The 57,671-nt window shown below is 44.2% G+C and carries 52 protein-coding genes and 1 other RNA gene (1 of these 53 running past the window's edge); 29 read left to right on the forward strand and 24 right to left on the reverse strand.

Annotation, left to right across the window (positions count from 1 at the left end; all coding sequences use genetic code 11):
• The first annotated feature begins 413 nt into the window (after positions 1-413).
• The 3 genes from rplU (at position 414) to lolA (ending at position 2,137) form a co-directional block, all read left to right on the forward strand.
• Positions 414-725 (forward strand): 50S ribosomal protein L21, encoded by a 312-nt coding sequence (gene rplU / locus CXF65_RS06305; protein ID WP_025652795.1) that lies wholly within the window; start codon positions 414-416, stop codon positions 723-725.
• A 91-nt stretch (positions 726-816) separates the two neighbouring features.
• A complete protein-coding gene (gene rpmA / locus CXF65_RS06310; RefSeq protein WP_010199200.1) occupies positions 817-1,074 on the forward strand; it encodes a 50S ribosomal protein L27 in 258 nt (85 codons plus the stop codon).
• Positions 1,075-1,447: 373 nt separating this feature from the next.
• Entirely contained in the window at positions 1,448-2,137 is a 690-nt protein-coding gene (lolA, locus tag CXF65_RS06315) for an outer membrane lipoprotein chaperone LolA (RefSeq protein ID WP_101211442.1), read from the forward strand.
• Positions 2,138-2,311: 174 nt separating this feature from the next.
• Here the strand turns inward: lolA and scpB are convergent, their stop codons facing one another.
• From scpB to mrdA, 8 genes are all read right to left on the reverse strand, one after another.
• On the reverse strand, positions 2,312-2,857 hold the full coding sequence (gene scpB, locus CXF65_RS06320) for an SMC-Scp complex subunit ScpB (RefSeq protein WP_025652797.1): 546 nt from the start codon (positions 2,855-2,857) through the stop codon (positions 2,312-2,314).
• A gap of 25 nt (positions 2,858-2,882) precedes the next feature.
• Positions 2,883-3,698 carry a segregation and condensation protein A gene (locus CXF65_RS06325; protein WP_101211472.1) on the reverse strand — a complete coding sequence of 272 codons (816 nt, stop codon included), beginning with the start codon at positions 3,696-3,698 and terminating at the stop codon, positions 2,883-2,885.
• Between the two features lie 161 nt (positions 3,699-3,859).
• The gene (trpS, locus tag CXF65_RS06330) at positions 3,860-4,960 is read right to left on the reverse strand and encodes a tryptophan--tRNA ligase (RefSeq protein WP_101211443.1); all 1,101 of its coding nucleotides are present in this window, start codon (positions 4,958-4,960) and stop codon (positions 3,860-3,862) included.
• Positions 4,961-5,123: 163 nt separating this feature from the next.
• Positions 5,124-6,221: a lysophospholipid acyltransferase family protein gene (locus tag CXF65_RS06335; RefSeq protein WP_101211444.1), complete on the reverse strand. Its 1,098-nt coding sequence runs from the start codon at positions 6,219-6,221 to the stop codon at positions 5,124-5,126.
• 293 nt (positions 6,222-6,514) lie between these two features.
• Positions 6,515-6,901: a 30S ribosomal protein S9 gene (gene rpsI, locus CXF65_RS06340; protein ID WP_025652801.1), complete on the reverse strand. Its 387-nt coding sequence runs from the start codon at positions 6,899-6,901 to the stop codon at positions 6,515-6,517.
• 10 nt (positions 6,902-6,911) lie between these two features.
• Positions 6,912-7,340 carry a 50S ribosomal protein L13 gene (gene rplM / locus CXF65_RS06345; RefSeq protein ID WP_010199223.1) on the reverse strand — a complete coding sequence of 143 codons (429 nt, stop codon included), beginning with the start codon at positions 7,338-7,340 and terminating at the stop codon, positions 6,912-6,914.
• 211 nt (positions 7,341-7,551) lie between these two features.
• Positions 7,552-8,229 (reverse strand): 16S rRNA (guanine(966)-N(2))-methyltransferase RsmD, encoded by a 678-nt coding sequence (gene rsmD, locus CXF65_RS06350; RefSeq protein WP_101211445.1) that lies wholly within the window; start codon positions 8,227-8,229, stop codon positions 7,552-7,554.
• Between the two features lie 28 nt (positions 8,230-8,257).
• A complete protein-coding gene (gene mrdA, locus CXF65_RS06355; RefSeq protein WP_025652803.1) occupies positions 8,258-10,237 on the reverse strand; it encodes a penicillin-binding protein 2 in 1,980 nt (659 codons plus the stop codon).
• 697 nt (positions 10,238-10,934) lie between these two features.
• On the opposite strand from mrdA, the gene CXF65_RS06360 reads away from it, so the two are divergent.
• The 8 genes from CXF65_RS06360 (at position 10,935) to CXF65_RS15270 (ending at position 18,699) form a co-directional block, all read left to right on the forward strand.
• Positions 10,935-12,269 carry a membrane protein gene (locus CXF65_RS06360; protein WP_025652804.1) on the forward strand — a complete coding sequence of 445 codons (1,335 nt, stop codon included), beginning with the start codon at positions 10,935-10,937 and terminating at the stop codon, positions 12,267-12,269.
• 257 nt (positions 12,270-12,526) lie between these two features.
• Complete coding sequence (locus tag CXF65_RS06365) at positions 12,527-14,557, forward strand: heme lyase CcmF/NrfE family subunit (RefSeq protein WP_025652805.1); 2,031 nt, start codon at positions 12,527-12,529, stop codon at positions 14,555-14,557.
• Position 14,558: 1 nt separating this feature from the next.
• Complete coding sequence (locus tag CXF65_RS06370) at positions 14,559-15,197, forward strand: DsbE family thiol:disulfide interchange protein (protein WP_025652806.1); 639 nt, start codon at positions 14,559-14,561, stop codon at positions 15,195-15,197.
• Between the two features lie 140 nt (positions 15,198-15,337).
• On the forward strand, positions 15,338-15,841 hold the full coding sequence (locus tag CXF65_RS06375; RefSeq protein WP_374190022.1) for a cytochrome c-type biogenesis protein: 504 nt from the start codon (positions 15,338-15,340) through the stop codon (positions 15,839-15,841).
• Positions 15,838-17,118, forward strand: a complete 1,281-nt coding sequence (gene ccmI / locus CXF65_RS06380) for a c-type cytochrome biogenesis protein CcmI (RefSeq protein WP_101211446.1) — start codon at positions 15,838-15,840, stop codon at positions 17,116-17,118. Before CXF65_RS06375 ends, ccmI begins: the two co-directional genes overlap by 4 nt.
• Positions 17,119-17,334: 216 nt before the next feature.
• Positions 17,335-17,991 carry an adenylate kinase gene (gene adk, locus CXF65_RS06385; RefSeq protein WP_101211447.1) on the forward strand — a complete coding sequence of 219 codons (657 nt, stop codon included), beginning with the start codon at positions 17,335-17,337 and terminating at the stop codon, positions 17,989-17,991.
• A gap of 173 nt (positions 17,992-18,164) precedes the next feature.
• Positions 18,165-18,539, forward strand: coding sequence for an alpha-ketoglutarate-dependent dioxygenase AlkB (locus CXF65_RS15200; protein ID WP_101211448.1), 375 nt, complete (start codon positions 18,165-18,167; stop codon positions 18,537-18,539).
• Positions 18,529-18,699, forward strand: coding sequence for a hypothetical protein (locus tag CXF65_RS15270; RefSeq protein WP_413772496.1), 171 nt, complete (start codon positions 18,529-18,531; stop codon positions 18,697-18,699). Before CXF65_RS15200 ends, CXF65_RS15270 begins: the two co-directional genes overlap by 11 nt.
• A 102-nt stretch (positions 18,700-18,801) precedes the next feature.
• On the opposite strand, the gene secB is transcribed toward CXF65_RS15270, so the two are convergent.
• The 4 genes from secB to rsgA all read right to left on the reverse strand — a co-directional run bounded on the left by secB (position 18,802) and on the right by rsgA (position 21,802).
• A complete protein-coding gene (gene secB / locus CXF65_RS06395) occupies positions 18,802-19,254 on the reverse strand; it encodes a protein-export chaperone SecB (RefSeq protein WP_101211449.1) in 453 nt (150 codons plus the stop codon).
• Positions 19,255-19,507: 253 nt separating this feature from the next.
• On the reverse strand, positions 19,508-19,771 hold the full coding sequence (gene grxC, locus CXF65_RS06400) for a glutaredoxin 3 (protein WP_025652812.1): 264 nt from the start codon (positions 19,769-19,771) through the stop codon (positions 19,508-19,510).
• A 314-nt stretch (positions 19,772-20,085) separates the two neighbouring features.
• Entirely contained in the window at positions 20,086-20,541 is a 456-nt protein-coding gene (locus CXF65_RS06405; RefSeq protein WP_025652813.1) for a rhodanese-like domain-containing protein, read from the reverse strand.
• A gap of 157 nt (positions 20,542-20,698) precedes the next feature.
• Positions 20,699-21,802, reverse strand: coding sequence for a ribosome small subunit-dependent GTPase A (rsgA, locus tag CXF65_RS06410; RefSeq protein ID WP_101211450.1), 1,104 nt, complete (start codon positions 21,800-21,802; stop codon positions 20,699-20,701).
• Between the two features lie 246 nt (positions 21,803-22,048).
• Between rsgA and orn the strand changes: the two genes are divergently transcribed.
• On the forward strand, positions 22,049-22,636 hold the full coding sequence (orn, locus tag CXF65_RS06415; protein WP_025652815.1) for an oligoribonuclease: 588 nt from the start codon (positions 22,049-22,051) through the stop codon (positions 22,634-22,636).
• A gap of 122 nt (positions 22,637-22,758) precedes the next feature.
• Here orn and CXF65_RS06420 read toward each other — a convergent pair whose 3' ends face one another.
• Both CXF65_RS06420 and CXF65_RS06425 read right to left on the reverse strand, forming a co-directional pair.
• Positions 22,759-23,619: a UDP-2,3-diacylglucosamine diphosphatase gene (locus CXF65_RS06420; RefSeq protein ID WP_101211451.1), complete on the reverse strand. Its 861-nt coding sequence runs from the start codon at positions 23,617-23,619 to the stop codon at positions 22,759-22,761.
• Between the two features lie 168 nt (positions 23,620-23,787).
• On the reverse strand, positions 23,788-24,303 hold the full coding sequence (locus tag CXF65_RS06425; protein ID WP_025652817.1) for a peptidylprolyl isomerase: 516 nt from the start codon (positions 24,301-24,303) through the stop codon (positions 23,788-23,790).
• Between the two features lie 366 nt (positions 24,304-24,669).
• Between CXF65_RS06425 and CXF65_RS06430 the strand changes: the two genes are divergently transcribed.
• From CXF65_RS06430 to CXF65_RS06450, 5 genes are all read left to right on the forward strand, one after another.
• Positions 24,670-26,409, forward strand: a complete 1,740-nt coding sequence (locus tag CXF65_RS06430; protein WP_025652818.1) for a glutamine--tRNA ligase/YqeY domain fusion protein — start codon at positions 24,670-24,672, stop codon at positions 26,407-26,409.
• A gap of 250 nt (positions 26,410-26,659) precedes the next feature.
• The gene (locus CXF65_RS06435) at positions 26,660-27,472 is read left to right on the forward strand and encodes a phospholipase D family protein (protein WP_101211452.1); all 813 of its coding nucleotides are present in this window, start codon (positions 26,660-26,662) and stop codon (positions 27,470-27,472) included.
• Positions 27,473-27,717: 245 nt separating this feature from the next.
• Entirely contained in the window at positions 27,718-28,356 is a 639-nt protein-coding gene (locus tag CXF65_RS06440) for a peroxiredoxin (RefSeq protein ID WP_025652820.1), read from the forward strand.
• A gap of 228 nt (positions 28,357-28,584) precedes the next feature.
• Entirely contained in the window at positions 28,585-29,247 is a 663-nt protein-coding gene (locus CXF65_RS06445) for a glutathione S-transferase family protein (RefSeq protein WP_025652821.1), read from the forward strand.
• Between the two features lie 432 nt (positions 29,248-29,679).
• Positions 29,680-30,615 (forward strand): META domain-containing protein, encoded by a 936-nt coding sequence (locus tag CXF65_RS06450; protein ID WP_227523209.1) that lies wholly within the window; start codon positions 29,680-29,682, stop codon positions 30,613-30,615.
• A 137-nt stretch (positions 30,616-30,752) separates the two neighbouring features.
• Here the strand turns inward: CXF65_RS06450 and ruvC are convergent, their stop codons facing one another.
• Positions 30,753-31,337 (reverse strand): crossover junction endodeoxyribonuclease RuvC, encoded by a 585-nt coding sequence (gene ruvC / locus CXF65_RS06455; RefSeq protein WP_010199263.1) that lies wholly within the window; start codon positions 31,335-31,337, stop codon positions 30,753-30,755.
• Positions 31,338-31,490: 153 nt separating this feature from the next.
• Between ruvC and CXF65_RS06460 the strand changes: the two genes are divergently transcribed.
• A complete protein-coding gene (locus CXF65_RS06460; protein WP_025652823.1) occupies positions 31,491-32,114 on the forward strand; it encodes an FxsA family protein in 624 nt (207 codons plus the stop codon).
• A 140-nt stretch (positions 32,115-32,254) separates the two neighbouring features.
• On the opposite strand, the gene ssrS is transcribed toward CXF65_RS06460, so the two are convergent.
• Positions 32,255-32,450: non-coding RNA, 6S RNA (gene ssrS, locus CXF65_RS06465), on the reverse strand.
• Positions 32,451-32,802: 352 nt separating this feature from the next.
• Between ssrS and gpmI the strand changes: the two genes are divergently transcribed.
• A complete protein-coding gene (gene gpmI, locus CXF65_RS06470) occupies positions 32,803-34,458 on the forward strand; it encodes a 2,3-bisphosphoglycerate-independent phosphoglycerate mutase (RefSeq protein WP_101211454.1) in 1,656 nt (551 codons plus the stop codon).
• 259 nt (positions 34,459-34,717) lie between these two features.
• The gene (locus tag CXF65_RS06475) at positions 34,718-36,214 is read left to right on the forward strand and encodes a S41 family peptidase (protein WP_198551978.1); all 1,497 of its coding nucleotides are present in this window, start codon (positions 34,718-34,720) and stop codon (positions 36,212-36,214) included.
• 187 nt (positions 36,215-36,401) lie between these two features.
• On the opposite strand, the gene CXF65_RS06480 is transcribed toward CXF65_RS06475, so the two are convergent.
• Genes CXF65_RS06480 through CXF65_RS06490 form a run of 3 tightly spaced genes read right to left on the reverse strand, consistent with a single transcriptional unit; the run spans position 36,402 to position 40,607 of the window.
• Positions 36,402-38,132: a sigma-54-dependent transcriptional regulator gene (locus CXF65_RS06480; protein ID WP_101211455.1), complete on the reverse strand. Its 1,731-nt coding sequence runs from the start codon at positions 38,130-38,132 to the stop codon at positions 36,402-36,404.
• Between the two features lie 3 nt (positions 38,133-38,135).
• Complete coding sequence (locus CXF65_RS06485; RefSeq protein ID WP_101211456.1) at positions 38,136-39,938, reverse strand: sensor histidine kinase; 1,803 nt, start codon at positions 39,936-39,938, stop codon at positions 38,136-38,138.
• Positions 39,939-39,971: 33 nt separating this feature from the next.
• Positions 39,972-40,607 carry a response regulator gene (locus CXF65_RS06490; RefSeq protein ID WP_025652828.1) on the reverse strand — a complete coding sequence of 212 codons (636 nt, stop codon included), beginning with the start codon at positions 40,605-40,607 and terminating at the stop codon, positions 39,972-39,974.
• Between the two features lie 400 nt (positions 40,608-41,007).
• On the opposite strand from CXF65_RS06490, the gene CXF65_RS06495 reads away from it, so the two are divergent.
• Both CXF65_RS06495 and CXF65_RS06500 read left to right on the forward strand, forming a co-directional pair.
• The gene (locus CXF65_RS06495; protein ID WP_025652829.1) at positions 41,008-42,102 is read left to right on the forward strand and encodes a serine hydrolase; all 1,095 of its coding nucleotides are present in this window, start codon (positions 41,008-41,010) and stop codon (positions 42,100-42,102) included.
• Positions 42,103-42,193: 91 nt separating this feature from the next.
• A complete protein-coding gene (locus CXF65_RS06500; protein ID WP_101211457.1) occupies positions 42,194-42,862 on the forward strand; it encodes a thiamine phosphate synthase in 669 nt (222 codons plus the stop codon).
• A 274-nt stretch (positions 42,863-43,136) separates the two neighbouring features.
• On the opposite strand, the gene CXF65_RS06505 is transcribed toward CXF65_RS06500, so the two are convergent.
• Positions 43,137-43,466: a TraR/DksA family transcriptional regulator gene (locus CXF65_RS06505; protein ID WP_101211458.1), complete on the reverse strand. Its 330-nt coding sequence runs from the start codon at positions 43,464-43,466 to the stop codon at positions 43,137-43,139.
• 491 nt (positions 43,467-43,957) lie between these two features.
• Between CXF65_RS06505 and CXF65_RS06510 the strand changes: the two genes are divergently transcribed.
• The 5 genes from CXF65_RS06510 (at position 43,958) to ruvB (ending at position 49,136) form a co-directional block, all read left to right on the forward strand.
• A complete protein-coding gene (locus CXF65_RS06510; protein WP_101211459.1) occupies positions 43,958-45,160 on the forward strand; it encodes a phosphoglycerate kinase in 1,203 nt (400 codons plus the stop codon).
• A gap of 293 nt (positions 45,161-45,453) precedes the next feature.
• Positions 45,454-45,840: a hypothetical protein gene (locus CXF65_RS06515; protein WP_025652833.1), complete on the forward strand. Its 387-nt coding sequence runs from the start codon at positions 45,454-45,456 to the stop codon at positions 45,838-45,840.
• Positions 45,841-46,210: 370 nt separating this feature from the next.
• Complete coding sequence (fba, locus tag CXF65_RS06520; RefSeq protein WP_101211460.1) at positions 46,211-47,245, forward strand: class II fructose-bisphosphate aldolase; 1,035 nt, start codon at positions 46,211-46,213, stop codon at positions 47,243-47,245.
• Positions 47,246-47,347: 102 nt separating this feature from the next.
• Positions 47,348-47,968, forward strand: a complete 621-nt coding sequence (ruvA, locus tag CXF65_RS06525; protein ID WP_025652835.1) for a Holliday junction branch migration protein RuvA — start codon at positions 47,348-47,350, stop codon at positions 47,966-47,968.
• 187 nt (positions 47,969-48,155) lie between these two features.
• Complete coding sequence (ruvB, locus tag CXF65_RS06530) at positions 48,156-49,136, forward strand: Holliday junction branch migration DNA helicase RuvB (protein WP_025652836.1); 981 nt, start codon at positions 48,156-48,158, stop codon at positions 49,134-49,136.
• Between the two features lie 87 nt (positions 49,137-49,223).
• Here ruvB and CXF65_RS06535 read toward each other — a convergent pair whose 3' ends face one another.
• From CXF65_RS06535 to CXF65_RS06550, 4 genes are all read right to left on the reverse strand, one after another.
• Positions 49,224-50,882, reverse strand: coding sequence for an ABC1 kinase family protein (locus tag CXF65_RS06535; protein WP_101211461.1), 1,659 nt, complete (start codon positions 50,880-50,882; stop codon positions 49,224-49,226).
• 188 nt (positions 50,883-51,070) lie between these two features.
• Positions 51,071-51,775: an SCP2 domain-containing protein gene (locus CXF65_RS06540; protein WP_101211474.1), complete on the reverse strand. Its 705-nt coding sequence runs from the start codon at positions 51,773-51,775 to the stop codon at positions 51,071-51,073.
• Between the two features lie 170 nt (positions 51,776-51,945).
• Positions 51,946-53,097 carry a bifunctional demethylmenaquinone methyltransferase/2-methoxy-6-polyprenyl-1,4-benzoquinol methylase UbiE gene (gene ubiE / locus CXF65_RS06545; protein ID WP_101211462.1) on the reverse strand — a complete coding sequence of 384 codons (1,152 nt, stop codon included), beginning with the start codon at positions 53,095-53,097 and terminating at the stop codon, positions 51,946-51,948.
• A gap of 107 nt (positions 53,098-53,204) precedes the next feature.
• Complete coding sequence (locus CXF65_RS06550; RefSeq protein WP_025652842.1) at positions 53,205-53,918, reverse strand: FFLEELY motif protein; 714 nt, start codon at positions 53,916-53,918, stop codon at positions 53,205-53,207.
• 262 nt (positions 53,919-54,180) lie between these two features.
• On the opposite strand from CXF65_RS06550, the gene CXF65_RS06555 reads away from it, so the two are divergent.
• Entirely contained in the window at positions 54,181-55,866 is a 1,686-nt protein-coding gene (locus tag CXF65_RS06555) for an ATPase (RefSeq protein ID WP_101211463.1), read from the forward strand.
• Positions 55,867-56,430: 564 nt separating this feature from the next.
• A protein-coding gene (locus CXF65_RS06560; RefSeq protein WP_101211464.1) for an inorganic phosphate transporter crosses the window boundary here: on the forward strand, positions 56,431-57,671 show its 5' portion. 367 nt of this gene lie beyond the right edge of the window; 1,241 of the gene's 1,608 nt are visible here — the first part of the coding sequence; its start codon is at positions 56,431-56,433; the stop codon falls past the right edge of the window.

The following is a 57,671-nucleotide window of genomic DNA, read 5'->3' on the forward strand; positions in this document are numbered from 1 at the left end:
TACCAAATAAAAATGATAAAAACAAAAAAGAATTATAAATAGTTTTATGGGGCATTATCAACAATGGCTGCTTAAGCAAAAGCGATTGATAAAAGACTGTAAGCAACTGATTATATGCGTTATAATGGCCGCTGTTAGATGTAAGTCAGTATTTATTACTATTAGCAAGCATTTTGCTTGAGTGGCAGATTCGATCGACTTAACCATCAGTCACACTGCCATTCCCTCTATATTAATAGATGTAGTAGTATTAGCGCTGGTTTAGTGTAACCACCTTACAAAAACAAGAGGCGCGGCTTGCTTTTATGAGCAAAAAGCCGTAAAATCTTGCCTTTAATTTTTCCCTGTCGTGTTCGTCGTAAAAGCGTTGGTATAATATCATCCACGGCACACGGGTTAAACGGAGTCAGACAATGTACGCAGTAATCAAAACTGGTGGTAAACAGCACCGTGTAGTCGTCGACGAGCTTTTAAAAGTTGAATTACTAAAAGCAGAAAAAGGCGAAACAATCAAATTTGAAGATGTGTTGATGGTTGTTGACGGTGAAACTGTCAAAATCGGTCAGCCTATCGTTGAAGGTGCTAGCGTAGAAGTAGAAGTGGTTGAACATGGTCGCGGCGAAAAAATCCGTATCATCAAGCACAACCGTCGTAAGCATTATCACAAAGAGCAAGGTCACCGCCAATGGTATACCTTGTTAAAAATCAAAGCGATTAATGCCTAATTATCCACTTAGCAATTACTGCTAAATAGCGCACTAAATGCTTAAGAGTTGTCGCATTAGCGATAAGTCACATTAACAAGGAGATTTTCTCATGGCACATAAAAAAGCTGCCGGTTCAAGCCGTAACGGTCGTGATTCAAACCCAAAAATGCTCGGCGTAAAAATCTTTGGCGGTCAAGCCATCGTTGCCGGTAACATCATCGTTCGTCAACGTGGTACAGAATTCCACGCAGGCGAAGGCGTTGGCATGGGTCGTGACCATACTTTATTTGCACTGAATGACGGTGTGGTAAAGTTTGCGACCAAAGGTAAATTCAACCGTCGTTATGTTATGGTTGAAAGCGCATAATTGCCCATCTAGGTTGTTTTATTCTTTTTGAGTAAAACAATCTGATGACTAAAAAATCCTCTATTACCGTTTGGTAGTAGAGGATTTTTTATGTCTGTAAGCCAGAGCAAGTCTAAGCTTGTGAACCAATCGACCCTATAAGGTTTTATATAAATATCTTGATATAGTGTGTAACAGAGTTGGTTACAAGCGCGTATGGCAGGCGTAGTAATGATTGCAAATCATGACTAGGCGCGTAATGAAAAAACTGGCACACTGTGCGCATTGTTTAATAAGGCTGGTTTTATCTAGGCTATTAAACAGTATTGAAAACAAAAATTTTAATAACAACATTTATTTTTTAGCGATTACGCATTTTGAGAGAGGATTAATAATGACTTTACTAAATAAACAAACCACGAGCCTAAAACAAAAAATGATGAGCGGTGCTTTGGCAGGTGTGTTGATGACCTCACTTGGTGTCGCAGCGCCGATGATGGCACTCACACAATCAGCGACGGCTGCCCCTGCGGATAACTTGACGGCTGCTAAGCGTTTAAATACACTGTTAGCCAATACCAAGAGTATGACGGCTAACTTTAGCCAAACAACCAAAGGCGCTAATAGTGGCACGTTTTCTGGCTCTATGAGTGTGCAGCGTCCAAACAACTTTCGCTGGGAGACAAAGTCACCTTCACAGCAGCTAATCATTGCTAATGGCAGCTCGATGTGGGTTTATGACAAAGACTTAGAGCAAGCGACTAAGCAAAACGTCGATAGCCAAGTGGGTAATACCCCAGCACTCTTATTATCAGGTGATCCAAGCAAAATCGATAAAAACTTTAAAATCACCCAGCCGTATGATAATAAAAACTACTATGTGCTTTATCCAAAGTCGGATAGTGCCAGCTTTAAGAGTTTATCAATGAGCTTTAGTGGTGGTAAGCCAGTCATGATGGTGCTAAATGATACCTTAGGTCAAACGACCTCTATCAAGTTTAGTGGCATCAAACTGAACCCAAGCATCAGCAGCAGCCAGTTTAAATTTACCCCGCCAAAGGGCGTTGATATTATTAACCAATAATTAATAATCAGTACTGTTAATCTAACTGTAGTGATTTAGAAAAACTGGTTTAAAAATTTGATTCAAAAAAACTGGTTTCAAAAAAAGGACAAGCTTATTAAGTTTGTCCTTTTTTATGGTCTTAAAAATAGTATACAGTTCTTATTGCAAGCTGTTTAAGAGCGTACTTTGAGGCTAAGAGAGCGCTTTAATGGCTGCCATATCTGGCATCGGTGGTAACTCATCTAAATGATTCAATCCAAAGGCATCTAAGAATTGTGGCGTGGTATGTAGCAATGCTGGTCGACCCAAGGTTTCCTTGTAACCTTTCTCTTCAATCCAGCCTTTATCGAACAGCTGACGCAATATATTACTCGATAGCGTGACACCGCGCACGTGCTCGATGTCACTGCGGGTCACTGGCTGTTTATAAGCAATCACACTCAGTGTCTCAAGTAAGGCTTGGCTAAGGCGCTCTTGACGCTGCGGGAATACACGCTGAATCAAGCCACTGTAGCTATCCGCAATTTGTAGGCGATAACCACTGGCCGTCTCATGCAAGCTTAGTACACCAGTATCCAAGCGCTGCTGTAATAATGCCAAAGCTTGTTTGAGATCTTTGCTAGACACAGACAAGTGCTTCTTTAAATCATGAGCGGTGAGTGGTGCTTCGGATGCATGCAGCAGTACTTCAATATGTTTGCTCATCTCTGCTAAATGTAGATGCTGCGTATCTGTCATTTTACATATTCTCTATTAAAAACCATTAAGCCAACCACTGTAACGTTAATGACCCTAGGTGGCTGTCTTCAGCAGATTCATTACCAGTAGCAGTATCGTTAGGGTGACTCTCTAAATCAGCGTTTATAACACCAACTAGCTGGCGTTTCATCAGCTCGAGCACGGCAACGAAGCTAACCACCACGCCTATCTTGCCTTGAGTTTTATCTAATAGCCCATAAAACGAGCGCGCGCCATTCATACTTAATTGACGGCTAATACTGGCGATACGGTCAGCAAGAGGAACGGCATCGACTTTAATGGTATGCATCTGATGGTCGGGCTGTAACTGCATTTTAAATAAGCTATCAATCAACAGATTTGGCGAGTAATTGGGCCGCTCGGCATTCATAATATCTTGACTGGGCATACTAGCCATCGCCAAAAACACATCGCGCTCAAGACGGACCAGATTGTCCAAACGCTGACTGGCTACTTTGATTTGCGCATACTCTTCGAGGCGCTCAATCAGCTCAGCTTTTGGGTCGCGCTCATCGCTTGGGGTCTCTGGCTTTGGCAATAATAGCTCGGTCTTGATCGCAATCAACGTTGATGCCATCAGCAAGTAATCACCGGCCAATTCAAAATGATCGGTATCTAGCTGACTGATATAAGCCAAATATTGCTTAGTGATGGGCAATATCGGCATTTGGGTCAGATCAACGTTGTTTTTCTTTACCAGATATAATAAAAAATCTAATGGTCCAGCAAATTGCTCAAGCCAAATGGCAAATGCTTGCGGCGGTACATACAAATCTTCTGGCAGATGCTGCACCGGTGTCTGATAAATACGCAGTGACATATCATTGATAGCTGAGCCATCTTTAGCCCTTCTAGCCTCTTGAGTTTTTACAGCCACAAAATTTTGCTGAGCGGCTACAGACAAGGTATCTTGTGATACAGCCACTTCTTGATACGCTAACTCAGTTGCCAAATTTAGCATTCGTCTTGGTCACAACCCGATTATTTAAGTTTGGCAAGTGGACGGATACCAATGGCACGGCGGGTTTTGTCTAGTTGCTTACGGCTATGGCGACGAGCTTTGTCAGCGCCCATTTGTAAGATTTCTTCCAGCTCTTTTGGATTGGCCATTAGCTCTTCATAACGCGCGCGAAATGGGGCTATCTCATTATTGATTTTATCAAACAATGCTTGCTTGGCATCACCCCAGCCAATACCGGCGGCGAATTGCGCACGCATGTCGGCGATTTCTTCCGGCGTAGCAAAGGCCTTATAAATCTCAAAAATAGCAGAGTCGTCAGGATTTTTTGGCTCTTCTGGCAGTTGTGAGTTGGTCACAATTTTCATAATGGCTTTGTGCATCTGTTTTTCAGGGCTGACTTGCGGGTTTAGCTCACCAAATAGCGGAATAGTATTGCCATAGCTCTTACTCATCTTACGTCCATCAAGACCCGTCAATAGCGGCATCTCATCATCGACCACCGCAGAGGGTAGCGTAAATAGCGGCTTATATTTATGATTAAAAGTACCCGCAATATCACGCGCCATTTCAATATGTTGAATTTGATCACGTCCTACTGGTACGTGAGTAGCATTAAACATTAAGATATCCGCAGCCATTAATACCGGATAGCCAAACAGACCCATCGTGATACCTTGGTCGGGATCAACATCTTCTTTATTCATGTTGGCATCTACCGATGCTTTGTAAGCATGAGCACGATTCATTAAACCCTTGGCACATGAACAATTTAAAACCCAAGCCAATTCTGGTATTTCGGGAACATCTGATTGACGATAAAAGGTCACACGCTCAGGGTCAAGACCGCAGGCAATCCAAGTTGCAGCAATCGCTTTAGTAGACTCATGAATAATAGCAGGGTCATGGCATTTAATAATGCCATGATAATCGGCTAAAAAGAAAAAAGCTTCATCATTACTGTTCTGAATAGATTGAATCGCTGGGCGAATGGCGCCTACATAGTTGCCTAAGTGTGGAATGCCTGAAGTGGTAATGCCAGTTAAAATGCGTTTGGCTTGTGTCGAGTTATCAGAGATTTGGCTGTCAGAAGTTTGATTATCAGAAGTGCGGTTATTATTCATGGAAAATCCGTTATTTATTTATAAAGGTTTTATTTATCGAATTATTATAATTGCGTGGTTATTGAAACGCTATTTATGTGGTTATTTATGTATTGATGACAAGATAAAATATTAGCTGCAAAGTATAGCAAATTTTCCCAGCAATTTTCTTAAGAATAGGAGTCTACTTATAAATACCAGTCCGACCATCAGGCCCATTTTTGAAGCGGCGATGGAACCACATCCACTGAGTCGGATCAATACGAATCAACCCTTCTAAGATTTCATTGACACGGCTAGCATCACCAACCTCGTCGTTACTGGGATAATGATCTAATGCTGGGGTAATGGTTAAATGATAATGCGGGCGTTTGCCACTCGGCAGATTATCAGGCGTCTGCCGATAGGTATGCAATGCCATGACCGCAGGTGGCTTGTCTTTGCTACCTAGCTTTGCCATGCGTCTTGAAGCGGTGATAGTCGCTGCTGGCACACCAAAAAATGGTGCCATTACTCCTTGCTTAAGACCATAATCTTGGTCAGGAGAGTACCAGATAACATGTCCGGCTTTGATAGAGTTGACCAAACTGCGCATGTCTCGACTAGAAATCTGTGTACCGAATATATTGGTGCGGCCATTATAAATAAACCAATCAAGTAATGGATTATTCTGCGTGCGATACATACAGTCTACAGGGAAAAATTGTGCACAAAGTAAGCCGCCCAAATCGAGCATGGTATAGTGAGCGCCTAGTAGAATGACTGGACGACCTTCGTTTTGGGCATTAACGAGATGCTGTAATCCAGAGATAGAAACGGTGCGGGTAAAGACATTTGGTCGGAACCATGCACATAAGGTTTCGAACACACCAATACCTTGGTTGACAAAGACTTGCTTAGCCATCAGCTCACGTTCGACTTCTGGTTTCTCTGGAAAGGCTAGCCTTAAGTTAATCAGCGTATCACGTCGCCGCGATCCTGCTACTTTATAGATTAAAATACCTACTTTACGCCCAAGCCAAAACTGCCAACGTAGTGGCAGATAAATCATCGGTAGAAAAATAACCAGCAATAACCAAATCGCCCAATATTTAGGCAGCAAAAACTGCCATTGAAAAGGCTTTTTATGCGCTTGCGCCGTACGTTTATGGGTTTGAGTAATCGTTGGCGTACCGATAGGAATAGCGGGTGACTTCGCTGCTTTCCCATGCTGCGCGGCAGTTGGCGATGGCATATCGGTCTTTGATGACTTGCTTGGATCGTATTGTTCGGGCGCTTTCATAATATCCTTCTGCGCTATAAATAACGGCGTATCATAAATAGATAGGTAATATGATGGGGTAGCGTTAGGCGCTTTGCAAGCAACATTTTCGCAAAGTGCGGCAATAAGAGCGGTGTGCAACGCAACCGCTTACGCCATACATCGCTTGTCAATAAAGAGATGAGTGGGCATAAAAAAACCCCATAAGCTGTGACCAGCTTATGGGGTTTTGCAAATCTATTCTTTTGCTTAATACGGTTAAATCGACTCTGAGAAAAAGACGATAACCACAAAAAGCAAAGAAGTAGTTTTGATTAACGTTTCGAGAATTGTGGACGTTTACGTGCTTTACGTAGGCCCAATTTCTTACGTTCAACTTGACGTGAATCACGAGTCACAAAACCAGCTGCTTTTAGAGCAGGTTTGTTGGCTTCGTCAAGCTCGATCAATGCACGCGTGATGCCGTGGCGAATAGCGCCCGCTTGACCACTGATACCGCCGCCTTTAACCGTAATGAAAAGATCATAAGCAGTAGGTGAGTCAAGTAATTCTAGAGGCTGACGAACAACCATGCGTGAGGTTTCGCGGCTGAAATATTCATCAAGTGGCTTGCCGTTAACAACAATGCTACCAGTACCTTTAGCTAAAAAGACACGAGCAGTAGAAGTTTTGCGGCGACCAGTTCCGTAATTGCGTTCCATAAGTGTATCCTTAGATGTCTAGTGCTTTAGGTTGCTGTGCTTCATGTGGATGTTCAGTACCCGCATATAGTTTCAGCTTCTTGATCATCGCATAGCCAAGAGGACCTTTTGGAAGCATACCCTTAACCGCTTTGTGTAGAACATCTTCAGGCTTATGTGCAAGCAGTTTACTGAAGTTGGTTTCTTTGATACCACCTGGATAGCCACTGTGACGATAGTATTTTTTATCTTGCGCTTTTTTACCCGTTACCGTGATTTTGTCAGCATTGATGACAACAATAAAGTCACCAGTGTCAACGTGCGGCGTAAAAGACGGCTTATGCTTGCCACGTAAGCGAGTAGCGATTTGAGTGGCTAAGCGACCAAGGGTTTTGCCGTCAGCATCTACGACATACCAGTCATGGGTCACTTCAGCTGGTTTTGCACTAAGTGTTTTCATGATAAAACCTTAAAATTAGAATTCGTTGAGAGTTTAGCTGGGAACGGGGCTCTCAAAAAACAGACTGCACATTATAAGCAGTAGCGCCTACGCTTGCAAGCTGCATTGGGGTTTATTTTCGCCTTATATACATTAAACTGCAGCGTTGGCCAGTTTTTTAGCGGTTCTAAACATTTGTAACGTTTGTTAATCGTTTTTATTAACCAAACAATTATGACGATGATAGCTGATAAAGTCCAGCGACAACTTGTCCCACTTTGGTTTGTTTGAGGCAATCAAAGCTGATTGGCGCTTGTATCATTGATGTTTCATTGAATATATTCGCTAGCTGATTCAATTGTGCTGCTAAGTCTTTATCGGCCTCTAAATAAATAAGGGTCGTGGGGCTAATGAGCGACTGGCTGATAAGCGTCGTTAAAATCGGCTGCCACAAATCTTCAGCATAGGGCGGATCGATAAAGACAATATCAAAAGGGCGCGAGACAAGGTGACTTTGCATCAATACTTGCTCTGCGGTGCCATTGATAATCTGATAGGTATCAGCGTCGAGGCGCAACTGCTCAGCGCTTTGCTGCAGCATGTCGCTTTGTGCTCGATTCATCTCGATAAAGGTGCAGTGTGCTGCACCACGAGACAGTGCCTCAAAGCCTAAAACGCCACTACCGGCACAGCTGTCGAGCACGTATGCACCATGAATATCAGCAAGTAACCAATTAAATAGGGTCTCCCGCAGGCGATCAGGGGTCGGACGTAAACCTTCGGCATCGATGAAGCTGACGCTGCGCCGTTTAAACTGTCCACCGATAATACGTACCTGACCGGCAGCCGACGATTTTGCTTGATGAGACGTTTTACGCTTAGTGCTATGCGATGTTGCTACTTTTTTCATGGTCACCGTTCTTATTCTTTATGGGTCTTTATTCGCTCGCTGTCGTGGGTGCTGCTTGCGCGGCTGCCTGCTCTGCTAACGCTGCTTCTTTGTCGCGCAGGGCATCACGCATGACTTTTTCAAAAGCTTTTTGACGTTTGATGACTTTTAGTTGGTCAGCTGTTGGTGGCAAGATAGGATCATTTTTGCGTTGTAATACCCAATAGTCAAATAGCGCGCGACCAATAGGTGCTGCCACGGCACTACCGCCGCCACCGTTTTCGACCAACACGGCAAGGGCGATTTGTGGGTCTTCTACTGGCGCAAAACCGTTGAACCACGCATGATCCCAGTGGCGCTTGTCTATCGCAGACTTATCATAACGTTTGCCTTGAGCGATGGATTTTACCTGTGCCGTACCAGTCTTACCCGCGATACGATAGCGCGGCGTATAGATACCACGTCCCGTGCCACCTTTCACCACACTTTCCATCGCATCATGCATGCGTAGCCAATCAGAGGGTTTGCCGTTATAGTCGATTTTGCCATCGGGTTTGGTGATGACCTTGACCTCTGCTGCCCCATCGCTGCTTTTCAGCAGATGCGGGGTAATGTGATAGCCCTTGTTGGCAGTCATCGCTGTCGCATTGGCGATCTGTAGCGGCGTGGCTAAGAAATACCCTTGACCGATGCTGACTGAGATCGTCTCACCCGGTAGCCAGCCTTTATCGTACGTGTCTTTTTTCCATTTTGGCGATGGCATAATGCCTGACTTTTCATTGGGCAGGTCAATGCCAGTCTCCTCGCCAAAGCCAAAACGTACCATCCAATCATGCAGACGCTGAATGCCCATCTCATAGGCCAGCTTATAATAGTAGGTATCAACCGACATCACGATAGACTTTTTGAGATCGACTGTGCCGTGACCACCACGTTTCCAATCGCGAAAACGGTGGGTATCTCCGGGCAGACTGAAATAACCAGGATCATAAATAGTGGTGTCCCAATCACGCAGACCGTAATGAATCCCGCCCAAACCTTCAAAAGGCTTGATAGTAGAGCCGGGCGGGTAAGTGCCCTGTAATGCCCGATTATATAGTGGCTGATCCAGATCGTCCCGTAGTGAGCCATAGTCTCTAAACGAGATGCCAGAGATAAAAGGGTTGGGGTCATAGCTTGGATTACTGACAAAGGCCAGTACGTCACCGTTTTGCGGGTCTATCGCCACAATAGCGCCGCGACGACCATCGAGCTGCTGCTGAGCGACGGTTTGTAAACCGTAATCTAAGCTCAGGGTAATATCATTACCTGCAATCGGCGGTTTGGTGTCTAGTTGGCGAATAATATTGCCGTGAGCGTCTGTCTCTACCGATTGGTAGCCCGGTTGTCCAAGTAAAATATCTTCATAAAAATCTTCAATACCGATTTTGCCAATGAGATCCGTGCCCGCATAGCGATCTTTGTCAATGCGCTTGCTTTCTTTGTCGTTGATACGGCCGACGTAACCAATGACGTGGGCGAACAGCTCGTCGTAAGGGTATGAGCGTGTCAACTTGCTCTGGATAGTAACACCGCGAAAGAAAGGCTTGCGCTCGCTGAACTGCGCCAATTGTGCTTCGGTTAAATCGATTTTAATGGTCACTGGATCGTTTTTACTTTTGCTCAGACGTGCCAAAATATCCGTGATGTCTTTATCGGTAAGCTCAAAGATGGGCGCGAGCAAATTTAAGGTACGTTCTGGGTTTTCGACCTCATCAGGGCTGAGCATCGCCGTAAATACAGGCTGATTGTCCGCCAGTATCACCCCATTACGATCATAAATATAACCACGGCTTGGCGGTGCAGATATCAGCTTAATGCGATTGTTGTCTGCCTGTGTCGTATATTTATCATGAGCATAGACTTGCAAATAACCATAGCGTAGTAGCAAACCACTCAGACCCAAAAATATTAGTAGCCCAAAGATAATGATCCGGTGCGCAAAAATACGGTTGACCTGTTCGGTGTCGGAAGCTAGCGGTTTATTCATATAAAATCAGTACTCAGGCGGTCGGCGAAACATCAGAAGCGGGATAAAACGGTGGGATAGTCAGTCTAAGCGCGATGAATATAAAGGATAAGATTAATGATTTCAATCAGATACAGTGCTATGCGCAATCATTAACTTGCAATGACTGGTGTGTTGAATTTCGCTGCAAATTAATCACAAATTATAACAGAACAAATGCGAGGGCGCAGTACTCTGCGATTTATTTTATCGTTGGCATCATGAGTGATTGAGATAAATGGGTTTGAGATATTTACGATTATGAGGATGATTCTTTTACGATTACTTTCACAATACCAGTGAGGCAACAGAACTTGTCATCTCTAGTCACAACTTGGCTAGGGTCGACGTGTGCTAATGAATAGCAAGTATGCTAAAATCAGGCGATTTATTTTATATCGTCAATTCTATATAGCATTGACGCGCTGTCAGAGTCGCGCAGGCTATTATAGAGTATTACTTGCATTGATAGGACTTGCACTTATCTGTCTTATATTCAAAAATATTAAATCAATTAAAAATATTTTAAACCAATTAAAGGTACCTTGAACGAATTAACAGGGTCTTGAACCGGTTGGTTATTAGTAGTTATTTTGGGGGAACGTCTTTTGAGCGTTCTTAATTTGCTAAGCATATTTTATTAGCAACGACAATCATCATGTCAGGGACAACCAAAGTCATGGACGCAACTTCATTGTGGCAAACGATAGCTGAGCACCCAGAGTTTTTTGCCATGCTAACCATCCCACCCGTGACGGCATTCGTCACTTGGATACACGTGTGGATGGCGCTCAAAATGCTGTTTTATCCTGTTAAGTTTTGGGGTATTCGTATTCCGAACTTTCCGTTTTTTGGCCTACCGGGTATCGGCTGGCAAGGTATCGTGCCGCGAAAAGCGGGCAAGATATCTGGGGTAATTGTAGATCAAACGCTCTCTAAGCTCGGTTCGCTTGATGAGTTTTTTAAGGCGATGGAGCCGGATCAAATGGCAGTTTTTATCACTGATACCGTGGATAAAAACCTTGAGCCACTGATTGATGAGATTATGCTCGACCATTCGCCAGCCCTCTGGGGCAACTTGCCCTATGCCTTAAAGCGTCGCGTCTACGCCCAAGCACACAAAGAGTTGCCCAGTATCATGCAGTCGCTGGTGACGGATTTGACTTATCATGTCGAAGACTTGGTCGATATGCGTAAAATGATTGTTAATACCATGGAAAACGATCGGCGCTTAATGGTCGATATGTTTTTGAAGGTAGGCCAAAAAGAGATTAACTTTATTTGGCATATCAGTGCGCTGATTGGATTGGTTTTCGGTATTGTGCAAATGTTCATTTTTTTGGTGGTGCCGCAGCATTGGACCGTACCTTTCTTTGCCGCTATTTGGGGGTTTCTCACCAACTGGATCGCCATTTGGATGGTGTTTAATCCAATAGAGCCGCACTTTATACCGTATGTGAAGTTTTTTGCGCTACAAAGTCGCTTCCCGTTCATTAGGCCGCAGCTGCCGCATATTGGCCAGTATCGTTTTCAGGGCGGCTTTATGAAGCGTCAAGAAGAAGTCTCTGAGGTTTTCGCTGAGATTGTGGTAAAAGATTTGGTGACGCTTGAGAACATCATGAATGAGATGATGTATGGTGACCGTGCTGCACAAACGCGTGAGCTCATGAAGTCGCACTTATATAAGGTGTTAGAATCGCCGGTCATTAGTACGACGTTAAGAGTAGGGCTGGGTCGCCGTGAGTATGGGCAGTTAAAAAATACTATTATTGATAAATCCATCGTCGCGACCATGGTGCCACTACGTGATCCTGAGTTGAATGAAAGCCGTGCCAGTAAGATATTTGGGCTGTTCCGAGATCGTATTCGCGCATTATCGCCAAATGAGTTTCAGAACTTATTACGTCCGGCGTTTCGGGAAGATGAGATGACGCTTATCGTCTTGGGTGGACTGACTGGGTTTTTGGCAGGTTGGTTGCATCTGGTGTTGGTGTTTTTCCCAGCGATGCAGTAGGGCAGTAGGGCAGTAAGTAACTTTTTTTACAGACTTAATAAAAGCACAACCAGTGTAAGACAGCTTCTTTGTATTAATAAATCGTATTAGTACATCACGATAATAGTAGCGGGTTTTATGGGCTTCTATAGCGATTAAAACCTCTGTTTGTAACCGTAAACTATGACCGCATTAAGGACTATATAGCGTTCGCCAGTGGCTAATAAATGCCATCGGCGACTCTTAGATAGTATCCAAGGTAAACAAGGTTAGACCATATGTTAATCACAGAATTGGGTTATTTTGCCTTGCTGGCCGCCTTTATATTGGCGATTTTGCAAGTGGTGTTGCCAACTATTGGCATCATGCGTGATCACGTTGCTTGGCAGCGTTTGGCACCAAGTTTGGCATGGGCACAGTTTGCTGCCATGATTACCTCATTTGGCGCTTTGATGGCCGGCTTTTATTACAATGACTTTAGCTTGGTCTACGTCACCCAGCATTCTAATACCTTGTTGCCTTGGTACTATAAGCTATCAGCAACGTGGGGCGGGCATGAAGGTTCGTTATTGTTATGGATGACCATCATGGCCACTTGGTGTGCCTTGGTGTCATATTTTAGCCGTGGTCTGCCGCTGTCGATGCGTGCGCGGGTATTGGTGATATTGGCTGGCGTACAGATGATGATGCTGGCGATGTTAATCTTTACCTCGTCGCCGTTTGATCGTACTTTGCCAAACCTGCCTGTCGATGGCGCGGATCTGAACCCTGTTCTACAAGATTTCGGTCTGATTATTCATCCGCCGATGCTATATATGGGCTATGTGGGCATGGTCGTGCCGTTTGCGTTTTGTATGGCAGCATTATGGGAAGGGCGCTTGGATGCCGTTTGGACGCGTTGGTCGCGTCCATGGGCACTCGCTGCTTGGGGTTTCTTAACCATTGGTATCGCGCTGGGTTCTTGGTGGGCCTATTACGAGCTTGGCTGGGGCGGTTGGTGGTTTTGGGATCCAGTAGAGAACGCGTCACTGATGCCATGGCTTGCCGGTTTGGCATTACTACATTCGTTGGCAGTGACTGAAAAGCGTGGTGTCTTTAAGGCATGGACGATTATGCTGGCGATTTTTGCCTTTGCGCTGAGCTTACTTGGCACGTTCCTAGTACGCTCTGGCGTTATCACTTCGGTGCATTCGTTCGCCGCTGATCCAACTCGTGGCTTAGTCATCTTAGCTATCTTAGGGGTTATTATTGGTGGCGGCCTGTTGATGTTCGCAGTGCGCGGTTGGCGTTTGACGGTCGAGAGTCAGTACCAGCTTATCTCGCGTGAGTCATTCTTAGTCATCAATAACGTCATTATTCTGATTGCTACCTTAGTGGTCTTGCTGGGTACGCTATATCCTATCATTGCTGATTCCTTTAATTTGGGTCAAGTATCGGTAGGCCCTCCTTACTTTAATGCGCTATTTGTCCCCTTAACGTGGTTGTTATTGATTGCGATGGGTATGGGCTCTAATATCCGCTGGAAAAAAGACAAGCGCCCATTACTTGGCGTTGGTATGGTCATAGCTGTTAGCAGCTTAGTATTGGCAGCGATTATTGCTTACTTTGTCCACCCGTCTTCTATGCTCAATATTGGTGTCACTTTGGCCGTTAGTTTTTGGGTATTGTTCTGGATGGTCGTCGACTTTAAAGACAAAACCAAAAATGCACCGAGCTTTTTTAAAGGCTTGGGTCAATTGCGTTTGAGCTACTGGGGTCAGCAAACGGCACATATTGGTGTGTTGATAGCGGTTATCGGCATCGCCTTCACTAGTAGCCTAAGCATCGAGCGTGATGTGGCATTGGGCGAAAATGATAGCGTGCATGTGCAAGGTTATGACTTTACTGTAAAGGATTTTCATGAAGTCAGAGGCAGTAACTTCGATGGTATGCAAGCGGAAGTGGAGGTGACCAAAGACGGTCGCGCAGTGACTACCTTGTATCCTGAAAAGCGTACTTACGTGGTGAGTATGATGCCGATGACTGAGGCGGCAATTGATGCCAGTCTCATGCGTGATGTCTATGTCGCACTTGGCGAACCAATTGCTGAAGACAGCAACCAATGGGCGGTACGTATCTATGTGAAGCCGTTGATTCGTTGGATATGGCTTGGTGCTATTATCATGGCTCTAGGTGGATTGCTAAGTATGCTAGACAAGCGTTATCGCATCAAAAAGCCTAAGACTGTCAGCCAAAATGCGATGGATTCAGCAGGCTTTGTGACTGTAGCAGATGTGGAAGCACCGGCAGTAAAGATGGGGGACAATTAGTATGAGTACGTCAAACAACACCTCTAACCAAAATGCTAATAAGACCATCAATAAAAAGCAGCTAAAGATATGGTTTCTGATTCCGCTCATCGTTTTTGCAGGCTTTGTGGTTATGCTCTATATGCGTTTGGGCCAGCCGACTGAAATCGTCACCAATACTGCTCTTGAGCGTCCGGTGCCTGCATTTGAGCTGCCGTTATTGTCAGATACCAGTCGTATTATGACCAACGACAATCTGCCTGATCGGCCGTTTTTGATGAATATTTGGGGCTCTTGGTGTCCCACTTGTATTATCGAGCATCCTTTTTTAATGCAGTTAGAAGAGCGCGGCGTCAATTTGGTTGGCGTCAATTACAAAGATGACATCGGGGATGCGCTAGGATATCTTAACCGCGGCGGCGATCCCTTCTCGATGTCTATTCAGGATTTGTCGGGTCAGTTTGCGTTAGATTTAGGTTTGACGGGAGCACCTGAGACTTTCGTGGTCGATGGTGAAGGGGTTATTCGTCAGCATATTATCGGTGAGATTAATGAGAGTAATTGGCAAAGTCGTATCACGCCTTGTCTCATGGTACTCAACGAAGCCAATAAACGCAATGTCAGTCCCGACCCCAATCAGGTCAAGGAGGCGTGCAAATGATAACGATGCCTATAATGACTATGAAGACAATGACTATGCCGACAAAGCACATGAAAACTCTGACCACAGCATTGGCTAGCTTCATATTTGCGTGTTTGCTAAGTATAAGCCTTGGTATAACTATAAACATGGGCATAAGTATGAGCGCTTATGCCGCCATCGATGTTTACGACTTTGACTCTATACAACAAGAAGCTCAGTATCGAGGTCTCATTGAAGAGTTTCGTTGTCCAAAATGCCAAAATCAAAACCTTGCAGGTTCTGATGCGCCTATTGCCCAAGATTTAAAGCAAAAAACCTACAATATGGTCAAAGATGGTCGGAGTGATACCGAGATTCGCAGTTATATGCAGGAGCGTTATGGCGACTTCATCAGTTATAAACCGCCTGTCCGTCCCTCAACGTGGATACTATGGTTTTTTCCACCATTATTACTCGTGCTTTTAATAGTTGGTTGGTTTTGGCGAAGCAAGCGCCATCAGCGTGTTGCTAGTGGTCAAAGCGGCGTGACGGTAAATAATGGCGCTGCTGCATTGACGGTAGCAGAACAAGCTGAACTTGATCGCCTGTTATCACGTGCTGATAGCAAAGATAGCGTCAACAGAACAGATCATGACATCACCAGCATCGAGGACAAAAAATGACCCTATTTTCTACTGTTGGCTTATTTATTGCCCTAAGCTTACTTATCGCTTTAGTTCTTGGTTTTATCACCATAATGCCGTGGTTAAGAGCCTCACGCGCAACAGATAAGCCCGTGGACAATCAGCTACTCGATATTAATATCGCTGTCTTTCGCGCTCGTCTAGCAGAGCTAAAAACTGATGAGGATGCTGGCACGATTGATGATAGTCATTATCAATCCCAAAAGCTTGAGCTTGAACGTCAGCTTTTAGATGCGCAGCGCGTAGTGACGCCGATGATTGCGCCCGGTATCAAAAGCCGGTTAATCATTGTAGTCTGGGTGCCAGTGTTGGCAGCGATGGCGTATCTGATGGTCGGTGATCGCACGCCTGTATTTGAGCTGTGGGCGGCCGAGGATAAAGTCGGTCAAGTTGCTGATGATTTATTGGCAGGTAGGATTGACCAGCCGCCAGCTTGGGCCATCGAAGATGGTCAACAGTTGATTAGCGCTATGCAGACCAACGTCTATCGCCATGCTGATGATTATAATCGCTGGATGCGCTTGTCCGAGCTGTTCTTATCACTAGAAGCGACAGATTCTGCACTAGAGGCTTTGTCGCGTGCCTATCGCTTAGCGCCCGATAATGAAGAGATTGCGACGACCTATGCGCAGATTAGCTTTTTTGCTAATAAAGGGCAATTAGATGCTAATAGCCGCCGCGTTCTAGAAGGAGTGCTGGCCAAAAATCCACAGCATGAAGGCGCGCAAATGCTCATGGCAATGGGTGAGGCACGCAGTAGTAACTTTGATCAAGCACAAGGCTGGATTACGCGTCTGCGCGCTAGCATTTCAGCAAAGCCAGGGGATCATACGCAAGCGCTGGCCAGCTTGGATGAGCTGAGTGCCAATGTGAGCGCTCAGCAACAACAAGCGTCTGAAGGTATTGACGTTACAATAACCATCAATACTAGCTTGTTACCGTTGGTCAAAGCCGATGATGTCTTGTTTGTAGCGATACGCGATGTCAAAGGTGGTCCGCCGTTTGCTGCTAAGCGTTTGCCAATTAGCGTGATTAAGCAAGGTGAGGTTAATATCAGTCTAAGCGATCTCGATGCCATGATGCCGACACGGACACTAAAATCTGCCCGTGCGGACAAGGTACAGCTGGCCGTCATTGCCCGTATTAGTCACAGCGGTAATGCAGTCGCCGAGTCCGGCGATTTATCAGGTAATCCTGTGGTGATTAGCGCTGAGCAAAATCAGGTCAATGTCGACATTAATCAACAGGTTCCTTAATCTTTATTTCTATGTTTTTTACTTTTGATACCAGCGCTGTTGCCCATCCGAGCAGCGCGCAATAGCATTATTTGAACAGCTAAGTCATGGCAACTTATCGCTGTAATACTGAAAATACTTGAGCTTTGTAAAGCCACAAGGTAAGGTAGCTTTGCAATCAACCAATCCCTGAGTTTTATTTGTCCCAAAATCCCAATTATTAAGGAGAATCGTGTAATGATGCGTATTATTTTGCTAGGTCCACCAGGCGCCGGTAAAGGTACCCAAGCCCAGTTTATCTCTAAAGAATATGATATTCCGCAGATCTCAACGGGTGATATGCTGCGTGCAGCAATCAAAGAAGGTAGTGAGCTTGGCAAACAAGCCAAAGACATTATGAATGCTGGTGGTTTGGTTTCTGACGATCTCATCATTAACCTAGTGAAAGAACGTATCGCTAAGCCTGATTGCGCGAATGGTTGTATCTTGGATGGTTTTCCACGTACGATTCCGCAAGCCCAAGCGCTTGCTGATGCAGACGTCGCGATTGATCATGTGATCGAAATCAGTGTCCCTGATGACGAAATCGTCAAGCGCCTATCTGGTCGCCGCCAACATCCAGGCTCAGGTCGCGTCTATCATGTCGATCACAATCCACCAAAGGTCGAGGGTATCGACGACGTGACTGGCGAAGCGCTTATCCAGCGTGAAGATGACAAAGAGTCGACCATTCGTGATCGCTTAGCGACGTATCATGAGCAGACATCAGCGCTCGTTGGTTTCTATCAAGACAAAGCCAGCAAAGGCGCTGATGCGCCTAAGTATGATAAGTTTGATGGTACTCAAGGCATTGATGATGTGAAGCAGCAGATTTTGTCTGCGCTAAAAGGCTAAAATATCCTCGATATGTAGTCTATTTATATAAAAGAGACCTCGACTTTGAATAGTCGGGGTTTTTTTATTTGAAAGTCATAGCTTTTAGTCAATATTTGCGTAGCGCGAGATAAAATAACCAGTGTATAGTTAAATATAAATCGTCAAGCTATTGTTAATGGAACAGATGTGACATGGATAAACCAACACTAAATATCATATTTCATCCTGATCTCATAAAGCCATCCTTTGCATCTGAAGTCTTTTTAATATTAAAAGAGACCGTAATTTGGAATAAGCAAATGACTTCTAGGTATACAGAAAGCTTTGGTCTTTCTTATCATTATTCAGGAATGAGTTATGATGAGAAAAAAATGCCAAAGATTATTCAAGAGATAGCTTTGATCATAGCAGGGGTAGTTGGTTATTTACCGAATAATTGCTTAGTAAATTATTACCTAGATGGTAGTAGCAAGATGGGCTTTCATTCAGACGATACGAGTCAGTTAGCTGATGGAACAGGTGTCGCTATTTTGTCGTTGGGGGGTGGCTCGAGATATGCTCTTTAAGCACAAATATTTTGAAAATATTACGGAGTCTTTTCATCTTACGAATGGAACGTTAATATATATGAATGATAGTATTCAAAAAGAGTGGTTACACTCGATTCCTAAAAGTGACACTCAGTCCGGCAGAATCAGTCTTACCTTTAGAAAATTAATAAAGTGATGACTAAAAACTAATTATATCTTAAACATAAAAAAGCCGCTTACTCATTATAAGTAAACGACTTTTAGATACTGCTATATCAATACGTCATCAAGCTAAAACTTATGCGTTACCTTGAGCATCTACTTGTGCTTGCTGTTGGCTTTGCGCATAGGCTTGATCAAAGTTAACAGGCGCTAGCAATAACTGTGGGAAGCTACCACGGGTAACGATGTCACTGATGACTTCACGAGCATACGGGAACAAAACGTTCGGGCAATAAGCACCTAGGATTTGACCGATTTGATCTTCTGGAATGTCTTTTAGCAAGAAAATACCCGCTTGATGCACCTCAGCGATAAATGCCGCTTCTTCTGCATTTTTTGCAGTAACGCTAACGGTCAAAATCACTTGATAATGATCGTCGTCTAGCTTTTCAGCATTGCTTGATAGATTGATATCAAGCTCAGGGTTCCACTCTTTGGTGAATACGCCTGCGCCTGGTACTTCAAGTGACATGTCTTTGACATAGATGCGCTCTAGTGCCAATTGTGGTTGTGCTTGTTCTTCAGCCATGATAATTCCTCTAAAAGTTAATCAAATGAGTGGGCAAACAATAATTGTAATATAAATCGAGACTATGTTTCGATATTATTTCGAAGTTATTTCGATATGATCTCGATGTTTTTTACCAATATCTTTTATTTGCCATTGTCTCTCTTTATGCACGTTATACATGCGGTATTTGCACCTGCGATTCTGACACAGGTGGTTTTCACCAACGTAAAGATAGCACAGGTAAAGAGAGACCGTCAGCAAAGTTAGCAGATTAACCTGCTAATAGCTCGTCAAGTTTGCCCTGTTGATTCATTTGATTCAGCTCATCAAACCCACCGACGAAAGTGTCACCGACGAAAATCTGTGGCACAGTGCGGTAGTTATTGGTTTTTTTCATTAGCGCTTGGCGTTCTTCGCTGCTGATGTCATGCATGCCGACTTCTTCGTAATCAACGCCTTTAGATTTTAGTAGTTGTTTGGCGTTTGAGCAGTAAGGGCAGATAGGGGTGGTGTAAACTTTAACAGATACAGTCATGGTAAATCCTTATTTATTGGTTTTTGGCGACAGTTTTATTATAAACACTCATGTTATAAAAAATATTATAATCCGTCACCAACGAGTAAATGGCAAATGTAATTGCGTATGCTCATTATAAAGTGGGGATGGGTAGGATAAATTCAAGCCAATCCAGTCCAGTCCAAAAGCTGTGAAAGTAGCATAAATGCCACACAAAAAAAGACACCCAATAAAGAAGTGTCTTTTTTCGAATTTTGCGCTGCTAGCAGTGAGAACGAGCGCGTAGGCTAAACAAGCTATTTAATTCAGTAATTTTAAGCAAGTTATGCAAACTACTTATGCAAGCTCGGTTTTGCCTTGCCTTTATTTTTAGACTTGGCATCTTTTACACCGACCAATGGCATGCCAGCACTTTGCCAACCGCCCACACCGCCTTCTAAGCGGTAAACACTGTCTTTGCCAATCATTTGGATGGCTGCGCCTGCTTGCACGCCCATATCGCAAATGATGATGACTGGCTGCTCAATTGCACGAATCTCTTCGATGCGGTCTTTGAGGTCAGTAAAAGGTATGTTGCGGCTGCCTTGGATATAACCGGTCTCAAACTTCTTTTTGGCGCGAATATCGATAAGCTGCGCGTTTTGCGAGTTCACCATCATCCCAAGGCTATTGGGCGATATTTTCTTACCGCTACGTTTGTTTTCGATGGCAAAGAACAGTACGGCAAGTACGGCCAATATGCCAAATAAAAACGGGTGGTTGCCCACAAATTCTAGCGCACGATCCAAAACATACCTCCAAAAATAAGTGTTCTATTAAGCTGAGAAGACAGCCTAACGATTGCGAACAAGGCGCTATTATACCGATAAGGCCATCTATAGTAAACGTGTGATGCTCAACCTAGGGTTCAGCGCTTAATAAGACAATGTATGAGTAAGACAATGCTTAATAAGGCTTAGTGTCCGCTTCTTCTCTTAACGTGACCAAGTTCTCAACGCGGCGCTGCAACACTTCACCATCAGAGACCGCTTGCCATAACGCGCAGCCTTTGCTGTTGTGAGTGTGCCGACAATCACGGAACTGGCAATCACCTGCCAGTGGCGCAAGCTCCACAAAGCCTGAAATGATATCATCTGGCGTCAAATGCCAAATGCCATATTCGCGAATACCTGGGGTATCAACGATTCCGCCTTGGGTTAAATCTTCGGGCTGGAAGGGTAACAAGCGGCTCGTAGTGGTGGTATGTTGACCAAGCTTTGAGTTCTCCGAGATGATATTGACGATTTGCCCAGAGGCTGGTAATAGCGCATTGATTAAGCTGCTTTTACCGACACCAGACTGACCCGCAAAAATCACCAATTTTTTATCGATGTAGCGCTTTAGCTCATCTAACCCTTCTTGCTCATCGCTATCAGCAATATTTTCTGGGCAGTCAACAGAGGTCAATACACTTTCATAACCAAGCGCCGCATATTGCGCCAATAATTCACTAGTATCGACGCCATTTTCTTGCGCCAGTAAATCAGCTTTATTAAGGACGAGTAGAGGTCTTACACCCGCATGATGACAAACGACCAAATAGCGATCAATGAGGGTCGGTGCAGCAGCAGGTAGCGGCGCAAACACAATGGCGAGAATATCGACATTGGCAGCGACGGGTTTGAGCTTATGATAACGGTCAGGACGCGAAACCAGCGAGGTGCGCGGTTTGACGGATTCGATACGTCCAAAGCCAGTGTTAGGGTCGGCGTTCCAGCGTACTTGGTCACCAGCGGCCAACATCGGCAAGTTGGTACGTACGTGACAACGCCAAATATCGCCTAGCCCCAGCTCCTGCCAAAACGGCTCAGGGTCGTCAGGCGCAACCTCCGGCTGCACTGGAATGACAGCGGGCAAGCTGGTCACTTGTACTTCTAATTGCTTACCATAATGCGCCATGACCACGCCATCCATCAAACTGTCATCGATGCTGTCTTGACTGTCCAGCTGTTGTTTGTCGATGCGACGAATCTGTTGTTTAGTCAGCTTGCGTTGCCGGATTAATGCCATGGGAGTGTGACCTATTAAAAAAATATTGCTAAGTGTAGCGTGAAAATTTGCTAACATACAGCCTAAAGCGCTTGTGCCAGACAGTGGTTTTGTAATGTTTGAGTTTTTTTAGGCGTTACGAGCTAATAGGCGCATCGCCATGTCATTTGCACATTGCCAGCTATTGATGATTTATTTAAGTAACATTGCTACAAAATTGTCTCAGCTGCAAAACTGTCTCAAACTTTATTGACCATAGGATATTTTATGACTACCGGCGACCATCCCAATAAAATCAAAATCAAAAATCAAGGTAAAAAAGGGTTGGTATGGATTGACCTAGAAATGACCGGACTTGATACCATCAACGATGAAATCATCGAGATTGCTACCGTGGTGACGGATGAGGATCTCAATGTCCTTGCCGAAGGGCCCGTGTTTGCGATCAAGGTATCGGATCAAGTGTTAAATAAAATGGATGACTGGAATACCAAGCAACATGGCCAATCAGGCTTGGTTGACCGTGTACGCCGTAGTACCGTGACCTTGGCAGAAGCAGAAGCTGAAACCATTAAGTTCCTTAATAAATGGGTCGATAGTGGTAAGTCGCCCATGTGTGGTAACTCAATCTGCCAAGATCGCCGCTTTATGGCGCGTCAAATGCCAGAGCTTGAGCGATTTTTCCACTATCGCAACCTGGATGTCTCATCGATTAAAGAGCTGTGCTTTCGCTGGCGTCCTGATATTCTCAGAAATTTTGAAAAAGGTGGCAGTCATTTAGCCTTAGACGATATTCGCGATTCTATCCGTGAGCTAAAACATTATCGTCAGCATTTCTTTAAACTCATGCCTTAGGATAATGGTGAGCAGAATAACGGTTCGCAGAATGTGAAATGTGAAAAGCTATAAAAAAGGGTCTGTTACTTATGCAACAGACCCTTTTTCTTTTAAATGAAAGGTACTTGATGAGGCGAACTCTACACTGAATATTTAAATTCAAACAAGCCAAATTCAGTATTGTTACCTTTAGAATGGTTGCTTGCTGAATCTTCACCTTCTGTCGTAATTGCGCCAACGACCGCCACGACTTTGGGTTGACGTTTGTCTTCGTCGAGCAAGCGCCAATCACCAAGAACGTAACGGATTTTGTCATTAGCCGTCTGATGAATATCTGGACGATGAGTATGTCCGTGTAATAGCGCATCGTGATTATTCACTGCGGCTGCCACTGCTTGCTCATTAACGTCCATAATATGCGCCGCTTTATTGGCGTTATTTTTTTGACTTTTTTTACGCATGTTCTCGGCGATAGCCAAGCGTTTTTTTAGCGGTTTATTCAGCAAATACCACTGGATTAACGGGTTACGCATCACTTTGCGAAAAAACTGATATTTCTTATCATCAGTACATAGCGCGTCGCCATGCTCTAAGCGATAATTCTGCTGTCCAACCGCTACAGGGTAAGGCTCAAAAATAAGTTCGCCACCAAATAAATTGCAAAATGGCTGCCCTAATAAAAAGTCACGATTACCATGCATGACTAAAATCTCGCAACCTGCGATCCGTAGTTTTTTTAATTTGACAATTAATGGTGTGAGCCAATGGGTTTGACGCTCGTCTTCTGATAAGGACAAATAAACATCATCACCCAGCCAAATCTCAAACCAATCGCCTAAGATAAACAAACGTTTTAACGCAGGCAGAGCAAGGCAATCATCGAGCAGCGCCAAAAAAGCCTGCACTAAGGCAGGCTCTTCCGGTGATAAATGCAAATCGCTAATCAATACTTGCCGCACGCTATGAGGACGGGTGGTAATTAGGTGGTCAAAACTTTGCATTTATCCTTGTCCTAATGTAGTAAACCAAATATAAACCTATTATGGCGTCAGACTCGCTTACTGTACTAGTCGTACAATTTACGCTTGTCTTCCTTGTACTAGATTCATCTTTGTTTCACTATAGATTATTAAAAATGTACTCGTTCAAGTTGCTTATTCAGAAACAACTTATTCAGAGACAATAGTCGCTGAATTGATAATGACTGGCTCTTTTGGTACGTCAGCATGCATGCCGAAACGACCCGTTGGTACGCCGCGCATTTTTTCGATGACGTCCATACCGCTGGTTACTTTACCAAATACCGTATAGCCCCAACCCTGCATGTTTTTGCCAGAGTGGTTTAGGAAGTCGTTGTCTTTGACGTTAACGAAAAACTGGCTGGTTGCTGAATGCGGATCTTGCGTACGCGCCATCGCAATCGTACCTTTGTCGTTTTTTAGACCATTGTCCGCTTCGTTTTCAACGGGTGCGTTGGTTGCTTTTTCATTCATTTCAGCGTCCATTCCGCCGCCTTGAATCATAAAGCCATCAATAATGCGATGAAAAATCGTGCCGTCATAATGACCAGACTTTACATAGTTTAAAAAGTTCTCTACCGTTTTTGGTGCTTTTTCTTCGTTGAGTTCGATAACGATCGCACCCATACTGGTGTCAAGTTCTACTACTGGTGGCATGTCTACCATGGGATAATCCTTTTTGATTGCAGCGCCTAAAATGACGCTGTTAAGTGGTGGATAAAAAGTTGATGGTTAAAAGTTAGCGTTAGTCTAACGGCTTTTTTGTCGTCTGTCATGTATCAGGCTGTTAATGCATTTGCAAAAGCTGATAGAATAACGCAACTTTCCCTTTTTAATGGTTTTTGAACGCCAGTGTCAATACGTTAATTTTGACACCCCAATTTTAATAACTGAGTTTTTGACCATTTATTTTTAATACCTTAATGCTAACTATTTGATTTTATTGGTTAGTCTTAACAGCTTGGTTTAATTTTTCATGGGGCGTGATGGCACGCGGCATGAATGGACAATTTGCGTTAGGAGCAATGCCCGATGAGTGAGCACTCAAACAACAATGTACAGAAAGATGAACAAAAAAACGACTTTATTCGTAATATCATTCGTGACGATGTCAATGCGCAAAAATACCAGCAGATTGTAACCCGTTTTCCGCCTGAGCCAAACGGCTACTTGCACTTGGGTCACGTTAAATCTATCTGTCTAAACTTTGGCGTCGCTAAAGAGTTTGGTGGCATCTGTCATTTGCGCTACGACGACACCAATCCAACCGCAGAAAAACAAGATTACATCGACAATATCAAAAACGATGTGCAGTGGTTGGGCTTTGACTGGGCAGGCGAGGCGCTACATGCTTCTAGCTACTTTGACCAGTTGTATGCGTGGGCGGTACAATTGATTGAGCAGGGTGATGCGTATGTCGACTTACAAACTCCAGAGCAAATCCGCGATAATCGTGGCTCATTTAATGAAGCCGGCAAACCGTCACCACAGCGTGATGCCAGTGTCGCAGACAACTTAAAGTTGTTCGAAGACATGAAACACGGTAAGTTCGAAGACGGCAAAGCGGTATTGCGTGCCAAAATTGACATGTCTGATGCCAATATGAACATGCGCGACCCCATTATCTATCGTGTGATGCATCAAGAACATCATCAGACCGGTGATAAATGGTGCATCTATCCTATGTATGATTTTGCCCATCCGTTGTCAGATGCGCTAGAAGGCATTACCCATTCGTTATGTACGCTAGAGTTTGAAGATCATCGTCCGTTTTATGATTGGATCGTCAATAAAATCGGCTTCGAGCAACCACCGCATCAGTATGAGTTCTCACGCCTCAATGTCGACCATACGTTGACCAGTAAGCGTAAGCTCAAGCAATTGGTCGATGAAGGTATCGTCGATGGCTGGGATGATCCGCGTATGCCGACCGTCGCTGGTATGCGTCGCCGTGGCTATACGCCTGAAGGCTTGCGTGATTTCTGTGATCGCGTTGGTATCTCCAAAGCGGATGGTGTGACCGATATGCGTCTGCTAGAGTTTAGTATTCGTCAGTCGTTAGACAATACGACAGCACGCGGTATGGCGGTGCTTAAGCCATTAAAAGTGACGATAACCAACTTTAGCGATGCGGTCAGTCAGTGGGAAACGCTCAAAGCGGACAGCGTCAATGCGCGTTTTGACGCTGAGGCAAAAACCTTATGGTTGACTCAGCCGAACCATCCTAATGTCGATATGGGCGAACGTGAGATTCCGTTTACCGAGACTTTGTACATCGATCAAGGTGATTACGAGATTGAGCCGCCAGCAGGCTATAAACGCCTATCACCCGAAAAGCCAGAAATCCGTCTGCGTAATACCTATGTCTTGGCCGTGACTGAGCATGTGCTAGATGATGCAGGCAATGTCGTTGAGCTAAAAGCAACGATTGATCCGGCAACGCTAGGCAATAACCCTGAAGGTCGTAAGGTCAAAGGTGTGATTCATTGGGTATCGGCCAGCCAAGGGGTTCCAGCCACCGTGCGCTTATACGAGCAGCTATTCAGTGTCGAAGATCCGAGTAGCGTCGCTGACGTGCATCAAGCATTGAATCCTAACTCGTTGACCAAGCTAAATGCCGTGGTTGAGCCATCATTGGTCAATGCGGATGCTGGCACACGCTTTCAGTTTGAGCGTGAAGGCTATTTTATCTCTGATAGCGAAGAGCACAGCAGTGACCAGCCTGTCTTTAATCAAATCGTCAGCTTACGTGACAGCTATAAACCGGCTTAATTTATTGCGATTAGCGCTACTAGCGTTTATTTGAGACAATACTAAACAAAAGTAGTTTGCAAGCTGGCCCATTTCTAGTACGCTAGGGATGGGCTTTTTTGTGGATAATACCAAACCCAAAAAATACGATTAGTTTTGTCAAACTTGCTTAGTCTACTAAATGTAGTGCTTGCACGCGTTTTCCTTACTACTCAAGTTTTTGTGAATGGTATAAGTGTAAATTTTAATCGTAAGGTGTGAGGGTGCAATCATGGCAAAATTTTTAAATAGCAGCGGGACGACGTATCATCTAGAAGAATTGATTAAAAATGCGTCTGACAGATTGATCATTATTAGCCCCTACTTAAAGCTAAATGAGCGTATTAAAGAGCTGTTAGAAGACCGTAATCGTCTCAAAATCGATATTCGTATTGTTTATGGCAAAAATGATTTACATCCAGAAGAGATTAATTGGCTAAAAAACCTGACCTTTATCCGTACTAGCTTTTGCAAAAACTTGCATGCCAAATGCTACCTTAATGAAAATGAATGCATCATTACCAGCCTCAATCTCTATGAGTTTAGCCAAGTGAATAATAATGAGATGGGGGTGCTTATTTATCGTAATGAAGATGCCAAATTATATGCTGATACTTATGAGGAAGCGCAGCGCATTATTCGTATCAGTGATGAAGTGCGCATGTCCCTTGAAAAAGTACATGATAGCGATAACAAGAGCGCCCTTAACAACGGTTCTAATAATGGCGCTAATAAAGCTTCTAAGAATGGGTCGAGAAATACGTCCAGTATGCTATCTAGTGCTGGCAAGGTAAGCACAGATCCAGTTGCCAGTAACGCTACAGAAGCGGCAACGCCTAATTATTCTAAGCTGACGACGGCGAAGCTGGCGAAAGAATTGGGCTTTAAGACGCAAGAGTTAAACGATAAGCTCCTTGCCGCAGGCTATCTAATAGAGCAAGAAGGCGAGTTGGTATTGACGGATACTGGCCGTGCGGCTGGTGGTACCAGCAAACGTGGTAAATTTGGCGAGTTTTGTTTATGGGACTCTGAGATGGTGGTATAGATGCAGGTTTCATCGGAGCTTATGCGTTTAGACCTAAATGGCATAAGCGCATTACAATCCGTCACAAGACATTCATAACCAGTTTGTTAAGATGAAATAGGATTTCCTGACGGGTACTCCGTTATTTTTATAGCGCTACACGTCAATGATAATAATAGAGCGCATGACCTTCTTTAGATGCTAACCTTTTAATATTAGCTTTTAGATACTAGCGCTCATCACTAACGATAGTTAAGGAATTAAGCATGGCACATTTACGTTTAGGTGACAGCGCACCGAATTTTGACGCCACAACCACAGAAGGCGATATCAATTTTTACGATTGGGCAGGCGACAGCTGGGTCGTTTTCTTTTCGCATCCTGCAGACTATACGCCAGTATGTACCACTGAGCTTGGTCGTACTGCGGCATTAGGCGGCGAGTTTCAAAAGCGCAATGTAAAGGCGATCGCTTTATCAGTTGATGGCTTAGAAGATCACAAAGGCTGGGTTAGCGATATTGAAGAGACTCAAGGAACTGCTGTCAACTTTCCTATCATTGCAGACTCTGAGCGCACAGTAGCCAATCTTTATGACATGATTCACCCCAATGCGGATAATACAGCGACGGTTAGAAGTGTCTTTATCATCGACCCTAACAAAAAGGTACGCTTGACCTTAACCTATCCAGCCAGCTGTGGCCGTAACTTTGACGAGATTGTACGAGTCATTGACGCTATGCAGTTGTCTGATAAATATAACGTCGCTACGCCGGTCGATTGGAAGGACGGCGATGATGTTATCATTCCACCAAGCGTAAAGAATGAAGACATCGCAGCCAATTATCCTAAAGGTCATACAGAAATTAAGCCTTATTTGCGCACCACGCCAGCACCTAATAAATAAAGTGAGCGTTTTTGCAATTGCTTAAAAAATAAAAACCCTATAACTTACTGTTATGGGGTTTTTTACCATTCATATCACAAGCAGCGACAAGGTTTTGCTATGATAAAAACCAATAGTCACTGTGCTAAGCGAGCAATAACAAGCTTCTGCGCTTTGATGATACAACGATAGTCATAAAAATTTACCGTTATCGTTCTTTTCGGAAATGATACTTAAAAGGAATTTGCCATGAAAAAACTATATATAACTCGTACTGCACCCAACCCTCGAAAAGCCCTTATATTACTTGCCTCAAAAGGTATCGATGTCGATGATATGGATGATATCGATGTGGTCGACATTGATTTTGCTGCCAAGGAACAGATGTCAGAGGCTTTTACTAAGATAAATCCCATGCAGACAGTGCCAGTTTTAACCCTAGATGATGGCACAGTGCTCAATGATTCGCAGGCGGTTTGTGAATACCTTGACCGCGTTTATGGTGAGCGCTCAGTGATGGGCAATGATGTGGTTCAGCGTGCACAAGTCTGTTCGATGCGCCGTATTGCGGAGTTTGAAGTGCTTTATAACTTGATGTTGGCCTTTCAACACAGCCATCCATCAAAGGCACAACGTGTTGAGCAAGTCCCTGAATTTGTAGCACCATCCATCGCTCGTGCGGTCAAAGCTTTGGCATACTTTGAAACCAGCCTAGAAGGTCATGACTATTTGGTCGGGGATCAACTGAGCTTTGCAGATATCGTGCTATATCTAGGCTTGGACTTTGGCAAAGCATTAAAAGTAGATCCTACTGCTCATGGCGAAAACCTTGCGCAGTTTTATGCGAGAATGCATGAGCGCTTTAGCATTAAAAAAATGGCAAAAGCGAAGCCTACGGAAGCTAATGAATAGTGAACATTTAATCCTTATCTGCTAAAGCCCTAAATATTTTGTGCTGTGTACTGAACGTCCAAATAGGGATGGTTAACAAAATCTGTTGATCATCCCTATTTTTTTTGGACTTACTATGTCCATTTAGAAGGCGGACTTAAAAAACAATTAATAAAACGAAACGTTTCATTACATAAGACAATAGGATCGAGGTTATAGTAGTTAAATTGTACCGGATTGCTGCTATTAGTTTTATCGATATAAATAAAGATAAAAATCTTTATAAGTTAATACAGTAAAAGTAGATATTAGATATAGTCGATCAATATATAGTTTGGAGACAAGGAAAGCGAGCCAAAGTACTACAGCTAGTAGGCTAAGCAAGGCGGACAGCGTATCCAATTTATATAAGATTGACTATAAGCTTAGTAAGAGGGATGTAATATGGTAGGTATGAAGACACAACCCACCACAAAATTACTGTTATTGCCCAGTGTATTGGCAGTAATCCTGACATTGGGAGCGTGTCAGAAGAACGCGCCACCTGCCGAAAATGAGGCGTCAGACACTACGCAAAGTGCAGAGGTCATCGGTAGTGCAGCGGAGATTGAGAATGGCGCTGATATTAATGAGTCTGATATTGACGAGACAGTAGACGCGTCTAAGGTCGCCGAACTTAGCTCAGAACAACAAATGATTGCCAACCTCGCTCGCTATCGTTGGACACTCTTGACTGCCAAGGATGCGAGCGCTCAAGCATTAGCACCACTAATGAATATTAACGACCAGGTGACGCTATTATTCAATCAACATCAAGGTCAAAACACCTTAAGTTATAGCGTTGGTTGCAATACGATGAGTGCTGGCTACGAGTTACAAGCCCAGACACTGACGACCGAAGACAGTATGAGCACCAAGATGTCTTGTGGCGATCTTGATAGTGCAGAAAATCTGTTGAATACGTTGATGCAAGGTAATAGTGAGCTGTCTGTGTCTGCAGGTGAGCCTCCACTATTGACGCAAGTGACCAATGATTCGATGACTTTGGTTTGGACGGGTAGGCTTACGGCACAAGCAAAGTACAGTGGTAAAGGCAAGACCGTATTTTGGGCCGTGAATAGTGAAAAAGTGGCTTGTGGCGATGGTGATTCGAGTATGTGCCTGCAAGTCAAGCCTGTCACTTATGATGATCAAGGCCTGAAAACCAGCGAAGGTGAGTGGACGGCATTCAACGGTGATATTGATGGCTACCAGCACGACGGCATGCACGAAGAAGTACTACGCCTACAACGCTATCAAGTCAATGACATCGAAAATCCTGATAATGAGTCAACCGAAGCGTACGCCTATGTATTGGATGCGGTGATTGAAAGTTCTGTGGTAGAGTAAGTTGGTCAACAGCTTTATTTAGATGCTGGTTTTCAAAAACTATTAACAGCATTGGTTTAAACCAAAAACACGCATCATTTGATCGCGTGTTTTTTTATGGAGATTTTCTTTATTTTATTATATTTTGGCTTCTTATCTTATCGTAAGTTACCTAAGTCTTCTTCGGTTAAACGCCAGCGTCCTTTTTTCTTAGAGGCCCCGCGTCCACGCATGGCGCTATTTAGGAGTAATTTGTTCATTGAATGGCTTGAGTGCGCATGACAAATGGCGCAGGCAAGACCATCAGCGGCATCTTGTTGTGGCACGACATCTAAAGACAGTATGCGGCAGACCATCTCCTGTACTTGTTCTTTGGCTGCGGCACCATAACCGCAAACCGCCTGTTTAATCTGGCGTGCGGTATACTCTGATACTTCCAAATCCAGTGCCACCATCGCGGCGATGGCTGCGCCTCTTGCTTGCCCAAGTTTCAGCGCAGAGTCTGGGTTTTCTGCCATGAATACTTGTTCAATTGCCGTATAGATAGGCTCTTCTGCATATTTTAAATGATGCTGAGTAATACGCGTCAAGCCATTAAAAATACGCTTTAGGCGTTCAGGCATCTCTTTGGTATCCGTACGAATAGTACCCGCATCAATATACGTCAGCTTATCGCCCGTTTGTTGCACGATACCATAACCCGTCATACGTGAGCCTGGGTCAATCCCGATAATAATTGCCATAATCTTCCGTCTTGCTCTCATTTTGTTTAATGGCTTAAAAATAGGCCTTAAGTTTGATAGTATAGCAATCAATCCCCATATACATCATATGTTAGCCATCTTAATTTGCATGGCGCTCAATTTATTGGTTTTTATTTTATAGGACGACACTTTATGGGTCAGATAGTTGGTATTGCCATCGTTTGGTTTATTATCGAGATGCTACTGTGGTATTTAATTGCTCAGTTTATGAGCGGTTGGTGGGTATTCATGTGGTTCATTATCGCCGCTGTCATCGGTATCACCTTTATTCGTAAAGGTATGGCAGCGCTAAATCCGATGGCTCAGCAAATGAAAGCGGGCGGCATGATGAACCCAGCGATGCGTCCACAAGAATCAACCATGCTTAAAAGTGTGGCCATGGCAGCGGCTGGCATTTTGCTACTTATTCCAGGTGTGCTTAGTGATTTGCTCGCGTTATTGGTGGTACTACCGCCGGTGCAAAAGAAGCTCAAAGACTTTGCTAATAATTACGTCATGAACAACCAACAAAAAATGATGGAGATGATGGCCAAACAGATGGGCGGCGGTCAAAACCCGTTCGGCGGTGCAGGTGGTATGGGTGGACAAAATCCATTTGGTGGCGCTGGCGGCGGTATTAATGGTCAAAACCCATTCGGTCAACAACAACAAAATCCGTTTGGGGATGTGTTCAAGCAGCATACAACTGTTGACGGCACGGCAAAAAATATACCTAAAGATGTCAAAAAGATTACCAAATCTGCTAATGATGAATAAAAGTTAGTGAAAAATCGAACATAAAAAAGCCCCTTACGTCAGTGACGAGAGGGGCTTTTTGGTGGTTGTTATCAGCTTTTTACAAACTTATAGGTATTAATAAACCTAGTGAATATAAATAGATAGATAACTAACCGAATATAACAACCGAAGTGCCGCCGTAAGATGGTGACCCATGAACCGTGAAGTTCAGGGCGGATGCGTCATTGCCTCTGCAGGTTTCCTGATACACCGCAAGCGGTGCAGGCATACACAATGAAGCAATAGGTACCACATCCTGGTAAAGCATTATCGGCTCAGGGAATAAACATCTACTAGCCAACACTTCAGAATAGATTTATCTTAACCAATGGCATAGCTGATTGCAAGCGCGGTTTACAGATTTATACGTCTCTTTAGAAATGCGCAGCAATCATAGCAGCGGTATTTTATGAAGTAACTATAGTCATTCCACTATAAAAGTATTACTGCGTTAACCTCGCTTGAAGTATTAAATATACATTTACACTCGGTTGCCTTGTACTACTTTTAAGTTGAATCGAATATAACAGAAAAAGGCTTGAAAGCGTTGAAACAGCAGGATAAACGCGCAGTTTTTCAGCAATTTCAAGATGTATGCTAATATAGACAACTTTCGACATCCTAATATAGCAGTATAGGCGTTCATTCACTTGAGGAGCGGTAATCTATGACCAGTACCCAGCAACAATCTGAATCTATTGACGACAATCAGGCGCAGCTTGATAGCAAGCAAGAAAGCGCACAGCATAAAAAAACACCGCATGTCTTAATGATATTGGACGGCTTTGGTCATCGTGAAGAAGACAAGGATAACGCCATTGCTGCGGCTAATATGCCGAATCTAGATAAGATCTACCAACAATATCCGCATGGATTGATTTCGGCGTCAGGTGAAGATGTTGGTTTGCCAGATGGTCAGTTTGGTAACTCTGAAGTGGGACATATGAACCTAGGTGCTGGTCGTGTGCTATATCAAGACTCAACGCGTATCTCAAGTGAGCTTGCCAATCGCGAGTTCTATAAAAACGAAGCCTTGGTCGATGCCGTAAAAGCGGCGAACGAGCTTGGCGGCAATGTGCATATCATGGGCTTACTGTCTGATGGTGGCGTGCATTCGCATCAAGACCATATCGAAGGAATGTGTCATTCGGCGTTGGTACACGGTGCCAAAAATGTGTTTGTCCATTGTTTTTTAGATGGTCGTGATACGCCGCCTAAGTCTGCTGATAAGTATATCAATCGTCTGCGTGAGTATTTGAACAAGCTCAATGCCCATTATGAAGGTCGCGTACAGATTGCCAGTATCATCGGTCGCTACTATGCGATGGATCGTGACAATCGCTGGGATCGAGTACAGAAGGCCTATGAGCTTATTACGGAAGGTAAAGCTGATCGTCTATCTACCCGTGCTGATGGTGCTGTCCAAGCTGCCTACAAAGCCCGCGAAACTGATGAGTTTATCAATCCGACTACCGTGATCGAGAGCGGCGACACGCCTTATACTGTCGATGATAATGATGCACTTATCTTTATGAATTTCCGTGCTGACCGCGCCCGTGAGCTAGCGCAAGCGTTTGTGCTGCCAGATCATGAGTTTTCAGGTTTTGCCCGTCATAAGCAACCAAAGTTGGCGGCGTTTGTCATGTTGACCAAGTACTCAGACATTTTAGCTGATAGCCCGAAGACCAGTATTGCTTATTACCCAACCTCTCTGACCAATACGCTGGGTGAATATTTGCAAGAGCAAGGTAAAACGCAACTGCGCATAGCCGAAACTGAAAAATACGCGCACGTGACGTTTTTCTTTAGTGGTGGTCGCGAAGCAGAGTATAAAGGCGAGACACGTATTCTTGTGCCGTCGCCAGATGTCGCCACTTATGACTTGCAGCCAGAAATGAGCGCTCCTGAAGTGACCGATAAGTTGGTAGCAGCAATTGAGTCGGGCAAATATGATGTATTGATTGTCAATTATGCCAATGGTGATATGGTAGGGCATACCGGTATCTTTGAAGCAGCCGTGCAAGCGGTAGAGGCGTTAGATGTCTGTGTTGGCCGTATTGAGTCAGCAGTACGAGCAGCTGGCGGCGATATGCTCATTACCGCTGACCATGGCAATGTTGAGCAAATGCAAGACTACGAAAGTGGGCAGGTGCATACCCAACATACCACCGAGCATGTGCCTCTGATTTATATTGGTGAGCAAAAAGTACAAGTACGTAGTGGCGGTAAGCTTAGCGATATCGCACCGACCATCTTGTCATTGATGAATATCACTGCGCCAGAAGAAATGACGGGTGAAAACCTATTGATTCCAGTATCGTGATTCAGTCCTTCTGAGCTTTTCGTCTGTTAACTACTATGATGTTATCAGGGCAGATGAAGCGGTTAGTGCATGAAGAAAAAGGATAAAGAGCAAGGAAGGAAAGGGGAAGGGTATCTACGATCCTTCCCTTTTTTAGGATAGATTTTTAATCTATTTGCTCTAATCTTCGCTGCCTTCTTAATGCTACATTACAAGATATTATTCATCAATTGCCATATAATAACGTTGCATATTTTCTTTTTATTTAGGTGAGTTTTTTATGCATTCTATCTGCCTTAAGCGCTCATCAGCGTCTGAACGACTAAAAAAATCATCAATGATGACCGCATTGATAACGTCGACCGTCTTGAAACCCGTACTCATAGCCAGTTTCATAGGGTTGAATATCGCTGGCATGCAAGCACAGGCTGCTATAGATGACGAGAGCAGCCTGACGGCCAGTCTGCAGCTTATCAGTCTCAATGCTGATGAGCTATCGGTAGAAAATGATGCAGATGATTTGTCTGATATTGCCGATATGTTAGATGCTGCTGACGCGTCTGATGATGCAATAGATAGCGTTGCAGATGAAAGCGCTTTGACTGATGAAGCAGACGATATCAACACGGATATCCCCGCTGAAGTGGAACAAGTGTCACTGAATGCCATCTCTCCTGAGACTTTAAAGACGTTTGTGGCGGTCGTAGATTTGGTACGCCGTGAATATGTGGATACCGTCAATGACGAAGAGTTATTTAACAATGCGATGAGTGGTATGTTGACCAAACTAGACAGCCACGCTGAATTTTTGGATGCTGAGGCCTACGAAAACCTGCGCGCTTTTACCGAAGGGGATGTCGGCGACGTCGGCATCAAAGTGATGTATCGACCAAAGGCTGGCTATTGGGTGGTCACCGAGGTGCTTAATGACTCACCCGCAGATAAAAAAGGCATAGCAGTCGGTGATTACTTGCATCAGGTTGATGAGTTTAAGCTGGATGACGACAGACAAAGCAATGATGTCGAGCAGCTTTTGACCGGCATTGCAGGCACACAAGTGGATATTGTCACGTCTAAAGCGGGTCGCCGTAAGCATACTACGACTTTACAGCGTAACAATAATCATCCGCAAGTGATTGAGACACGTCTTGTAGACGGTCTGGCGGTGATTAAACTGCCTGCTTTTCAGAACAACAGTCGTGAAAAGTTGCTGCAAGGTCTCATTAGCCTAGAGTCTCCGGTCTCTGGCATTTTATTAGACATGCGTGATAATCCGGGTGGTGTTCTAACCTCTGCGGTGAGTGTGGCCAGCTTATTTATGGCGGACACCGATGTGGTACAAGTGAGAGGTCGCCAAGATGATTCTCGGGTTTTATCGACACAAGGCGCTGCGATACTCAAGCCATTGCCCGTAGTGGTGTTACAAAACCGCTATTCTGCCTCCGCTGCAGAAGTATTAGCAAGCAGCTTACAAGCACAAAAACGCGCCACTATTGTTGGTGAGGTGAGCTATGGCAAAGGTTCGGTACAGTCGGTGATACCTTTGAATGACGAGCAGGCTGTTAAGCTAACCGTGGCCAATTATGTGACGGCGGCTGGTAATAAGATAGATGGTATCGGAGTCGAGCCTGATGTCGCTTTATTAGGCAATGAGAATACTTGGGAGCAGCAGGCTCTTGATTTACTCAGGGCACAAGCACTGGCGTCGGGTATTCGCTTTGTGAGAAATTCAGCTGTAGAGGATAATACGCTCGAAGATCGGACAAATAAAAAATAAGTAGCTAACGATAGCTCTAAATATAATTGATACCACTCAAAAAAATTACAGCAGCAAAGGGAAAGGGTGCAAGTACTATGCATCGCAGGCTAAGCGATTTTGACACGGCCAATCGTATTTTTGACGTTTGATATTACTTGTTGACCATCATATCGTTACGCTCAAAGCTGCTTATTATCTGCAAAAGCTAATCGGACTGATCTTCATCAATATCGAGCTTTTTCATACGATAGCGTAAAGAGCGAAACGTCGTTCCTAACAGTTCTGCGGCTTGCGTCTTGTTCCAGCCTGTCTGCTTAAGAGCAGTAATAATCAGATTTTTCTCTTGTTCTTGCAGGTAATGCTCTAGCCCTTTGGCAGGTAACTGACCTTCAAAACCGTCTTTAATTTCCTTTAAGCCATTTTGCAAACTGTCTTGTTCATCAAGCGCCGCGTGATTGCTCGTTAATTGCTGCTCTGTAGAATTGGCGACACTACGATTAGGTTCTGCGTTATTAGCCCTCGAACGCTGAATAGTTGAGGGATAATGCTGAGTAATGGTGCGATAAGGATGTAGATTGGTCTTTGTTTGCTCAGCACTATGCGCTGTTGAAGCTTGGCTGACTTTTTCTTTACTGCTGACAGATGTCATTGTTGGCTGGTCAGCTGATTTATGGTTAGATGTTGGCGTTGTATTATCGACTGCATTGGTATTTTGACTTTGCTGAGTATGAATCTCTTGATGAGTATGAATCTCTTGATGAGTATCAAGTTCCGCTAGACCCAAATGGCTGACGTCAATGGTGCAGGTTTCTGCCAATGTCACAGCGCGCTCAAGTAAATTGCGTAGCTCACGGACATTACCAGCGAAATCATGGTGCTGCAAGCGCTCGCAAGCGGCCGCTGTCAATGAGGGCGGGGTGTCTAATTGCCATTCTTCTGCGATCATTGCCAAAAAATGCTTGGCTAAGACGGGAATATCATCACGGCGCGCATTAAGCGTGGGCAGCTTTAGTTCAATCACATTGATACGGTAGTACAAGTCTTGCCGAAACAGTCCATCTTGTACCAGTTGGTTCAAGTCTTTATGGGTCGCCGATAAGATACGGATATCGACGGGTACTTCTTTGGTATCACCGATGGCGCGCACGGTTTTTTCTTGGATGGCGCGTAGTAGTTTGACTTGCATTGCTAAGGGCAAATCTGCCACTTCATCTAAAAATAACGTGCCACCATTTGCTTGTTGGAACAGGCCTTGCTTATCAGCAACGGCTCCGGTAAAGCTGCCTTTTTTATGACCAAAAAACTCTGACTCCATGAGCTCTGAAGGAATCGCACCGCAGTTTACGGGTACAAAACTGCCATCTCGACGTGGGCTTAAATCATGGATCAGTTTGGCAACCACTTCTTTGCCTGTGCCCGAAGCTCCCGATAAAAATACTGGCGCTTGTGAGCGTGCCAATTTTAAAATAGTGTTTTTGAGTGGGTGCATGACAGCAGAGTCACCGATCAAACGGCTATCCAACATTTGCTGCTCGGGTGAGCATTCAGGTGTGGTTTCTGCTTCGTTATTTTGGTGAATGACCTTGAGCGCATTTTCGACCAACTGGCGTAAGCGTGGCAGCTCAAGCGGTTTATTGACGAAATCAAAAGCCCCTAACTTCAACGCTTCTATAGCCAAATCCATACTACCATGGGCAGTAATCACGGCTATTGGTGTACTAGAGTTATTGCTGATGTCCTTGACCAACTCTAGCCCTGAGCCATCCGGTAATTTGAGATCGGTCAAACAAAAGTCATAGTTATTTTGCTGCCAGTAGGCGCGTGCCTGCGATAAGGTATAAGCCACATCGCTTTTGATCCCCATCTTGGTTAAGGTGATTTGCATCAAGCGGCACAAATCCACTTCATCATCAACGACTAGCGCGGTTACTGTCATACTTCATCTCATTTTATTATCGGCATCATTATCGACATCGATAGCAGGGGCAATCAAGCGAAAGCAGGTTTTTTGGAGTTCAGGAATATAGAGTAAACGAGCCTGATTGGCTTCACAGAACGCCTGCGATAAATACAATCCCAAACCTGTTCCGGCTTTGTCAGTAGTGAAAAACGGATTGAATAAATGCTGTAAATCACTGGCATTAACGCCCATACCACCATCTAAAATATCGATTATAACATCGTTATCGGCACAATAAATTTCGATTTCCACAAAAGCATGAGGGTGAGCGTAGCTACTGTGACGTAGACCGTTGTTGATTAAATTGATTAATACTTGTTCTAACTGGTGCGTATCGAATGAGATGGTAGGTTGACTATGGACACGCAAAAACACGTCATGATCTCGAAAATAATTGTCCAAAAACACCGGCAACCACTCAGCCAGTAGAATCGATTGCTGATTAGCGGTCTGTTGGCGCGACAGTTTTAAGATGTCTTCAATAATACGGTTGACGCGTTTGGTTTGCGCAAAGATCATTTTATAAAGCTCGTGATTGCCTGTTATATCGCTGTCGGTAGCAGCTGTCGGCGCTACTAAGGGCTCAAGAGTAGAGCTGATAGTATTGTTATTATGATCGGCGGCCTTCTTCTCACCTTCTTCGACATCTTCCATCAGTAGCTGACTGGCCTGTGAAATAGCCGCGAGCGGGTTTCTGATTTCATGGGCGATACTGGCAGTCAGTTGCCCAAGCGAGGCAAGCTTTAACTGTTGAGCGCTGGCTTGCTCACGGCGCAAGTCTTCTAGCAGGATAAGCTTGCTGTTATCTTTTAGCGGGATAATCTGTACGCGTAGCTTGCCGACGACAGAGGCATTTGCGACGGCAGGCAATTCATAAACAAAGCTACGTGATTGCCCTTCAGCGACCGATAAACAAGCATCAAGAAGTTGCAGATGCTGTTCTCTGAGCTGCTGCTGAAAGTCAGCAAGAAGGGCGGCTTCGAGGTTGTTTTGCTCATAACTTAAATGACTGGGCGTATCAATCAGAGACGCCAGCGGAGGATGAGGGATACTGAGTAGCTGATGGGCGGCTAGGTTTGCCAATACAATCTGCTGTCTATCAATCACTATGACCCCATTGACCATTTGGGTGATGACTTCTTGATTGATTACATTCAGTCGTTCGACCTCTTTGGCATGATGCGCGGCGACTTGTTCGACTTGTACCAAGCGCTGGGAAATAGACCAGCTCAAGATTCCTACTGCCAAAAAGCTTGCTGACATCAGCAGGGCATCGCCCAAATTTTCCAAGCTCATGCTATTGGCAATGGCATAAAAAAACTGCTGGTAAATAACAAAAATAATGGCGAGTAAGGTAATGATGAGCGCTTGCGAGCCATGCAGTAGCATGAAGCTGGCGGCAACAACGACCATATAAAGCATGGTGAGCTGTAAATCAGGAGCGCCATTGGTATAAAGCAAAAGACTCAAAATAATGACGTCTAATACCAGTCCAAAACCCAGCTGACGCCGTAAATGCTTGGTGACTACATAAAATAAGCCAAGCAAAATCAGACTAATAATGACATAAAAACTCAGCGCCGTTTGCTGCAATAGACTTGGCAGTAATAAGCCATTATCAGCTTTGACCGTCACATACACCATCAGCATAAAAAACAGGCTAACGATAAATCGATAACTGCTATAGATCAGTCCCAATCGACGTAACTGCGGCAGTGGCAGCGTTTCATCTTGCTGAAGATAATGGGTAATGACAGAAACGGCTCTGAGCGCAAATTTCATAAATTGGCCGTAATAAAAAGAGTATTAAGGGGTCTACGGTTGAATGAGACCATGACGAATAGCGAGATGGGTCAACTTCACATCACTATCAACGCCGACTTTTTCATAAATGCGATAGCGATAGGTATTGATGGTTTTGACACTCACAAACAACTGGTCGGCAATTTGCTGAGGACTTTGGCAATTAACCACCATCATCGCCACTTGTTTTTCGCGGTCACTCAACAAGTCAAAAGGTGAGTTGGCATTATCTGATAATAGAACGTCAGCCAACTGTTCGGCGACATCTTGGCTAAAATAACGCCCGCCTTGATAGATTTTTTTGACCGCGCGTATCATCTCATCAAGCGGTGTGCCTTTAGTGATGTAACCATTGACGCCCGCTTTAATCAACATAGATGGATATGGTTGCGCCGACATACTACTAACGGCCAAAATCTTGATGCCCAAATCCAGCTGAATTAAGCGCTTAGTTGCTTCAAGCCCGCCGATATTGGGCATATTAACGTCGAGCAAAATTACATCGGGGTGCAGCTGTTTGGCCAGTTTAATCGCCATATCACCGCTGTCAGCTTCACCAACGACCTCGATATCAGCACTGTCTGCTAGCATACGGCTAATACCCATCCGCACTAAATCATGATCATCTACTACTAATACTCGTATCATAGTTGTACTCTTTGCTGTCTATCAAAATGAAGGTTGCATGGTGAACGTTAAACCATCTGAAGCAATCTGTATATCTGTAAGAACAATCGAGATTTTTATTATTTTATAATAGGATTGGCAGAGCAATTATTTCTATCCTCTACTATCATCATATATTGCTATAGTGTTAATTAATATTGCTAGAATCTAATTTAAATGTAGCAAAATTTCAAGTAGGTTAAAAAATACTCATCTAATTGATTTAGTAGATTAAACTTAAATGCAAACCATGATACACTAAAAATACAAAAACTCTATGTGAGTACCTACAAACATAACCACAAACGCTACGTACGTTGTTGCTATTAATGAGTCTGTAACTGATTATCTATTGAGTAGCAGCGCGACAGCAGGGGGAAGAATGAAGCTCTTACCATTAACCAAACAGCAGCTAGTTGTTGCTATGATTTCATTGAGTCTGGGCAGTATTGCGCAAGCTGCACTTACGATTAATGGTAGCGCTGATACTGGCTCTAGTGCTCGTATGAGTTGGGGCGGTGCTGATAGCTTGTCTGAAGCACGTAATATCATGTATAAGTCTAATGATTCGACCATTAAAAAAGTCGATAATGGCTATGGCACGACCAATATTACGAACAGTAAGACCAGTAGTTTCGGTAGCAGCAACAACAGCTATAATAACGCCAATAGCTATAACACCACTTATCGCGGTAGCTTTGGCAGCAGCAGTATGATTCCGATTAGCACTGACTCGCGCAGTGTGGCGGTGATCGATGCCGAAACTGGTGAATCTATTTACGAAAAAAATGCCGACGTCGCCCGCCCTATGGCGAGTATCACCAAGCTAATGACGGCGATGGTGGTGTTAGATGCTGGTCTTGATATGCGTGAAGAGATTACCCTAGATCCTGAAGATTTCGTCGGTCCAAAACGCGCCAGCTCAAACCTTAAATCTGGCGATCGTTTGAATCGTGCTGAAATGCTATTAATGGCATTGATGAAATCAGAAAACCCTGCTGCCAAAAGTCTCTCGCGTAACTATCCAGGCGGCTATGATGCCTTTATACGAGCGATGAACCGTAAAGCGCAAGAGCTTGGCATGACGACGGCTTATTTTGGTGATCCAACGGGTCTCGATAAACGTAATGTGGCTTCGTCAAATGACTTGGTAAAAATGGTACGTGCTGCTGGTAACTATGATGTAATCCGTCGCTTCTCTACGACTAAGAGTTATGACTTTTACGTGGCCAATTACTCAAATGGTAACCGTACTTATAAAGCCAACAATACCAGCTCTCTAGTCCGTTCAGGCGATTATCCAATTGGTATCTCAAAAACCGGCTTTATTAATGAGGCAGGTCGTTGTGTGGTAATGGAAACCCGTGTGAATAACCGTCCTGCTATTATTGTCATTTTGGGCGCAAACAGCTCAGCGACGCGTTGGGGTGATGCCAAAAATATCCTAAACAGTTTGGCGACTCGCCGTACAGTGTAAGCGGATTGGTTTAGTGGGTATAAAGAGGCTGTTATGTAATGTAACGGCCTTTTTATTGTGTTGAATTTAGGACGTGTCCTAGGAAAATTATATGACTCAAGCATCGATTATCACACCAGCACCAAAGCTATACTTATTGACCAATGATGATGAGTTTGCGCTGCTATATCGCAAATTAGAAGCAGCACTAGCGACAGGGTTTATCGGGCTGTTACAAATTCGTCGTAAGCAAGTCCTGTCATTGCCTGATGGTGACGCACATTTATACGAAGAGGCTAGACAGATAGCTGAGTTGGCTAAAGCATACAATGTGCCAGTCGTCATCAATGATGATATCAAGCTGGCTGCCAAGCTTGGCGTTGGGGTTCACTTAGGGCAAGAAGATGGTGAAATTAAAGATGCCAAGCAAGATCTATTAGCAGATCAAATTATTGGTCGCACCTGTCATGGCAATGTAGAGCTGGTAAAAGGAGCGCACGCTGCTGGCGCCAGTTATGCTGCAATGGGTGCAGTATTTGCCTCTACGACCAAACCTAAGGCAGACGTTATTTCGCGTCAGCAGCTGGTCGATGGATGTCAGCAGGGTATTGCGCTATGCGTCATAGGCGGCTTGACTGCAGAAAATATCGTTGAGCTGGCAGGTTTGCCGATTGCTTATGTGGCAGTAGTAGGGGATATTATGGATTTGCCAGAGCATAAAATAGCTGAGCGTTGTCAACAGTGGCAGCAGGCGCTCAACGTCTGGAGTACGCCTGCTTAGTAACAGGTGGTGGGTATAATTACCGAGTGAGTGCTTAAAGGTTTCTTAAATAGTTTTATTATTCATTAGCTTTTAAGCTAGGGCGTGTCCTCATTTTAAAAATGGTGATAAAAATGAGGTAAATTGCAGTCAAACAAGGAAAACAGTGCAGATAATATCGATATATTACCTAGCTATTTGACGATGTTTGGCAAGATTTAACCATTTTTAGCCCATTTAGATTGCTATCGGTTGAATTGAGGACACGCCCTAGGAATATCGCTAAAAAAAGACGTTATTTGGCATGATCCATACATAAAGTAGCGTAGGGCAGTGCTTCCAAGCGTTGCTCTTCAATCAGTTTGCCACATACCTCACACTCACCATAAGTGCCATTTTCAATACGGCTCAAGGCATTTTCGACATAGACTAAATTTTGGCGCGCTTCATCTCTCAGACTTTGGCGCATATCGTTCTGACGATAGGAGATGGCTTGATCTTCCCAATGCTCGTTAAGGTCATCTTGTGGGTTTTGGATATGATCTTCTATTTTATCAATCCTTGTTTCATATTCTTCTTTAAGCTTTAACAAGTTTTGCTTGGCATTATTGACATCAATAGTCATTTTATTCTCCTGAGGTTATTGTTATTGTCGAGCGCAATTATTATAAAATTGTTATAAATAGGCACTTTATTATAAAGCGTCTTTCTATCATAAACAGCCTGACTATTGAGTACCACCACGAAATGTTACTGACTTTTAAAGTACTTAAAACGAACTTCAGGTAGCAAGCGCGCGATATGGCTGCCGCAGTGCCCCGTTAAGGTAAGCACTATCCCAATCTTGATGTCGTCACAGTTTTTATGTCGCTACAGTCGCCAAAATTTATAGCAGTTCCTTGTGAGCAATCGTTAGAAAACTGGTAGAATACACCGCTTTTGAAGATTGTCAGACCTATTTTATAAACTAACATGAGCAAAGCCAGCCGATAGAAGAGATACGATTATAAGAAATGGCTGGTCATACCCCTTTTCGAAAAATCATTGAATGAAAAACCATTGAATAAAGCCATAAAACGATTGATTAACAGACAGACTGATGCATAGGAGCAGGTAATGAATTTTTTGCGTATGAGTGAGCTTGATTTAAAAGAGAAGGTTGTATTGATTCGAGAGGATCTCAATGTGCCTATTAAAGACGGCAAGGTTACGAGTGCAGCTCGCTTGCAAGCAAGTTTACCTACGATTAAAATGGCGTTAGAAAAAGGCGCGGCGGTGATTGTCTGCTCACATCTCGGTCGGCCAACCGAAGGAAGTTTTGAATCGATCTACTCTCTAGCACCTGTTGCTGACTATTTAAGCGACAAATTGGCCGCGCCCGTTAGTTTAAACACCGACTATCTGACTCAGGGTGTTTCAATCAAAGCAGGTGAAGTGGTACTACTAGAAAACGTGCGCTTTAATAAAGGCGAGAAGAAAAACGATGCCGATTTGGCGCACACTTATGCAGATTTGTGCGATGTGTTTGTGATGGATGCTTTTGGTACTGCTCACCGTGCACAAGCGTCAACGGAGGGCGTGACCCAAGCGATGCATCAAGCCGACAAGACAGTCTGTGCAGGACCATTATTGGCCGCTGAGCTTGATGCCTTGAGCTTAGCGCTTGAAACGCCAGCGCAACCGATGCTAGCCATTGTTGGTGGCTCAAAAGTATCTACAAAATTGCAAGTTTTGCACAGCTTGGCAGAAGTGTGCGCCCAAATTATCGTTGGTGGCGGTATTGCCAATACTTTCTTAGCAGCACAAGGTCATAGTGTTGGTGCGTCTTTATATGAAGCAGATTTGCTCGATACCGCTCGTGACATTATGACTAAAACTGAGATTTTATTGCCTGAGTATGTTGTTGTCGCTGATAAAAATGAGATCGATTTTGCTGACTTTACTGGCTCATTACAACAAGCCACTGCTACCATCAAGTCAGTTGATGCGATTGGCGACGATGATATGATATTAGATATCGCTCCAGAAAGCGCCAAGCAATTGGCTGAGGCTATTACTAATGCAAAGACCATTTTGTGGAATGGTCCAGTGGGGGTTTTTGAGGTGGATGCTTTCGGTCATGGGACGCAAATAGTGGCAGATGCAGTCAAAAATAGTCAAGGTTTTTCAATCGCTGGCGGCGGTGATACTTTAGCTGCTATCGATAAATATCAAGTAGCCGATGGCGTGAGCTATATGTCAACGGGTGGTGGTGCCTTCTTAGAGTTCGTAGAAGGCAAGGTATTACCTGCCGTTGCTGCATTACAAATTAGAGCATAACTGCTTAACGATACTTCAGCAATTGAGTAACATTAGATGTACAACCTATGATGAGCATCTAAGTTACTCTATAAAAAGTTAGGCTATAAAAATAATAGGGTGACTGTGGTATTTGTCTTATCATTCTTGTTTAACTTGCTAGTATGAAAGCACTAAGTACGAACAGGCACGGATTATTATTAAGTAGTAATTATTTGTTTCTATACTGAAAATTATTATTGCATGTCTAATTTGCACTCTATAAAATAGCGCAAATCATGTATTTGACATGCTTTATTTACGAGAGGTTTATTATGTTAAAACGCCATTTATTACTTGCTAGCGTACTTGCTGGTACTTTTGCAATCACTGCATGTAGCCAAGAAACGCAAGACAAAACTGAAGCTGCTGCTGAATCAGCGGGTGATGACGCTGCTGCTAACACTGACGCTGCCGCTGCTGAAACAGAAGCCGCTGCTGCTGAAGCTGAAGCTGCTGCACAAAATGCTGGTGCTGAAGTCGCCGAAGGCGCTGATAATGCTGGTGCCGCTGCTACTGATGCACTAGCAAATACTGGTGAAGCGGTTGTGGTAGGCGCAAATGAAGCCGTATCCGCTACTGCTGGCGCGGTTGCTGATGGTGCAGCTGCTGTTGAAGATAAAGCCAGTGAAAATGCCGTAGAAGCAGAACAACAGTACTAATTAGTAGTTTTGATTTTAAGCATTGGTTATAAATACCAGTTGCTATATAAGCCCTCAAAATATTTAGAAAGCTTTGGTAATCGCCAAGGCTTTTTGCGTTGTATCGATTAATAAATTTAAACATCCAATACCGTGAATAATTCGTGAACCCAAACCTGTCATCTCAATAAATAGTCGTGCAACCGCTACGAAGCACGATCAAAATTTGCTATAATCGGCGCGTGCTAATTGCTAATCAAAATCCTGCATTTTTTCCCACCCGTTCTATAGTGCTGCTTGTCGATTTAACGACCTTGCAGCGAGGATAGAACACTTGTAATCACCACATAATTACAAGTATTTATTTTAAAATCTAATCAGAGAGCGTTTTATGGCCTTAATATCTTTACGTCAACTTTTGGATCATGCTGCTGAGCATAGCTATGGTGTTCCTGCTTTTAACGTCAACAACTTAGAGCAGATGCGTGCAATTATGATGGCGGCCGACGCCTGTGACTCACCTGTCATCGTCCAAGCCAGTGCTGGAGCACGTAGTTATGCAGGGTCGGCGTTTTTACGTCATTTGATTATCGCAGCTATCGAAGAGTGGCCACATATCCCAGTAGTGATGCATCAGGATCATGGTATGTCACCTGCTATTTGCCAGCGCTCAATTCAGCTTGGCTTCTCATCAGTGATGATGGACGGCTCGCTCGGTGAAGATGGCAAAACGCCAATGGACTATGATTATAATGCCAGCGTGACTCGCGAAGTCGTCAAGATGGCACACGCATGTGGCGTGTCGGTAGAAGGCGAAATTGGTTGCTTGGGCAGTCTTGAGACCGGTATGGCAGGCGAAGAAGACGGCTCTGGAGCAGAAGGTATATTAGATCACGAGCAGCTATTGACCAGTGCTGATGAAGCTGAGCAGTTCGTTAAAGACACCAACGTTGATGCGCTAGCCATTGCCATTGGTACCAGTCACGGTGCTTATAAATTCACGCGTCCACCGACGGGCGATATCTTATCCATTGAGCGCGTAAAAGAGATTCATGCCCGTATCCCTAACACCCATTTGGTCATGCATGGTTCGTCGTCAGTGCCGCAAGAGTGGCTTAAAGTCATCAATGAAAATGGCGGTGATATCGGTGAGACTTATGGTGTACCGGTTGAGCAAATCGTTGAAGCGATTAAGCATGGTGTCCGTAAAGTCAATATCGATACCGATTTACGTTTGGCATCAACAGGTGCAATCCGTAAATTCTTAGTAGAAAACCCAAGCGAGTTTGATCCCCGTAAATACTTTAAAGCGTCTATGGTTGCGATGTCAGATATCTGTACCAATCGTTTTGAAGCTTTTGGTTCTGCTGGTCAAGCACATAAGATTCGCCCTATTAGTCTTGAAGGTATGGTCGATTTTTATTAGTAGATTTGACGTTAAAAGTACTTATCGAATAAATGATTATTGAGATATTTCGTTCTGCAGCTGGCTGAATTTTATGATAATTCTTATAAGAGATAGTGGGTTATGATTGGATTGATTAGCGGACAAGTGCAGTATTTGATGGCACCGACTGCCTGTGTCATGACCACCTCTGGTGTCGGCTATGATATTGAGCTACCGCTACCGTCATTTTGCCAGTTGCGTCTCAACGAGCAGGCGAGCATTTGGACGCATTTTCATGTGCGTGAAGATGCGCAGCTGCTTTATGGTTTTATCGATCGTAAAGAGCGCGATGTCTTTCGTCAATTGATTAAAATAAATGGCGTTGGCGCAAAAATGGCATTAGCCATGCTATCGGCAATGTCAGCTGCTGAGCTAAAAATGCACGTCGAGCAAGAGTCAGAGACGGCATTAACCCGTATCCCGGGTATTGGTAAAAAGACAGCACAGCGCCTATTGATTGAGCTAAAAGATAAGCTGAAAAATATTGAAGTCGATAGCGGTCATTTAGAGTTTGCTATGCAACCTGCTGAGGTGTCTCACGAGGGCAACATCATCGCTGAGGTTGAAGGCGCTTTGATCAGTCTTGGCTATAAAGAAAGAGAAGCTCAGCAAGCGATTAAAGCTGCTAAAAGTAATGGCGATACCTTTGCCGATACCCAAGGTTTGCTAAAAGCCACGTTGCAACAGCTCTCTGGCTTTTAATCATTCGACTTACGAGTAGCAACAACATCTCTTAATATCAAACAGATAAGCGACATTCATTGTCGCTTATTTTTGTTTTAGACTGTGTTTTATTGACTCTCTGCTTTATGATGTTTTGCATGACTTATGCGTAGCGTTTGGTTATGCTATTTATACCTAATTTTTTAATATAATGATAAAACATATGATGCAAGATCGTTTGATTAATCCATTCGAGGGGGCAGGTGATGCGCCTGACTCCAATATTCGACCGGCATTATTGGCTGAATACATTGGTCAGCCGGTGGTGCGTGAGCAGATGGAAGTTTTTATTGGCGCGGCACGTGGTCGTGGTGAGCCATTGGATCATACACTGATTTTTGGTCCACCAGGTTTGGGTAAAACCACGCTTGCCAATATTATTGCTCGTGAGATGGGTGGTAATCTGCGTTCTACCTCAGGGCCAGTGCTTGAGCGCCCAGGTGATTTGGCAGCGATGCTGACCAATTTAGAAGAAGGTGATGTCCTATTTATCGATGAAATCCATCGTTTGAGTTCGGTCATTGAAGAGATACTGTATCCAGCGATGGAAGATTTTCAGCTAGATATTATGATTGGCGAAGGGCCGGCGGCGCGTTCTATCAAGCTTGATTTGCCGCCCTTTACTCTAGTTGCGGCAACCACCCGAGCAGGTCTGCTGACGTCGCCATTGCGTGATCGTTTTGGGATTGTGCAGCGCTTAGAGTTTTACAATATAGCTGACTTGACGACGATTGTGAGTCGTGCCGCCCGCTTGATGCGTGTACCGATGAGTGAAGACGGGGCGGTAGAGATCGCGCGCCGTGCACGTGGGACGCCAAGGATTGCCAATCGTTTACTGCGCCGTGTGCGTGATTATGCTGAAGTGAGAGGCGACGGTAGTATCAATGGTGCGATTGCGGGTAGTGCACTCGATATGCTGGCCGTTGATAGACGTGGTCTTGACCATCTGGACAGACGTTATATTGAGATATTACACGAGCGTTTTGATGGTGGTCCAGCTGGCGTTGAAGCAGTCGCAGCGGCTATGGCTGAGGATCGCGGTACGCTCGAGGATGTGATTGAGCCATACCTCATTCAGCAAGGTTATGTATTACGTACGGCGCGTGGTCGGGTATTAACGCAGATGGCGATTGATCAAATGCTTTAATAATGAAAACAAAATGCGCCTACTTTTAATTTAAATCATTAAAAGTAGGCGCATTTTTTATGAAGGATATAAAGCTCAAAAATATGCTTAAGCTAGAACCCGCCAAATAACGACAATCATAGCCAATAAATAAAAGATAGGCGCAAACCAACCGACTTGTGTAGCGATGGCAATAAACACGGCAAAACCTGACAGCGCTAGCCAATCACGGCGACGATCATTAAGCATGTCAGCGCGTATCTGCTGTATTTCTCGCAGCTGACTGTCTTGGCGCGACCCTTGTGAGGCAAGGCTTTGTAGACCTTGATCTAGTAGCTTAGGAATATCAGTCGTTGATAATAAAATCTCTGGCAACTGCTGGCGTAAGTGTTGCAAGTTACGCATCGGATCGAGCTGCTCTTTAATCCAGCTACTTAAAATGGGCTTGGCGAGCGACCAGATATCAAGGTCAGGATATAAATCACGACCAAGTCCTTCGACATGCACCAAAGTTTTGAGTAGCAGCATTAATTGCGGCGGAATACTCATATGGTGGCGACGGGCGATATCTAAAATCTGCATTAACACACCAGCAAAGTCGATATCATTAATAGATTTTTGCAGCATCGGGCCGACAGTACGTTTCATATCGCGCATTAAAGCATGCTTATCGGTATTGGGCGGTATCCAACCAGCACGGCTGACGATATCAACCATCGCCGTAAAGTTGTTATTCATTACCGCCAACAGCATACGCGCGACGATAAGCTGATCGTCTTTTGATAGCGTACCCATTATGGCGCAATCAAGACCAATATAGCGTGGCTCATGACCCAAATCCACCGCTGCCATATCTGCAGTGAGTGTTTTGACTGGCGGCGTTTCTACAAAGACATTACCCGGATGCATATCGGCATGGAAAAAGTTATCGCGAAATACTTGGGTAAAAAATATCGTTAAGCCTTTCTTTGCCAATGCTGCTCGGTCATAACCAAGTTGATCAAATACCTCAACTTGCGAGATAGGAACGCCTTGGATACGCTCCATCACCATGACGTTTTTGGCCGCATCATAAACTTCAGGCACATACATCAGTGCTGAACCCAAGAAGTTATTACGCATCTGCGTGGTATTGTCCGCCTCTAACGTTAAATCCAATTCATTCAGCATCACTTGGCGATAGTCTTCGACAATATCAACGATATGAATGGCACGCGCCGCTTCGATACGCGCCGATGCCCAACTGGCAAGCTCACGCAGTAGCTCAAAGTCAGAGATAATGGTAGTACGAATATCAGGACGAACCACCTTTACCACTACTTCACGACCATCATGTAGAGCCGCCGTATGTACTTGAGCGATAGAAGCTGCTGCTAACGGCTTAACATCAAAGCGGGCAAATAGCGTGGCGATAGATTGACCCAAACCATTTTTTTGGTCTTGAATTTGGGCAATAGCAACGTCCGAGTCGAAAGGCTTGACTTTGTCTTGTAGCTGCACCAATTGCTCGATAATCTCAGGCAGCACCAAATCGCGGCGCGTCGAGAGCAATTGACCCAGTTTCAAAAATAACGTACCCATATCTTCAAGCGCATACTTAATGGCATTGGGCTGATGTTTTTTACCCCAAGCTGCCCGATGCGTACGAATCAAACGTGCCAAAGGTTGCAGCTGCGGTACCTCTTCGAGAGGAAGGTGTGTATCAATACGATACATTGCGGCAATGCGCCAAAGTTCACGTAGTCGGGCATGGTGGGATAGTAGCATGGGATATAGGTACTCTAAAAATTCAGAAATAGGGTGGGCGCTGTGCCTATGGTTTGTTTGATTTCTCCTACGAAAGCGATAGTCAAACAAACCCTAAGCGTAATAAGTTATCAATCGTTTATTTGTCATTCAAAACATAAGTTATTAAGGAAACCAGTGATTCATGAACCAATTAGCCATTAAGCAAGCTACTGATGAAACGAATTATTGATAAAACGCGTCTGCTCTTCTTTGATAGCAGCAAGCTTGGCTTCTTCACGCTCAACGTCAGCGCGCAGTTTTAACAGCTGCTGTTTAAGGTCATTGACTTCTGCCAGCTCAACAGGGTCAGGCACACTATTACCCGCCACATCATTGGCCCAATCACTGACGTCATCAAAAGCGCGTTTGGCACTATGACGCCAGCTGCCTTTGAGTTGGGATATGAGTAGATGCAACTGACTGGCCATTGGCTTACCGATAAATGGCTCAAGCTGTCCTGCGACATCTGGGTCAAAGCCTGCGACCAGTTGTTTAAGCTGCATGAGCACTTTGTAATCACCCGCGATAGGCAGGTTGCCCTCAGTGCCGCGCATCAGATTCAGCAATTGCGCTGGATTGTCTACGGTAATGGTGCAGTCTGGACGACTATGACCGATCCGAGCGCGCTCCATACTGGCTTGTTGGCGCTCGTTCATACGGCCGCTCGTCTCAAACACGCTGTCTGTCGTCACCGGCTCAAAACGCAAACGCTCATGGGTGAATAGAATATCCAAACGAATCTCAGGCATTGCCATATTCAGTCGCAACACTTTGCCAGCCAATGGTGCCAATCCTGATTTGGTAATCTCATCACTCGCAATGGCTAGGTTAATCAGCTTTTCGGCACCTGCCAAAAGTAAAACAGTCAGCATAAGGCTCTCACATGTTTGGTTGAGCGCCATAAGCCTGGCGCATATTTCAATATTGGCTGTTATGACTATGATTAAACGCCTACCTAATGACAGACGTTTTTACATTATGAAGAAGCTTGTTTGTATAAGCAGCTTTTAAAACTACGCTCTAAAACTATTCTTTTCTAAAACTACGCTTTAAAACCGCGATGCACAGCAACGATACCAGCGGTCAAGTTGTGATAATCACAATTCTCAAAGCCCGCTTGCTGCATCATTTGCTTTAGCGTCTGCTGATCAGGGTGCATACGAATCGATTCAGCCAAGTATTGATAGCTTTCTGCATCATTGGCAATCAGCTTGCCCATCATTGGTAATGCGGTAAATGAGTATAAATCATAGGCTTTTGATAATGGCTCAAACACAGGTTTTGAGAATTCTAAAATCAATAAACGACCGCCCGGTTTCAGTACGCGATACATAGATTTTAACGCAGCGTCTTTGTCCGTGACATTCCGCAGACCAAAGCTGATGGTAAGCAAATCAAAGCTATTGTCATCAAATGGCGCTAATGTTTCAGCATTGGCAAGTACAAAATCGACATTATTGGAGCCAGCATTAATCAAGCGCTCACGACCAACTTCTAACATGGCCGCATTAATATCAGATAACACGACTTTACCGTTGCGACCGACTTCACGACTAAATACTTTGGCCAAATCACCTGTACCGCCAGCGATATCGAGTACATGCTGACCCGCACGTACGCCTGACAAGCTAATCGCATAACGTTTCCATAAGCGATGAATACCAAATGACATTAAGTCATTCATAATGTCGTATTTTTTGGCGACTGAGGTAAAGACATCAGCAACGCGCGCTTGCTTTTCTGCTTTATTGACCGTTTTATAACCAAAATGCGTTTGCTCATTACCATCAGTATCAGGCGTATGCGGATTATTGATGTCATCACGCTGGTTAAAAAGTGTTTGTTTGGCAGTTTGTGCTTGCGCTGAAGTGTTGCTTGCGCTGTCATTCAACGTATTATTAGCGTTGGTGGTATGGCTTGGCATAGTCGTTTGTTGACCTTGTGGGGTTCCGGTTGGTAAGTTTTGCACTTGCGTAAAGTCATTACTTTTACTTTTTTTGACGCTAGCATCAATACTCGTATCAGTCGTTGCATTAGGCACAGGACTTTGACGTGCTTTTACTTGAGCGGTGATGTTTTGACTGTGAGTGATGCTGTCTCTTACCAATTTATCTTGCAGCTGACCATTAATCGTGGTGTTGAGCGCTGGCTTTTGGTCAGAGGGAGTAGTGTTATCATTGGTATTATCGGTCATAGCATTATCCTGTTATTCACTTTTATGATTATTTTTTGAGATACTTTTTCGATTATATATTGTTTCTGTTAACGAATTTCACCAGTTAACTGAGTCTCTAATTAGCCCTATGATACACCAAACGCCAAGGGCTTATTGCCATTATCCGTATCATGAACTTCGTCAATAATTTCAAGCTCACGTTCACAAAACGGTTCGATAAAGCTGCTTACGCTTTTAAGGGGTTTCATGGCTTTAAAACCGGTATCGATAAAGTCATACAGTGGTTGAAAGTTGTAGCGATAGGCGGTGCCTTTTGCTAACGCGAACGCTTGTTTGAGCATAAATGAGTTCAAATGCTTGTCAGTGCGGTAGCAAACATCCTTAAGATTGGTAATCTGAATGCGGCGCTTATTCGCTTCATCGACAGTACGATAGGCGGCTAGCATATTGTCTTCGGTAATTGGTAAGTCTTGGGCAAGTAGCCACTGAGCCAAATGTAAATCTAGCTCAATCGCTAGAATTGCTGCTTGGATACCCATACTGCCAGCTTCTAAAGCTGATTCTTTTGCAAGGCGTTCAAGCTTTTTGGCTTTTGGCAAAATCCGCTCTAACTGCTTGGCCAATAACTTAAACTCATCACCGCCGTATAGTTGCGTCAGAAAATAGTCTGCCATCAGTTGGTTTTTTGGCTGTTCGAATAGTTCACTATGCGTACGTTGGAGTCGCGCTTGTTGCCATACTTGCACTTCATTGAGTTTGGTGTTTAATTCAGCATCTTGATGATGTGGTAGCGCCCAAAAATGTGTGAGGTGCTGTTGTAAATCGGTTAAGGCAGACATAGTAAAAATCCTATATAAAGGTGAAAATTATGTGTAGGTTGAGAATGAAGTGGTCAAAGTTATGCTGAGTTTTGATGCCTATTTTGAGCCTTTTTTTATTATTTTATGATCCTATTAAAGCATGCTCTCAAGATTGTGTTCACCTTAAAAGAAAATAAAGCAGAATACAAATGTCAAACTGTTACATAGCAGCGTTATTTACCGAATTGGTCAAATGCTATGATTAAGCAGATGTGCTTTCAATCATAGGACGATGACCATTATGAGCAAAAATGACAATACGACTGAACCCAACGCAGCACAAGCGGTCAGTGCCCAATTTAGTGAGCAAGTGATAGAGGAGCGCTTAACCCCTAATCCACTGAATCAGTTTTCTATGGATAAAGATGCACTACGGTTGGCACTGGTCACCGCTCAATATGCCCTACGAGCAACGCGGCAACAGACGCCGCCAACCCTCAACAAACCAACAGGGCTTTTGGTGTTGGTCAATGGTATGGAGCAGGCAGGCAAAGGCACTGCTGTGAAGCAATTGCGCCAGTGGGTAGATCCTCGGCTACTCAAGGTTGAGGCAACCATCGGTGATTGTCCCTTAGCGTATCAGCCGATTTGGCAAGCACATACCAAAGCGCTGCCGCGTCATGGCGATGTGATGGTTTATTTTGGTAATTGGTATGCCGATTTGCTCTATAACGTTATGCGTATGGCAACATCAGACCATGATGATAAACCATCGAAAAATCAAAAACCAGAAGGTACCAAGTCTGACAATGACAAATCTGACAATGAAAAGGCGTTACCGATTGCGCAATGGCAAGCGTATCTACAGCAGCAACTTATTAAGCTGCAAGCGTTCGAACAAGATTTAGCCGCCAATCAAACCCGACTGCTTAAATGTTGGTTCCATGTCAATATCGAAACGTTACAAGAGCGATTAAATGACGCTGAAGCCGACCCGCAGTTTTTGTATCAAATTGATTGGAATAGTACAGAGATAGTTGCGCAGTTCAATGAGGTAGCCGCGACACTGCTCCGCCAGCAAGATGATTGGATCATTATTGATGGTGATGATAAGTCAGATGCCGCCGATCGCTTCTGTCATGAAGTACTACAAGCGATGCAAACCGCGCTAGTAAGCAGCAAAATAAATACGGCAACAACCTCAGAGACTGACAAGCAAGCTCAGCAAGCAATTAAATCAGCGAAATTTAAACCTGTAAAAATCCCTAAATTTTTAGAAGACATCGATGATGCCGATATCGATAAGTCTGACTACCGTGATGCGTTGGCAGAAAAACAAGCACGTCTTGCTGAGTTGCTACGTGCGCGCAAAGGTCGGCATATCGTTTTCGCCTTTGAAGGGATGGATGCTGCTGGTAAAGGCGGGGCGATCAAAAGATTGGTGGCACCCCTCGACCCACGCGAGTATCAAATTTATAATATCGGCGCGCCAATGCTGTATGAGTTACAACACCCTTATCTATGGCGATTTTGGACCAAACTGCCAAACGAGCAAACGGATCGTATTAGTCGTATCGCCATCTTTGATCGTACTTGGTATGGTCGCGTCTTGGTTGAGCGTATTGAAGGATTTGCCACAGATGATGAATGGCAGCGTGCATATGATGAAATTAATCGCTTCGAGGCGGACTTGGCCACCGCAGGGACGTTGGTCATCAAATACTGGTTGGCTATTGATAAAAAAGAACAGCTTAAGCGTTTTGAAGCGCGTGAAGAGACGCCGCATAAGCAGTTTAAATTAACCGATGATGATTGGCGTAATCGCGATAAGTGGTCAGATTATGTGCAATCTGCGGCTGATATGCTGGCACATACCGACACAGCGTATGCACCTTGGTGCGTCATCGCCACCAATGAGAAGCGTCAGGCGCGTTTGGATGTGTTAGATCACGCTATTAAACAGCTGTTCGCGCTCTCAGACAGTTAACGGTTATAACCAGCCATAGTAAGGTTGGTTATTTCTCAAATGCCTAATAATATATAACTAAATAAAGAGGTTAGCAGGTTCGCACACTGGCAGTTACAAATCTTGCAATATCATCATGCATTATGTGCCTAGATTTAATATAATAGGCACGTAATGATTTCTGCCTTCTACTAAATGAGATATGTGGACAAAGCATTCGTTTTATTTAATATAAATATTTTAAATATTTTGATGAAGTCGATTACAATGAAAGCTATAAGCCGCAAGATGCTTTAATCAAATGATTTGGCATTATCACTTGCGGCTTTGTGACATGTTGAATGATGTATCTATGGTCCTTGATATTGCATGGTACTGACGCCCTGTATTAATGATAGCTAAATTAATGATAGATAAGGGTTAAGGTAAATACGTGCGCTAGGGCAGTAGATCGAAGCTGTAATTTGACCAGCACATTGCGCATACGCTCTTAAGTTTTGCATACTGGAAACGGTATCATTATTGGCGTCGCAATGTTAATAACCGCAGATAATTTCAATCACCTTACGCAGGGCGTATCAACGTATGGGTATTACCAACAGTTCTACTGAGCCAGCCAAATCAGTTGGCTCTATGAGAATAAATCTATTTTTTGGCATTTTACTGATTGCGATGACCGCCTACTTTTTGTGGTGGGGTCTAGATTACACCATGCGTCAGCAGACGACGCTATTTATCGTAGCTACCGCTTTTGGTGTCTTTATGGCATTCAATATTGGTGGTAACGATGTCGCCAACTCCTTTGGTACCTCGGTGGGTGCGGGGACGTTGACCATTCCACAAGCGCTGGGTATCGCAGCGATATTTGAAGTGTCTGGAGCTGTGCTGGCAGGTGGTGAAGTCACCGATACCATTCGCAGCGGCATTGTCGATCTGGATGGTCTTTCAGTAACGCCTAACCAGTTCATCTATGTCATGCTGTCAGCGCTTATCGCTGCCGCATTTTGGCTGTTGTTTGCCACCAAAAAAGGGTTACCCGTTTCGACCACTCACGCCATTATCGGCGGTGTTGTTGGTAGCTCCATTGTATTGGGTATCACGTTAGGTGGTACCGAAATGGCATTATCAACCGTGAATTGGGGAACGATTGGAACGATTGCGATCTCTTGGGTAATATCACCGCTACTAGGCGGCGTTTTCTCCTACCTTTTATACGGACAGATTAAGAAAAATATCATTGAGTATAATGATAAAACAGAGGCGTACATCGCGACTTTGAAAGGCAATAAGAAAACCTTAAAACAAAATCATAAAGAGTTTTTAGAGGCGCTCTCAGAGTCGGAACAACTGGCTTATACCTCAGCAATGTTGCGTGATCAAGAAATCTATAAAGATGATGATTGTGACGTTGAAGATTTAGAGACTGACTATTACAAACAGCTTTATGAAATTGAGAACGAGCGCAGCAACCTTGATACCCTAAAAGCTTTGAAACAATGGGTACCTATCATTGCTGCTGCAGGCGGGGCAGTCATGGCCTCTTTGGTCATCTTTAAGGGTCTAAAGAATGTCAATAATGGCATGACGACGCTGCAAGGCTTCTTAATCATGGGTATGATAGCGGCGCTGGTGTGGCTTGCGACCTATATATATACCAAGAGTATCCGTGGTAAGCATAAAGAGGATTTGACCAAGGCGACGTTTATTATGTTTAGCTGGATGCAAGTCTTTACGGCATCGGCCTTTGCCTTTAGTCATGGCTCAAACGATATTGCCAACGCCGTCGGTCCTTTTGCGGCCATTATGGATGTTATCCGCACCAATAG

The organism is Psychrobacter sp. Sarcosine-3u-12 (genome assembly GCF_002836005.1).
Taxonomy (GTDB): Bacteria; Pseudomonadota; Gammaproteobacteria; order Pseudomonadales; family Moraxellaceae; genus Psychrobacter; species Psychrobacter okhotskensis.

Excerpts from the sequence above, each read along its gene's own strand:
- rplU (WP_025652795.1), top strand. The coding sequence starts at position 414 with ATGTACGCAGTAATCAAAACTGGTGGTAAACAGCACCGTGTAGTCGTC.
- rpmA (WP_010199200.1), top strand. The coding sequence starts at position 817 with ATGGCACATAAAAAAGCTGCCGGTTCAAGCCGTAACGGTCGTGATTCA.
- lolA (WP_101211442.1), top strand. The coding sequence starts at position 1,448 with ATGACTTTACTAAATAAACAAACCACGAGCCTAAAACAAAAAATGATG.
- scpB (WP_025652797.1), bottom strand. The coding sequence starts at position 2,857 with ATGACAGATACGCAGCATCTACATTTAGCAGAGATGAGCAAACATATT.
- CXF65_RS06325 (WP_101211472.1), bottom strand. The coding sequence starts at position 3,698 with ATGTCACTGCGTATTTATCAGACACCGGTGCAGCATCTGCCAGAAGAT.
- trpS (WP_101211443.1), bottom strand. The coding sequence starts at position 4,960 with ATGAATAATAACCGCACTTCTGATAATCAAACTTCTGACAGCCAAATC.
- CXF65_RS06335 (WP_101211444.1), bottom strand. The coding sequence starts at position 6,221 with ATGAAAGCGCCCGAACAATACGATCCAAGCAAGTCATCAAAGACCGAT.
- rpsI (WP_025652801.1), bottom strand. The coding sequence starts at position 6,901 with ATGGAACGCAATTACGGAACTGGTCGCCGCAAAACTTCTACTGCTCGT.
- rplM (WP_010199223.1), bottom strand. The coding sequence starts at position 7,340 with ATGAAAACACTTAGTGCAAAACCAGCTGAAGTGACCCATGACTGGTAT.
- rsmD (WP_101211445.1), bottom strand. The coding sequence starts at position 8,229 with ATGAAAAAAGTAGCAACATCGCATAGCACTAAGCGTAAAACGTCTCAT.
- mrdA (WP_025652803.1), bottom strand. The coding sequence starts at position 10,237 with ATGAATAAACCGCTAGCTTCCGACACCGAACAGGTCAACCGTATTTTT.
- CXF65_RS06360 (WP_025652804.1), top strand. The coding sequence starts at position 10,935 with ATGGACGCAACTTCATTGTGGCAAACGATAGCTGAGCACCCAGAGTTT.
- CXF65_RS06365 (WP_025652805.1), top strand. The coding sequence starts at position 12,527 with ATGTTAATCACAGAATTGGGTTATTTTGCCTTGCTGGCCGCCTTTATA.
- CXF65_RS06370 (WP_025652806.1), top strand. The coding sequence starts at position 14,559 with ATGAGTACGTCAAACAACACCTCTAACCAAAATGCTAATAAGACCATC.
- CXF65_RS06375 (WP_374190022.1), top strand. The coding sequence starts at position 15,338 with ATGAGCGCTTATGCCGCCATCGATGTTTACGACTTTGACTCTATACAA.
- ccmI (WP_101211446.1), top strand. The coding sequence starts at position 15,838 with ATGACCCTATTTTCTACTGTTGGCTTATTTATTGCCCTAAGCTTACTT.
- adk (WP_101211447.1), top strand. The coding sequence starts at position 17,335 with ATGATGCGTATTATTTTGCTAGGTCCACCAGGCGCCGGTAAAGGTACC.
- CXF65_RS15200 (WP_101211448.1), top strand. The coding sequence starts at position 18,165 with ATGGATAAACCAACACTAAATATCATATTTCATCCTGATCTCATAAAG.
- CXF65_RS15270 (WP_413772496.1), top strand. The coding sequence starts at position 18,529 with ATGCTCTTTAAGCACAAATATTTTGAAAATATTACGGAGTCTTTTCAT.
- secB (WP_101211449.1), bottom strand. The coding sequence starts at position 19,254 with ATGGCTGAAGAACAAGCACAACCACAATTGGCACTAGAGCGCATCTAT.
- grxC (WP_025652812.1), bottom strand. The coding sequence starts at position 19,771 with ATGACTGTATCTGTTAAAGTTTACACCACCCCTATCTGCCCTTACTGC.
- rsgA (WP_101211450.1), bottom strand. The coding sequence starts at position 21,802 with ATGGCATTAATCCGGCAACGCAAGCTGACTAAACAACAGATTCGTCGC.
- orn (WP_025652815.1), top strand. The coding sequence starts at position 22,049 with ATGACTACCGGCGACCATCCCAATAAAATCAAAATCAAAAATCAAGGT.
- CXF65_RS06420 (WP_101211451.1), bottom strand. The coding sequence starts at position 23,619 with ATGCAAAGTTTTGACCACCTAATTACCACCCGTCCTCATAGCGTGCGG.
- CXF65_RS06425 (WP_025652817.1), bottom strand. The coding sequence starts at position 24,303 with ATGGTAGACATGCCACCAGTAGTAGAACTTGACACCAGTATGGGTGCG.
- CXF65_RS06430 (WP_025652818.1), top strand. The coding sequence starts at position 24,670 with ATGAGTGAGCACTCAAACAACAATGTACAGAAAGATGAACAAAAAAAC.
- CXF65_RS06435 (WP_101211452.1), top strand. The coding sequence starts at position 26,660 with ATGGCAAAATTTTTAAATAGCAGCGGGACGACGTATCATCTAGAAGAA.
- CXF65_RS06440 (WP_025652820.1), top strand. The coding sequence starts at position 27,718 with ATGGCACATTTACGTTTAGGTGACAGCGCACCGAATTTTGACGCCACA.
- CXF65_RS06445 (WP_025652821.1), top strand. The coding sequence starts at position 28,585 with ATGAAAAAACTATATATAACTCGTACTGCACCCAACCCTCGAAAAGCC.
- CXF65_RS06450 (WP_227523209.1), top strand. The coding sequence starts at position 29,680 with ATGAAGACACAACCCACCACAAAATTACTGTTATTGCCCAGTGTATTG.
- ruvC (WP_010199263.1), bottom strand. The coding sequence starts at position 31,337 with ATGGCAATTATTATCGGGATTGACCCAGGCTCACGTATGACGGGTTAT.
- CXF65_RS06460 (WP_025652823.1), top strand. The coding sequence starts at position 31,491 with ATGGGTCAGATAGTTGGTATTGCCATCGTTTGGTTTATTATCGAGATG.
- gpmI (WP_101211454.1), top strand. The coding sequence starts at position 32,803 with ATGACCAGTACCCAGCAACAATCTGAATCTATTGACGACAATCAGGCG.
- CXF65_RS06475 (WP_198551978.1), top strand. The coding sequence starts at position 34,718 with ATGCATTCTATCTGCCTTAAGCGCTCATCAGCGTCTGAACGACTAAAA.
- CXF65_RS06480 (WP_101211455.1), bottom strand. The coding sequence starts at position 38,132 with ATGACAGTAACCGCGCTAGTCGTTGATGATGAAGTGGATTTGTGCCGC.
- CXF65_RS06485 (WP_101211456.1), bottom strand. The coding sequence starts at position 39,938 with ATGAAATTTGCGCTCAGAGCCGTTTCTGTCATTACCCATTATCTTCAG.
- CXF65_RS06490 (WP_025652828.1), bottom strand. The coding sequence starts at position 40,607 with ATGATACGAGTATTAGTAGTAGATGATCATGATTTAGTGCGGATGGGT.
- CXF65_RS06495 (WP_025652829.1), top strand. The coding sequence starts at position 41,008 with ATGAAGCTCTTACCATTAACCAAACAGCAGCTAGTTGTTGCTATGATT.
- CXF65_RS06500 (WP_101211457.1), top strand. The coding sequence starts at position 42,194 with ATGACTCAAGCATCGATTATCACACCAGCACCAAAGCTATACTTATTG.
- CXF65_RS06505 (WP_101211458.1), bottom strand. The coding sequence starts at position 43,466 with ATGACTATTGATGTCAATAATGCCAAGCAAAACTTGTTAAAGCTTAAA.
- CXF65_RS06510 (WP_101211459.1), top strand. The coding sequence starts at position 43,958 with ATGAATTTTTTGCGTATGAGTGAGCTTGATTTAAAAGAGAAGGTTGTA.
- CXF65_RS06515 (WP_025652833.1), top strand. The coding sequence starts at position 45,454 with ATGTTAAAACGCCATTTATTACTTGCTAGCGTACTTGCTGGTACTTTT.
- fba (WP_101211460.1), top strand. The coding sequence starts at position 46,211 with ATGGCCTTAATATCTTTACGTCAACTTTTGGATCATGCTGCTGAGCAT.
- ruvA (WP_025652835.1), top strand. The coding sequence starts at position 47,348 with ATGATTGGATTGATTAGCGGACAAGTGCAGTATTTGATGGCACCGACT.
- ruvB (WP_025652836.1), top strand. The coding sequence starts at position 48,156 with ATGCAAGATCGTTTGATTAATCCATTCGAGGGGGCAGGTGATGCGCCT.
- CXF65_RS06535 (WP_101211461.1), bottom strand. The coding sequence starts at position 50,882 with ATGCTACTATCCCACCATGCCCGACTACGTGAACTTTGGCGCATTGCC.
- CXF65_RS06540 (WP_101211474.1), bottom strand. The coding sequence starts at position 51,775 with ATGCTGACTGTTTTACTTTTGGCAGGTGCCGAAAAGCTGATTAACCTA.
- ubiE (WP_101211462.1), bottom strand. The coding sequence starts at position 53,097 with ATGACCGATAATACCAATGATAACACTACTCCCTCTGACCAAAAGCCA.
- CXF65_RS06550 (WP_025652842.1), bottom strand. The coding sequence starts at position 53,918 with ATGTCTGCCTTAACCGATTTACAACAGCACCTCACACATTTTTGGGCG.
- CXF65_RS06555 (WP_101211463.1), top strand. The coding sequence starts at position 54,181 with ATGAGCAAAAATGACAATACGACTGAACCCAACGCAGCACAAGCGGTC.